This window comes from Flavobacterium aquicola, from assembly GCF_003385115.1.
GTDB lineage: Bacteria > Bacteroidota > Bacteroidia > Flavobacteriales > Flavobacteriaceae > Flavobacterium > Flavobacterium aquicola.
The window spans coordinates 403701-461371 of record NZ_QUNI01000002.1; the positions used below are offsets into that span (position 1 = coordinate 403701).

At 31.6% G+C, this 57671-nt stretch carries 57 protein-coding genes (2 of these 57 cut by a window edge); 38 read left to right on the forward strand and 19 right to left on the reverse strand.

The genetic code is table 11. The features are described from left to right. From C8P67_RS04280 to C8P67_RS04290, 3 genes are all read right to left on the reverse strand, one after another. On the reverse strand, nt 1-1022 hold the 5' portion of the coding sequence (locus tag C8P67_RS04280) for a malate:quinone oxidoreductase (protein WP_115810745.1). The gene continues 472 nt to the left of window position 1, outside the view; 1022 of the gene's 1494 nt are visible here — the first part of the coding sequence; it begins with the start codon at nt 1020-1022; its stop codon lies off the left edge, out of view. A gap of 108 nt (nt 1023-1130) precedes the next feature. Continuing rightward, nucleotides 1131-1541, reverse strand: coding sequence for a Holliday junction resolvase RuvX (gene ruvX / locus C8P67_RS04285; protein ID WP_115810747.1), 411 nt, complete (start codon nt 1539-1541; stop codon nt 1131-1133). Nucleotide 1542: 1 nt separating this feature from the next. Further along, nucleotides 1543-2556, reverse strand: a complete 1014-nt coding sequence (locus C8P67_RS04290; RefSeq protein ID WP_115810749.1) for a hypothetical protein — start codon at nt 2554-2556, stop codon at nt 1543-1545. A gap of 183 nt (nt 2557-2739) precedes the next feature. Between C8P67_RS04290 and C8P67_RS04295 the strand changes: the two genes are divergently transcribed. Further along, a complete protein-coding gene (locus C8P67_RS04295; protein ID WP_115810751.1) occupies nt 2740-3555 on the forward strand; it encodes a 2,3,4,5-tetrahydropyridine-2,6-dicarboxylate N-succinyltransferase in 816 nt (271 codons plus the stop codon). 183 nt (nt 3556-3738) lie between these two features. Then, complete coding sequence (locus C8P67_RS04300; protein ID WP_115810753.1) at nt 3739-5607, forward strand: LTA synthase family protein; 1869 nt, start codon at nt 3739-3741, stop codon at nt 5605-5607. A 91-nt stretch (nt 5608-5698) separates the two neighbouring features. Here C8P67_RS04300 and C8P67_RS04305 read toward each other — a convergent pair whose 3' ends face one another. Next, the gene (locus tag C8P67_RS04305) at nt 5699-6451 is read right to left on the reverse strand and encodes a glycosyltransferase family 2 protein (protein WP_115810755.1); all 753 of its coding nucleotides are present in this window, start codon (nt 6449-6451) and stop codon (nt 5699-5701) included. A 125-nt stretch (nt 6452-6576) separates the two neighbouring features. Between C8P67_RS04305 and C8P67_RS04310 the strand changes: the two genes are divergently transcribed. The 3 genes from C8P67_RS04310 to C8P67_RS04320 all read left to right on the forward strand — a co-directional run bounded on the left by C8P67_RS04310 (nt 6577) and on the right by C8P67_RS04320 (nt 9487). Then, entirely contained in the window at nt 6577-7644 is a 1068-nt protein-coding gene (locus tag C8P67_RS04310) for a glycosyltransferase family 9 protein (protein WP_115810757.1), read from the forward strand. A gap of 74 nt (nt 7645-7718) precedes the next feature. Beyond that, complete coding sequence (locus C8P67_RS04315) at nt 7719-8699, forward strand: glycosyltransferase family 2 protein (protein WP_115810759.1); 981 nt, start codon at nt 7719-7721, stop codon at nt 8697-8699. Next, on the forward strand, nt 8696-9487 hold the full coding sequence (locus C8P67_RS04320; RefSeq protein WP_115810761.1) for a glycosyltransferase family 2 protein: 792 nt from the start codon (nt 8696-8698) through the stop codon (nt 9485-9487). Before C8P67_RS04315 ends, C8P67_RS04320 begins: the two co-directional genes overlap by 4 nt. Here C8P67_RS04320 and C8P67_RS04325 read toward each other — a convergent pair. Continuing rightward, a complete protein-coding gene (locus C8P67_RS04325; protein WP_115810763.1) occupies nt 9471-10232 on the reverse strand; it encodes a lipopolysaccharide kinase InaA family protein in 762 nt (253 codons plus the stop codon). The genes C8P67_RS04320 and C8P67_RS04325 overlap by 17 nt on opposite strands. Nucleotides 10233-10312: 80 nt before the next feature. On the opposite strand from C8P67_RS04325, the gene C8P67_RS04330 reads away from it, so the two are divergent. From C8P67_RS04330 to C8P67_RS04340, 3 genes are all read left to right on the forward strand, one after another. Next, entirely contained in the window at nt 10313-11386 is a 1074-nt protein-coding gene (locus C8P67_RS04330; RefSeq protein ID WP_115810765.1) for a glycosyltransferase family 4 protein, read from the forward strand. Nucleotides 11387-11782: 396 nt separating this feature from the next. Beyond that, nucleotides 11783-12715: a glycosyltransferase family 2 protein gene (locus C8P67_RS04335; RefSeq protein WP_115810767.1), complete on the forward strand. Its 933-nt coding sequence runs from the start codon at nt 11783-11785 to the stop codon at nt 12713-12715. Continuing rightward, nucleotides 12702-13922, forward strand: coding sequence for a glycosyltransferase (locus C8P67_RS04340; RefSeq protein ID WP_115810769.1), 1221 nt, complete (start codon nt 12702-12704; stop codon nt 13920-13922). Before C8P67_RS04335 ends, C8P67_RS04340 begins: the two co-directional genes overlap by 14 nt. A gap of 87 nt (nt 13923-14009) precedes the next feature. On the opposite strand, the gene C8P67_RS04345 is transcribed toward C8P67_RS04340, so the two are convergent. Genes C8P67_RS04345 through C8P67_RS04355 form a run of 3 tightly spaced genes read right to left on the reverse strand, consistent with a single transcriptional unit; the run spans nt 14010 to nt 17458 of the window. Then, complete coding sequence (locus C8P67_RS04345; protein WP_115810771.1) at nt 14010-15146, reverse strand: glycosyltransferase; 1137 nt, start codon at nt 15144-15146, stop codon at nt 14010-14012. 32 nt (nt 15147-15178) lie between these two features. Beyond that, complete coding sequence (locus tag C8P67_RS04350) at nt 15179-16423, reverse strand: glycosyltransferase (protein ID WP_115810773.1); 1245 nt, start codon at nt 16421-16423, stop codon at nt 15179-15181. Further along, nucleotides 16424-17458 (reverse strand): glycosyltransferase family 2 protein, encoded by a 1035-nt coding sequence (locus tag C8P67_RS04355; RefSeq protein WP_115810775.1) that lies wholly within the window; start codon nt 17456-17458, stop codon nt 16424-16426. Nucleotides 17459-17673: 215 nt separating this feature from the next. Between C8P67_RS04355 and C8P67_RS04360 the strand changes: the two genes are divergently transcribed. From C8P67_RS04360 to C8P67_RS04400, 9 genes are all read left to right on the forward strand, one after another. After that, nucleotides 17674-18621, forward strand: a complete 948-nt coding sequence (locus C8P67_RS04360) for a hypothetical protein (protein WP_115810777.1) — start codon at nt 17674-17676, stop codon at nt 18619-18621. Nucleotides 18622-18742: 121 nt separating this feature from the next. Then, the gene (locus C8P67_RS04365) at nt 18743-20329 is read left to right on the forward strand and encodes a capsule assembly Wzi family protein (protein WP_115810779.1); all 1587 of its coding nucleotides are present in this window, start codon (nt 18743-18745) and stop codon (nt 20327-20329) included. 91 nt (nt 20330-20420) lie between these two features. Next, nucleotides 20421-21395 (forward strand): glycosyltransferase family 2 protein, encoded by a 975-nt coding sequence (locus C8P67_RS04370; RefSeq protein WP_115810781.1) that lies wholly within the window; start codon nt 20421-20423, stop codon nt 21393-21395. Between the two features lie 23 nt (nt 21396-21418). Continuing rightward, nucleotides 21419-22405 carry a glycosyltransferase family 92 protein gene (locus C8P67_RS04375; protein ID WP_115810783.1) on the forward strand — a complete coding sequence of 329 codons (987 nt, stop codon included), beginning with the start codon at nt 21419-21421 and terminating at the stop codon, nt 22403-22405. Between the two features lie 139 nt (nt 22406-22544). Then, entirely contained in the window at nt 22545-23111 is a 567-nt protein-coding gene (locus C8P67_RS04380; RefSeq protein WP_115810785.1) for an L-threonylcarbamoyladenylate synthase, read from the forward strand. A 65-nt stretch (nt 23112-23176) separates the two neighbouring features. Then, a complete protein-coding gene (locus C8P67_RS04385) occupies nt 23177-24598 on the forward strand; it encodes a CCA tRNA nucleotidyltransferase (protein WP_115810787.1) in 1422 nt (473 codons plus the stop codon). A 92-nt stretch (nt 24599-24690) separates the two neighbouring features. Then, complete coding sequence (locus tag C8P67_RS04390; protein WP_115810789.1) at nt 24691-25050, forward strand: four helix bundle protein; 360 nt, start codon at nt 24691-24693, stop codon at nt 25048-25050. A gap of 35 nt (nt 25051-25085) precedes the next feature. Continuing rightward, nucleotides 25086-26105 (forward strand): COX15/CtaA family protein, encoded by a 1020-nt coding sequence (locus C8P67_RS04395; protein WP_115810791.1) that lies wholly within the window; start codon nt 25086-25088, stop codon nt 26103-26105. A 169-nt stretch (nt 26106-26274) separates the two neighbouring features. Further along, a complete protein-coding gene (locus C8P67_RS04400) occupies nt 26275-27048 on the forward strand; it encodes a CDP-alcohol phosphatidyltransferase family protein (RefSeq protein WP_115810793.1) in 774 nt (257 codons plus the stop codon). Nucleotides 27049-27140: 92 nt separating this feature from the next. Here the strand turns inward: C8P67_RS04400 and C8P67_RS04405 are convergent, their stop codons facing one another. From C8P67_RS04405 to C8P67_RS04445, 9 genes are all read right to left on the reverse strand, one after another. Then, complete coding sequence (locus C8P67_RS04405; protein WP_115810795.1) at nt 27141-27911, reverse strand: LytR/AlgR family response regulator transcription factor; 771 nt, start codon at nt 27909-27911, stop codon at nt 27141-27143. Nucleotides 27912-28050: 139 nt separating this feature from the next. Then, nucleotides 28051-28407, reverse strand: coding sequence for a 2TM domain-containing protein (locus C8P67_RS04410; protein ID WP_115810797.1), 357 nt, complete (start codon nt 28405-28407; stop codon nt 28051-28053). A 15-nt stretch (nt 28408-28422) separates the two neighbouring features. Then, entirely contained in the window at nt 28423-28728 is a 306-nt protein-coding gene (locus C8P67_RS04415; protein ID WP_170141407.1) for a 2TM domain-containing protein, read from the reverse strand. Between the two features lie 55 nt (nt 28729-28783). Next, entirely contained in the window at nt 28784-29098 is a 315-nt protein-coding gene (locus C8P67_RS04420) for a 2TM domain-containing protein (protein WP_115810801.1), read from the reverse strand. Nucleotides 29099-29164: 66 nt separating this feature from the next. Continuing rightward, nucleotides 29165-29437, reverse strand: coding sequence for a 2TM domain-containing protein (locus C8P67_RS04425; RefSeq protein WP_115810802.1), 273 nt, complete (start codon nt 29435-29437; stop codon nt 29165-29167). A gap of 18 nt (nt 29438-29455) precedes the next feature. Continuing rightward, nucleotides 29456-30814, reverse strand: coding sequence for a 2TM domain-containing protein (locus tag C8P67_RS04430; RefSeq protein ID WP_115810803.1), 1359 nt, complete (start codon nt 30812-30814; stop codon nt 29456-29458). 43 nt (nt 30815-30857) lie between these two features. Continuing rightward, nucleotides 30858-31295 (reverse strand): VOC family protein, encoded by a 438-nt coding sequence (locus C8P67_RS04435; protein ID WP_115810804.1) that lies wholly within the window; start codon nt 31293-31295, stop codon nt 30858-30860. Nucleotides 31296-31333: 38 nt separating this feature from the next. Then, the gene (locus C8P67_RS04440; protein ID WP_115810805.1) at nt 31334-31957 is read right to left on the reverse strand and encodes a hypothetical protein; all 624 of its coding nucleotides are present in this window, start codon (nt 31955-31957) and stop codon (nt 31334-31336) included. A gap of 251 nt (nt 31958-32208) precedes the next feature. Next, entirely contained in the window at nt 32209-34368 is a 2160-nt protein-coding gene (locus tag C8P67_RS04445) for a TonB-dependent receptor (protein ID WP_211319885.1), read from the reverse strand. Between the two features lie 142 nt (nt 34369-34510). Between C8P67_RS04445 and C8P67_RS04450 the strand changes: the two genes are divergently transcribed. From C8P67_RS04450 to C8P67_RS04515, 15 genes are all read left to right on the forward strand, one after another. Then, entirely contained in the window at nt 34511-34969 is a 459-nt protein-coding gene (locus C8P67_RS04450) for a DinB family protein (RefSeq protein ID WP_115810807.1), read from the forward strand. Nucleotides 34970-35002: 33 nt separating this feature from the next. Further along, a complete protein-coding gene (locus tag C8P67_RS04455; RefSeq protein ID WP_115810808.1) occupies nt 35003-35461 on the forward strand; it encodes a YciI family protein in 459 nt (152 codons plus the stop codon). 82 nt (nt 35462-35543) lie between these two features. After that, complete coding sequence (locus tag C8P67_RS22060; protein WP_170141408.1) at nt 35544-35699, forward strand: hypothetical protein; 156 nt, start codon at nt 35544-35546, stop codon at nt 35697-35699. Nucleotides 35700-35858: 159 nt separating this feature from the next. Further along, complete coding sequence (locus tag C8P67_RS04460; RefSeq protein ID WP_115810809.1) at nt 35859-36674, forward strand: hypothetical protein; 816 nt, start codon at nt 35859-35861, stop codon at nt 36672-36674. Between the two features lie 143 nt (nt 36675-36817). Next, nucleotides 36818-37078, forward strand: a complete 261-nt coding sequence (locus C8P67_RS04465; protein WP_115810810.1) for a hypothetical protein — start codon at nt 36818-36820, stop codon at nt 37076-37078. Then, nucleotides 37075-37464, forward strand: coding sequence for an SMU1112c/YaeR family gloxylase I-like metalloprotein (gloA2, locus tag C8P67_RS04470; protein WP_115810811.1), 390 nt, complete (start codon nt 37075-37077; stop codon nt 37462-37464). The genes C8P67_RS04465 and gloA2 overlap by 4 nt, the downstream gene beginning before the upstream one ends. Nucleotides 37465-37580: 116 nt before the next feature. Beyond that, complete coding sequence (locus tag C8P67_RS04475; protein WP_115810812.1) at nt 37581-38861, forward strand: chloride channel protein; 1281 nt, start codon at nt 37581-37583, stop codon at nt 38859-38861. A 4-nt stretch (nt 38862-38865) separates the two neighbouring features. Continuing rightward, entirely contained in the window at nt 38866-39462 is a 597-nt protein-coding gene (locus tag C8P67_RS04480; protein ID WP_115810813.1) for an HPP family protein, read from the forward strand. A 104-nt stretch (nt 39463-39566) separates the two neighbouring features. Beyond that, the gene (locus C8P67_RS04485) at nt 39567-41234 is read left to right on the forward strand and encodes a S41 family peptidase (RefSeq protein WP_115810814.1); all 1668 of its coding nucleotides are present in this window, start codon (nt 39567-39569) and stop codon (nt 41232-41234) included. Between the two features lie 181 nt (nt 41235-41415). Further along, nucleotides 41416-43062, forward strand: a complete 1647-nt coding sequence (locus tag C8P67_RS04490; protein WP_115810815.1) for a S41 family peptidase — start codon at nt 41416-41418, stop codon at nt 43060-43062. 16 nt (nt 43063-43078) lie between these two features. Beyond that, entirely contained in the window at nt 43079-43462 is a 384-nt protein-coding gene (locus C8P67_RS04495; RefSeq protein ID WP_115810816.1) for a hypothetical protein, read from the forward strand. Between the two features lie 10 nt (nt 43463-43472). Then, nucleotides 43473-44630, forward strand: coding sequence for a hypothetical protein (locus tag C8P67_RS04500; RefSeq protein WP_115810818.1), 1158 nt, complete (start codon nt 43473-43475; stop codon nt 44628-44630). A gap of 96 nt (nt 44631-44726) precedes the next feature. Then, complete coding sequence (locus C8P67_RS04505; protein ID WP_115810819.1) at nt 44727-45269, forward strand: IS1096 element passenger TnpR family protein; 543 nt, start codon at nt 44727-44729, stop codon at nt 45267-45269. Nucleotides 45270-45348: 79 nt separating this feature from the next. Then, complete coding sequence (locus C8P67_RS04510; protein WP_115810821.1) at nt 45349-45708, forward strand: four helix bundle protein; 360 nt, start codon at nt 45349-45351, stop codon at nt 45706-45708. Between the two features lie 63 nt (nt 45709-45771). Further along, a complete protein-coding gene (locus C8P67_RS04515) occupies nt 45772-46830 on the forward strand; it encodes a nucleoid-associated protein (protein WP_115810822.1) in 1059 nt (352 codons plus the stop codon). A gap of 519 nt (nt 46831-47349) precedes the next feature. Here C8P67_RS04515 and C8P67_RS04525 read toward each other — a convergent pair. Next, nucleotides 47350-48417 carry a hypothetical protein gene (locus tag C8P67_RS04525; protein ID WP_115810825.1) on the reverse strand — a complete coding sequence of 356 codons (1068 nt, stop codon included), beginning with the start codon at nt 48415-48417 and terminating at the stop codon, nt 47350-47352. 200 nt (nt 48418-48617) lie between these two features. Here C8P67_RS04525 and C8P67_RS04530 point away from each other — a divergent pair, with 200 nt between their 5' ends. From C8P67_RS04530 to C8P67_RS04555, 6 genes are all read left to right on the forward strand, one after another. Next, entirely contained in the window at nt 48618-49514 is an 897-nt protein-coding gene (locus C8P67_RS04530) for an ABC transporter ATP-binding protein (protein WP_115810826.1), read from the forward strand. A 75-nt stretch (nt 49515-49589) separates the two neighbouring features. Next, nucleotides 49590-50426: an ABC transporter permease gene (locus C8P67_RS04535; RefSeq protein WP_115810828.1), complete on the forward strand. Its 837-nt coding sequence runs from the start codon at nt 49590-49592 to the stop codon at nt 50424-50426. A 325-nt stretch (nt 50427-50751) separates the two neighbouring features. After that, a complete protein-coding gene (locus C8P67_RS04540) occupies nt 50752-50910 on the forward strand; it encodes a T9SS type B sorting domain-containing protein (protein ID WP_394338641.1) in 159 nt (52 codons plus the stop codon). Nucleotides 50911-50933: 23 nt separating this feature from the next. Further along, on the forward strand, nt 50934-55415 hold the full coding sequence (locus tag C8P67_RS04545) for a T9SS type B sorting domain-containing protein (RefSeq protein ID WP_115810829.1): 4482 nt from the start codon (nt 50934-50936) through the stop codon (nt 55413-55415). Between the two features lie 132 nt (nt 55416-55547). After that, nucleotides 55548-55967, forward strand: a complete 420-nt coding sequence (locus C8P67_RS04550) for a DUF2141 domain-containing protein (RefSeq protein ID WP_115810831.1) — start codon at nt 55548-55550, stop codon at nt 55965-55967. 22 nt (nt 55968-55989) lie between these two features. Further along, the gene (locus C8P67_RS04555) at nt 55990-56910 is read left to right on the forward strand and encodes an alpha/beta hydrolase (RefSeq protein ID WP_115810832.1); all 921 of its coding nucleotides are present in this window, start codon (nt 55990-55992) and stop codon (nt 56908-56910) included. Between the two features lie 79 nt (nt 56911-56989). Here the strand turns inward: C8P67_RS04555 and typA are convergent, their stop codons facing one another. Beyond that, nucleotides 56990-57671, reverse strand: the 3' portion of a protein-coding gene (typA, locus tag C8P67_RS04560) for a translational GTPase TypA (RefSeq protein ID WP_115810833.1). It continues 1115 nt past the right edge of the window; only the last 682 of its 1797 coding nucleotides appear in the window; its start codon lies off the right edge, out of view; it ends in the stop codon at nt 56990-56992.

Here is a 57671-nt window from a genome sequence, read left to right on the forward strand (position 1 = left end):
GATAAAGGCAAATCAGAATAGGATCCGTTTTTTAAGAATCGCGTAGAAAACCCTGCAAACGGACCAAAAAGCAATGCTTTTTCACCATCAATCATTCTTGTATCAACATGCGGAACAGACATTGGCGGTGCGCCTACACTTGCTTTTCCGTATACTTTTGCCTGATGTTTTGCTATTACTTCCGGATTAGTACATTTTAACCATTGTCCGCTAACTGGGAAACCACCGTATCCTTTTCCTTCGGGAACATTCGCTTTTTCTAACAAAGGCAATGAACCGCCGCCGGCACCAATGAAAACGAACTTAGTATATACTTTTTTCTTTTGATTAGAAACCAAATCAGTGATTTTTATTCTCCATGATTTGTCTTCACGCTGTTTCAATTTTTTAACTTCATGGCTATAATGTATCGTAACGTTATCCAATTTTGTCAAATAGTCTAACATATTTCTAGTCAAAGTTCCAAAATTTACGTCTGTTCCTATTTTCATTGAAGTCGCTGCTACTTTTTCTTCTGGATTTCTGCCTTCCATTACTAAAGGCATCCATTTTTGCAGTTCAGAAGTATCGGTACTGAAAATCATTTCGGCAAAAAGAGGATTTGACTGTAAAACTTCAAATCTGTTTTTTAGAAAAGCAACATTAGCATCACCCCAAACAAAACTGATATGAGGAACACTTTTTATAAAATCTTCTGGAGACTGAACTTTTCCTTCTTGTACCAAGTAAGACCAAAATTGTCTAGACACTTCATACTGTTCAGCAATACTGATTGCTTTATTTGGATTTATTGTTCCATCAGGACCTTCTGGAGTGTAATTAAGTTCGCAAAAAGCCGAATGTCCTGTCCCAGCATTATTCCATGCATCAGAGCTTTCAGCAGCGGCAATATCTAATCTTTCGTAAATATCAATCTTTAAATCAGGCTGTAATTCTTTTAAAATCAAACCTAGAGTAGCACTCATGATTCCTGCTCCAATTAAAACTACATCTGAATTGGATCGTATTGTTGTATCGGACATTTTTGTGTTTTTTAAGAAGTTGCAAAATTAGTTCTAAAAATCACAAAAAAAAATTATTTTGCAGTTACAAACCTGCAAATATAATAGCTGTTTGTTAAATTATTCGCATTATTTTCGGCTTAAATAATCCTGAAGCATAATTGTTGCAGAAATTTCATCGATAAGTGCTTTATTTTGACGCTGTTTTTTATTCAGCCCACTGTCAATCATTGTCTGAAAAGCCATTTTGGAAGTAAAACGCTCATCTACACGAATGACTTTCATATCAGGAAAATGATTGGTAAAATGAGTAACAAATCCTTTAATGATTGAAGCGCTTTGCGAAGGATCGCCATTCATTTGCTTAGGCTCGCCGATGAGGACTGCCTCAACCTTTTCTTTTGCAAAATAATCTTTTAAAAAAGCAATTGCAGTTTCAGAAGGAATGGTTGTAAGACCTGACGCAATAATCTGAAATTCATCTGTAACAGCTATTCCTGTTCGTTTTTGTCCGTAATCTATGGAGAGTATTCTTGGCATTTTATTTAATTGTGCTAACTTGAAGATTACCACTCAAGTAATTAATAGTTACAAACTGCTCTTTAACTTCATTAGGATTGCTTAAAGCACTTGAAATTAATGCTCCAGTAACTCCAAACATACCGCCCATATCAACATTATAATTGGAAGACACAATTTGCTTAAAACCGAAATCATTGTTTAACTTTTCAATCTCAACGCATCTTTTATTGACTATTAAATAAGGTTTACCATTTTCAATAAAAGCATATAATTTTTTTGTATCTATCTTTAAATATTCTCCTCTATCTGTTTTGTATTCGATGTTTTTAAATTCACCTTTTCCATTTCTGTTAACCCTAAAATTCTTATTATCTGGTATTTGTTTACTGAACGCTTGATAATTTAAAAAAAATCCATCTATTAATTTTTCTTGATTAAACAACGGAATCCTTTTCTTTTCAATATCTTCAATATTAAGTACATCCTCATAACTTAATTCATAAACAGGTTGTATAGATTTAGTTATCTCATTTTTTATGAAATTATGAATAAACAGACTAGATTCCTGAAATATTTTTTCCTGAACATTACCATTTTTAACAATATGAGTTGTGTCAATGCTTCTAATTTTTGCATATTTCCCATCTTTTTTTGCAAATACATCAGCATAAAAATTAAACTCACCTACAACACTTAAAGGCAATTGGTATTCATTAAACTTAAACTGATTAAGTTTAATTAGTAAAGTATCATTAGATTTATTTATTTGACTATTTATTGAACGAAAAACTCCTTCTATTTGTTTATCAATATTGACAGAAGTTTTAACTAATGCTTGATATGCTTTAATTCCTCCAACAAGGACTGTACCGCAATTACTTTTCTCTTTTCGAGCATCAACAACAGTAATATATCCGTAATGACTATCGACTTTAAAGTTAGCCTGTGCAATAATATATGTAGCTGTTTTCTGGTTTTGCGCTTGAATAAAAGGAGTAATAATTAAAAAGAGAAAGATTTTTAATAATTTCATTGCTATTTATTTTTTTTTAACTTTTTTACTTTGAGTAAATATCTAATTTTTCATCATCTGAATATCCTAAAAACAATGGTTTCCAATCCATAAATTTCATATACAAATATATAACATTTTCGCTCCATTTCTCTTTTTTGCTATTGGTTAAAAATGGTATATTTGCCAAAAATTTTATCAAAAATGAACGAATTACAATCAATTATAGAACAAGCTTGGGAAAACAGAGCTTTACTGCAGGAAACAAAAACTACTGATGCTATCAGAGAAGTTATTGAATTATTAGACTCAGGAAAATTACGTGTTGCAGAACCAAAAGGTGACGGATGGCAGGTAAACGAATGGGTAAAAAAAGCTGTAGTAATGTACTTCCCTATTCAAAAAATGGAAACTTGGGAAGCTGGAATTTTCGAATACAATGACAAAATGTTATTAAAAAGAGATTATGCAGCAAAAGGAGTTCGTGTAGTTCCTGGAGCTTCTGCCCGCTATGGTGCTTATATCTCTAGTGGTGTAATCATGATGCCAAGCTATGTAAACATTGGTGCTTATGTTGATGCCGGAACAATGGTAGACACTTGGGCAACTGTTGGTAGCTGTGCTCAAATTGGTAAAGACGTTCACTTGAGTGGCGGTGTTGGAATTGGCGGTGTTTTAGAGCCATTGCAGGCTGCACCGGTAATCATCGAAGACGGTGTATTCGTTGGATCAAGATGTATTGTTGTTGAAGGTGTTCACGTAGGTAAAGAAGCTGTTCTTGGTGCTAACGTTTGTTTGACTGCTTCTACTAAAATTATTGATGTTACTGGCGAAACTCCAGTTGAAATGAAAGGATTTGTTCCTGCCCGTTCAGTTGTTATTCCAGGAAGTTATACTAAAAAATTCGCTGCAGGTGAATTTCAGGTGCCTTGTGCTTTAATCATTGGTACACGCAAACCTTCAACCGACTTAAAAACATCATTGAATAATGCTCTACGCGAATATGATGTAGCGGTTTAAAATTCAAAAAATAAATAAAACAAATTCCAATTGAATTACCAATTGGAATTTGTCGTTAAATATCATCAGCTTATTAGACAAAAATTACCCAAAATCCACACTATTTACAAAACCACAATTTACTATTTTTTTTCTATCAGACGATAAGCCCTAGCCCCGCTCCAAGTCTAAAAACAATTATAAATGAACAATTACAAAAACATTAGCATCGTTCTTCTAAAACGCTTATTATTAGTTGTATTGATTTATCAGGCATCAAGAGTATTCTTTTTTTATATGAATACTGATGTGTTTCAGACTTTTAATTTAAAAACTTTCAAAGGTGGTCTTTTATTCGATTTTGCAGCAATTGCCTATTTGAATATCATATTTGTAATTGCCCATCTGTTTCCTGGTAATTTTAAATATGAACCCGGTTATCAAAAATGGCTGAAATTATCTTTTTACGCTATAAATCTTCTTTTCATTGCAACGAATTTTATCGACACAATCTATTACCGATTTACAGGTAAAAGAAGCACTTTTAGTATGATTACTGCCAAGGGAATGGAACGTGAAGCCATAGGGCTGATTCCTTCTTTTCTAAGAGAATTTTGGTACATTGGCGTGGCATTTCTAATATTCAGCTTCCTGTTTTGGAAAATGCTTGCCAATTTTAAACAAAAAAGTCCAATCGAGAAACCGACAAAGAATATTTTAATAAAACAATACTCTATACTCATTCTTGCAATTGCCGCTGGACTGCTAATATCCCGCGGAGGATTCCGAAAAAAACCAATCAAAATTGTTGATGCGGTAGCTTACGGAGAACTTGGAAATTCAGCATTGATTTTGAATACGCCTTTCTGTATCTTAAAAACAATTGCAAAAAAAGAAGATATTGACAAAGTAAATTATTTCAAAGAAGACGAGCTGACATCGATATACTCTCCTAAGATAAGCTTGAATCCAAATCAGCCACAAATCAAAAAAAATGTAGTGGTAATCATTTTAGAAAGTTTTGGCGATGAAAATGTAGGCCGAGGCTGCACTCCTTTTTTGGATTCTTTGATAACAAAATCATATTATTTCAAAAATGGATTTGCTAACGGAAAAGTTTCGATAGATGCTGTCCCTTCGATATTGTCAAGTATCCCTAGTTTGATGAACAATTCTTTTATTTCCTCTAGTTATTCTTTGAATAAAATACACGGTCTTCCTGTAATTTTAAAAAAAGAAGGCTATAACACATCATTTTTTCATGGTGCTTTCAACGGAAGTCAAAATTTTGATCAATATGCAAAAATAGCTGGTTTTGACAACTATTATGGCAAAGATGAATATGTAGGAAAAGAAGCTTTTGATGGAAAATGGGGAATTTATGACGAAGATTTCATGCAGTTTTTCTGCAATAAACTAACCAGTTTTAAACAGCCTTTTTTTAGTTCGATATTTACCATTTCATCCCATAATCCGTATAAAATACCCGAAAAATATACCGGGAAATTTCCCAAAGGAACCACAGTTATACAGGAATGCATCGGGTATACTGATTTTTCTCTGCGTCAATTTTTCAAAACTGCCTCAAAACAAAGCTGGTACAAGAACACACTTTTCGTTATATCCTCAGATCACACCTCTTCTGAAGGAGACCGGGAGCTCGATAGAACCAACATAGGCTTATTCAGTATTCCAATTTTATTTTTTGACCCGTCTGACCCTAAGTTTGTTGGCGTTAATGAAAATAATTTCCAGCAGATAGATATTATGCCGAGTATTTTGGATTATCTGAACATCAAAACAGAGATGGTAAGTTTTGGCAAAAGTTATAAATCAAAAGAAAATTTCGTGGTCTACTATCTTCAGGGTACTTACCATTATATTCGAGATGATTATTATTTGGCTTTCGCCAATAATAAGCCAATTGGTTTATACAACTGGAAAAAAGATGTTTATCTAAAAGACAACCTATTAAGCAAAGATCCCAAAAGAACAGGTGAAATGTCGAACTTTATAAAAGCATATATTCAAACCTTTTATGAAAGAGTAACAAATGATGCTTTGACTCTTTAAATATTCAAACAAATAAAAAGCCATTTAAATTGACTTCATTCAATTAAATGGCTTTTTTATTTTATCAAAACTGCTGATATTTTTTGACTAGTCAAAGACGATTTTTCTTCTGAATTTTAATGAGTTTTGCATATTTCATATATGAAAAAAATGCTTGGATCATTGAAATTGTCAACCCATCTAATCCATTCAAAAAACCTTTTTTAAAGAAATAACAGCGTATGAAAGCTACTAATCCATTAAGCAAAGGCTTATAAGCCCAAATTCTCACTCCCTGATCGAAAAGCTGCAGCGCATGCCAGCTGGAATATTGATTTTTCTTAGCTATAATCTGATCCAGTGAATCCCAGCCATAATGCAATATATGAACCGGAACATTCTTTTCATTTGTAGTTACAATAGTCTGATGAACTTTAGAATCCGATGGTCTTGCAGTTTTTTTATTAAAAAACCTAACCTTATGGTCAGGATACCAGCCTGCAAAATCTATTAACTTATCTCCTAAAAAGTTTTTGACACGAAAGCTTAATCCATCAAAATCTCCTTTTAAATATTTCTCTTTTAAAATATAATCCTCAGCATCTTTATCTAAAAATTCATCAGCATCCAAATTGAGAATCCAGTCATTTTTACAAAAAGGCAATCCATGAGAACGCTGTGGTCCATCTCCCAAAAAAGGCTGTTCGATAACAATTGCTCCTTTTGCTTTAGCTATTTCTACCGTTTTATCTTTACTCAAAGAATCAACTATAATTACTTCATCACAAACTCTAAAAAGTGCATCAATACACTTTCCTATCATTTTTTCCTCATTGAAAGTAATAATTAAACCGCTTATTGCCATTGTAATTTTTATTTTGCTTACACAAAAATATAGTTTTTTCTGCTAGATTGCTCCATTTATAATCTAGCTCCCGCAAATATCTATAAATACTTTGTATTTTAGCACTCAAATTAAGTTTATTAAATATGAGAATTTTAGTTATTCAACAAAAAAGAATTGGTGACGTACTTACAAGCACAATAATATGTAATAATTTAAAAAAACAATTTCCACTGTATACAATTGATTACATGTGTTATACCAATAGTGTTGATGTATTAATTGACAATCCAAATATCGATACCGTAATCCCGTTATCTCATAAAGCCAGAAAAAATTATTTTTCCCTGTTTAAGTTTATTTTTAAAATTAGAGCTAAAAAATATGATGTTGTGATTGATGTTTACAATAAATTAGAAACAAATTTAATTACAATGTTTGCTGGTTCCAACATTAAAATAGCATATCACAAATGGTACACTTCATTGTTTTACACGCACAATTTAAAACGTTTTGAAAACACCGAAACTCCAAAATATGGTTTTGCCATTGACAATAGACTTTTATTATTGGAACCGTTAAATTTGGACCAAAATAAAATAGATCCCTACCCTAAACTTTTTGTAAGTCCCGAAGAAGATGAAAAAACTATTTCTCTATTTGAAAAACATAACATAAACAGGGACAAAAAAACAATAATGATCAGTTTGCTGGGAAGTGAAAAAAACAAAACATATCCCTTGGAATACATGACAAAAGTTGTTGAATACGCTGCCAGCCATAAAGACGTAACAATACTTTTTAATTACTTTGAAAATCAAATTGAAGATGCCAAAAAGATATATAATTCCTGTTCAAAAGAAACTCAGGAAAAAATACATTTTGATTTATTTGGTAAAGATTTAAGATCATTCATAGCCATAATGAATCAATGCGATATGATTATTGGAAATGACGGAGGTGCAATTAATATGGCAAAAGCATTAAATAAACCAGCCTTTACCATTTTTTCCCCTTTCGTAGAAAAGAAAATCTGGGCTACTTTTGAAGATGGATTAAGATACATATCTGTTCACTTAAAAGATTTCAGGCCTGAACTGTTTGGTGACAATATTAATCATAGCGAAATAAAGAAAAACTCAGCCTCACTATATCAGCTGCTTTCACCTGAATTGTTCAAAAACAAAATTGATTTTTTCATAAATAACAATTAAACAGCACATTAATCTTATTGGAACAATCTAATTTATTTTATCGAATTCATAAAAAACTTATTTCATCATAATTAATGGATGTTTCAATTATTATAGTCAACTACCGAAGTTGGAAGCCATTACACAACTGTCTCGAATCATTATTTTCAATAGATAAAACAAAAATAAATTTTGAAGTAATCATTGTAGATAATTTTTCGAATGACGGTGAATTTGATTTTTTTCAAAATAAATTTAAAGATTTTATCTTCATTAAAAACGGCATCAATTCTGGTTTTGCCAGTGGATGCAATTTGGGCGCCAAAGAAGCAAAAGGTAATTATTTTTTATTTCTGAACCCTGATACTATAATTTCGCCCGAAACGCTTAACACACTTTATACAACATATCAAGACCATTCGGATATCGGAATATTATCCTGCTTACAGGTTGACAGAAAAAACCGTTTCTTTAATCAAAAAAACATATTTCCATCTCTTGTCCAGATTTTTGGAACAAGCAGATTTTTTCACAGGAAAATAATAAAAAAAAGAATAGAGATAATTTTCAATGCCAAAGAAGAATTATTTTATCCTGACTGGGTTACAGGAGCTGTGATTTTTATTAGCAAAGATTGGTTCAAAAGAGTGAATGGCTGGAACGAAGACTATTGGCTCTATTTTGAAGATGTCGAAATCTGCAGAAAAATAAACCAGAAAAACGGCAAAATTGCAGTGACCCGAAATACAATTGTTTTACACGAACACGGCGGTTCTTCAAGACACGATTTTGAAACAGAACATATTAGTAAGACCGAAGTTATCATTTCAAAACATGTTTACATAAACAATAATTTTAATTCATTAACTAAAATAGCAGCGCATTCACTTTTGATAATCTTCATAATTATAGAAAAAATTTTTCTGTCTCTTTTAAGTTTATTTTTGTTTTCTAGTTTAAAATTAAGAACAAACAGATACATCCTCAAAAATTTATGTTCTTATTATTTTAATTGCCTAAAAGAACAAACCTGGCTAAGCAAAAGAGCTGTAAACTATCAAAAGATAAACGCATGACAAATAGTAACGCCGAAAAATTATCTGTCTTGATTATAACATTAAATGAGGAAAAACATTTAAAAACTTTATTATCTGATTTAGACTTTGCTGATGAAATAGTGATTATCGATTCGTTTAGTAACGATCGAACAGAAATCATTGCAAAATCTTTCCCGAAAGTAAAGTTCATTCAAAACAAATTCGAAAATTTTTCAGTACAAAGAAATTTTGCAATCTCGCAAGCTAAAAATGACTGGATACTTTTTCTTGATGCTGATGAAGTTTTAACACCTGAATTAAAACAGGAAATCATTGAAACTTTACAAAATAACAAAACCTATTCAGCCTATTTTTTTGAAAGAATTTTTATGTTTGAGAGTTCTGTTTTAAAATACAGCGGTAACCAGACAGACAAAATATTTCGGCTTTTTGACAAAAAATCAGCGAGATATGATGAAAAAAGACTGGTGCACGAGAAACTAATCGTCGATGGCAAAATTGGTTCTTTAAAAAACAAACTGATTCACCACTCCTATTCCAGCTACCATGATTATAAAGAAAAAATTATTTTTTATGGTAAATTTAAAGCTCAGGAAAAATTTATAAAAAAAGTAAAACCCAGCTTCATTCTGAAATTACTGCATCCGAGCTATAATTTTTTATATAATTACTTTATTAGGCTAGGATTTCTTGATGGCAAAAAAGGAATCTTTATTTGCTATCTAAATGCTTATTGTATTGTAATTCGTTACAGGGAATTAAAAAAATTATGGAAACAAGATCAGGATCTTATTTCCAAAACTTAAGTTTCTTCTTTAATCTTTTCTTTCTGTAGAATTTTTCCTGAAACTTAGCCGTTTTTGACCATAGAGTTTCAAATATTAAATCCTCGAACTCGCCTGATATTTTTGCATATTCATTACTCATTACTTTTACCATATCTTTTACAGGCGTTAATCGGCAGAGATTTTTCATCCTTAAATCAAATGACATTTTTTCATGAAAATTCATTCTGTTTAAATCAACCAAAAAGAAATCATAATGACCATCAGCATTCTTTTTAATTAATGTATTTCCTGGAGAATGATCCTTAAATTCAATTCCTTTTTGATGCAGATCATACGAAAAACGGGTAAACTGCCTCAATATAATTTCATGATCTGGATAATCCGATAATTCCAGTAATTCTCTAAAAGTTAAATCACACTGCAGGTGCTCGCAGGCATAATAACTGTCTTTCAATCCCAGCCAATTATAATTCTCAAGATATGCGATAGGCTGTGGTGTTCCGATTCCATTTTCTAATAAACGCGTGGCATATTCGAAAGAACGTCTTGCTTTAGACTTTCTAAAATATCTATATGCAATCTTATTAATCAAATTGGGAATTTTGAAAGATTTTATGTTGATCGTCATTCCATCAAATTCAAACAATTTGATGACATTTCTTTTCCCTTCAATAAAAACCTCGCCTGTATTAGAGAATTTATTTATGATATTTTCTATTTCTTGCGATTTATTCAAAAAAGAAGGTTCAAATTTTGAAATCATATATTTTAAATTTATATTTCTACAAAAATATACTTTTTAAGCTTAAAAAATGATTTAACTTTACACCTAAATAACAAAACATGCAAGCAAAAAAAATTTTTTTAGAATCCCACAATCTCAATAATCTTGCAACTGGTTTAGGCACATTTAATTTTGATTTAATATGTGGATTATCACATCAAAATATAGATGATTTAGAAATAAATCTACTAGCTGGAAATGTTTCAAAATTTAAAAAAATATTTGGAGAAAAGTTCAAATACAAACAATATCTCTCCATTCAGCGATATAAAACATTTTATACGCGAAATAGATATGACTTATGGCACTCTTTGAATCAAAACACTAAAATTGAGCCTTATTACCCTTCAAAATATGTTTTAACCATTCACGATGTTAATTTTTTTGAAGAGATTTCTTCTGATTACAATCACAAAAGAAATAAGCTGTTTACCGAAAAACTGAAACGAGCTGACAAAATCACTTATATTTCGGAGTATGCAAAAAAGCAGACACATCAATATTTCGACATTCCTAAAATAGAAGAAAAAGTAATTTACAATGGAAATCCAATATTTGATTTCTTAGACACTTCGTCATGTAATAATCCGTTTAACGCTGAAAAGCCTTTTTTTTACTCAATTGGTGATTTCATTGAAAGAAAAAATTTCGAGGCCATTATAACAATGATGGTAAATCTAAAAGATTTTAATCTGATTATTTCTGGAAACAATAATAAAGTATACGGCGAAAAAATAAAAAAATTAATTATTGATCTTAAATTAGAAAAGCAAGTTTTTTTAACCGGTAAAGTAAGCAATGCACAGAAACAATATTATCTGCAAAATTGTACTGCGTTTCTATTCCCTTCCATAAGAGAAGGTTTTGGCCTGCCTCCTATTGAGGCAATGAAATTTAAAAAACCTGTATTTCTATCTGATCTCAGTTCTCTGCCTGAAATAGGTTCTGATGCTGCATATTATTGGAATAATTTCGATCCCGATTATATGAAAAACATATTGACCGAAGGCTTAAATCATTTTGAAAATAACAGAGTCATAATGGGATCAAAACTATATGACAGAGCTAATTATTTTAACTGGGACAAATCTTCCAAGGAATATTTGGAAATATACAGATCACTATTGTTTTAATCAATCAAAGAAAATATTTTAGGCACAATCATACCTTTTAAATATAAAATTAGGTATCCTCCGTGTTTTTGAATCCAAACTTTACAAAATAAATTTTGAATTTATCTGCTATTTTTTTTAATCAAAAATAAATGATTTAACATTCTCAAAAAAACACTTATTATATTTTATGTTTTAGATATTATTAACATCTCGATTATCAAAACAATGAAATTTTACCTTGTTTTGTAAATAAGATAAAATAGTAAAAGAAACATGACAGGAATGCAGAAATCCGAATGAATTTTAATAATATAATTCGTTTCTTTGCAAGTATAATCAGAATATACTTTATCATATACAAAAATAAAAAATCTCAATAAAAGAGATAAACTACCGAAAACAAATTATTTAATAATGTTTGACATAGCAGTAATCTTAATCAATTATAATTCGAGCGAATACAGTATAAATTGCATTCGTTCCATCATCGACAATACAGCAAAAATAATTAATTATCAGATCATTATCACTGATAACTGTTCAAAAAAAGAAGATTACCACAAACTAAAATTCTTTTGTGAAGAAGCTGGTCTACCTAACCTACAACTTCATCGAAGTAAAATAAACACAGGTTTTGGTGCTGGAAATATGGCTGGTTACCATTATGCCAATGCTAAATATGTTGCTTTTGTAAATAATGACACTTTATTTTTAAACGACTGCTTTTCTATCTTAATGGAAGCTATTGAAAAAGACGAAAATATTGGGGTTGTTGGAGGCCAACCATATACAGAAACAGGTAAACAATTGATTGCTTTTGATCATTTTACTTCAATGACAAAAGAGTTTTTAGGTAGAGCCTTTTTAGAAAAAATTAATCCGAAAAAATATCCAAAAAGAAAATTCGAATATACAAATCCTCTCAAAGTAAATTCTATGGGGGGTAGTTTTATGTTTATGAGAAGTAATGATTTCAATAAAGCGGGTGGTTTTGATACTAACATTTTTCTATATTATGAAGAAAGTGATTTATCTATGCGTCTGCTAAAAATTGGAAAATCTAGTTATTTAATTCCAGATGCTAAATACATTCATTCACACGGCGCAAGTACACCGAAAAATATTTTGATTAAGACAGAATTAAAAATTTCACTTTTATATATAATACAAAAGCATCATGGTTCCATAAGCTTTTGGATTTTATTAAACTACCTAAGAATAACATACTTATTTAATACGATTTTCAAACCAAGATATTGGCATTTGCTTAAAGTACTTCTGGCAGGAGCTCCTTTATCAAAATCACTTAAAACTAAGCAAATAATAGAAGAAGATGGGAATATTTAAAGATATCAAACGCTATTTTAAAAAAAGAACTTTGCTTAAAAATCAACTGGATCACTATATACCTAACTATAACAACTACAACCCATTAAATAAAACAATAGTTTTTATCAGCAGAAGTATGCTGACTCCAGATAAAGATTCTGGATCCAACAGACTTAAAGAAATTATTATATCATTTATAGAACAAGGCTATAATTCTATCATTTGCACAGAAAATGCATATATATCAGATAAATATATAAACTATTTTAGTGACCTTGGAGCGATTGTATATATTGAAAGTAATCAATATAAAAACTATTTTGAATTTTTGAAAGCAGTTCCAAAAATAGATTATGTTTGGTATTATGGTCCAAATACTTTGAAAGACAATTTTTACAAGATTGCTAAAATACTGCCAAATTCAAAATCAATTTATGATATGGTTGACATTCACTTTTTGCGTTATCAAAGAGTAATTCAACTAGAACCAACTCGGATTTCTCATAAAACAAAGTATAAAAAATACTTTGAAATTGAAACAAAATTATCCCAAAAAACAGATTATATCATTACTATATCTGATATAGAAAAAGAAGTTATGGCGAAATATGTTGATCCCAATAAATTAATTACCATTTCGAATATTCATTATCCTAAAATCAAAATAGAAGATACTTTACCTTTCGAAAAAAGAAAGGATATACTATTTATAGGCTCTTCCCACACACCAAACATTGATGCCATTTATTATCTATATAATGAAATAATGCCTTTGGTTTGGAAAAAAATCCCAGACTTAAAAGTAAATATTATTGGGTCTGTAAATAATGAAGTAAAAGAAATTGAGCATCCTAATTTTGCTTTTTTGGGATATGTTGAAAACATTGACGATTCATTTATTTCTAATAAATTTATGATTGCACCACTAAGATATGGAGCAGGCGTGAAAGGAAAAGTTGGTCAAGCTTTTGAATATTATTTACCTGTTATTACCTCATCCATAGGAGCTGAAGGAATGCATTTAACACACAATAAGAATGCTTTGATTGAAGATACTAAAGAAGGATTTGCGGAATCCATAATTGAATTGTATACCAACAAAAACTTATGGTTGAAATTACAAAACAACTCTGAGGAAAGTTTACACCCATTCTCAAAAGAAATTTTAAAGAAAACCCTAATAAAATTAAATCAGTCAAATAACGGAACTCATTATTTTACTTAACGGTAATATGATGAAATTTAACTTTCTAGGTTATCAAACATTCTTAACTTTTTAAAAAGTTTAGATTACTTCTAAAAAAATCACTTGTTATTTAAAAATTTTATCAATTTTTTCATAACAAGTGGCTTTGTCATTATTAGTTAGGAAATATTTTTTTCCATAATTTGAAATTTCCGAGTAGTAATTTTTATCAGCGAGTATTAATTTTATGGCCTCTGCAAATTCTTTTGGATTATCTCTAACCAAGCAGCCATTATTTATCTTATTACTCATTCCGTCCACCCCGCGTGTATTGCACACCACTGGTAAACCAAACGACAAAGCTTCAATCACTTTAATTTTCAAACCCGTACCTGACAGCATTGGACAAATGGCAATTTTGGACTGTAAATAATAATCACGCAAATTATCGGCAAAATCAATTTTAAAAACATTTTCACAATTTTTAAAATGATCACAGATTCGGCCAATTACCAAAATATTAATTTCTTTGGGCAACAAAGGATATACTTCAGTAACAAACCAATTCGCCGCGGTTATGTTATGAGAATTATTACTCGCCACATAAATCAAATCATACTTCTTTTCATATGAAACTTCAGTAATATTATTGTCTAAAAAATGTGAAAGCGTAACAACATCTTTTTTAATGAATTGAGAAAATAGATAATTTTCCTCAACTGATATTACAAATATTTTATCAAAATGATTAAGTATTTCCATTTCCTTTTGAAAATATTTACCTAGATTAAAGCTCTTCATTTCTTGAAATTGAGAAGTCAAAAAATCATGGGTATCTATGCAAAGTTTAGCTTTTTTCAAAAATACATTATCAATTACCAAACCCGCCCAATAAGCATAAGAAATAATAATATAATCGTAATCGTTGGATTTTAAAATTTCATTGAAATAAGATTGGTTTCCAAATCGTATTCTACTGAAATGTTTGATTTTTCTAAAAAGCTTATTTGGAATAGAATAGCTAAAAAGATACTTCAATCTATTTTGTTTTCTTTTAAATTCTTTTAACAAATAGCCTTTTTTAATTAACTCTTTTGTTTCAAGATTGTGAATATCATTGTAAGTAAAATTTCCTGATTCAACTCCAACAAAATCTACCTCAATTGATCGACTTTTAAAATAATGTAATAATGAATTAGCTCTTGAATTATTACCTTGATTTAATAATAAAGGATTTTCTGGATAGAAATATAAAATTCGCATATATATTTTAAAAAAGTTTTATTGTAATGTTTTTAATTTTTTCGAAACTGAGTTATCAAATCCAACCACTTATTCATAATATCCTTTTCATTGTATTTTTTAACCATTTCGTGAGCTATTATCCCCATTTGTTGCCTTAAATTCTTATTAGTCATTAAAACTTCTAAAGATTCACGCATCGCATTTTCATCTTTCGCTAAAAACCCATTTGCAGTATGCTCTATTAATTCGTTTACTCCCGAACAAGTTTCAAAACCTACAGAGGGGAGCCCAACAGACATAGCTTCAACCAAAGCCAGTGGAAATCCTTCATATTTACTCGGGAAAATAAACAGGTCTGATTCCCTCATTTTTTCCAAAGGATCACTTGTAAATCCATTGAAAAATACTCTATCTTCAATTCCTAAAACCTTTACCTGATTTTGCAATTTTTCTAGGTCATTACCTATCCCCCAAAAATGCAAATCCCAATTTAAGTATTTATTTGCTACACCAGAAAACACTGAAATGGCTATATCTTGCTGTTTACAGCTTATAACCAATGAAGCTACGTTTATAATTTTAAACCTTTCTTTTTCTTTGCAATGATCAATTATTTCTGAATCATTAACTTGAAGAACCGGATTTGAAATGGTAACGGCCTGTCCTGTGAAAGTATCTGGTAAGTAATTATTATAACTGTCAAATAAAACCTGAATGGCAGCTAAATTCTTATACGACTCTTTGATTAATCGCATTTCGTTTTCGGAACGGTACCACAACAGATCTGAATAATCATAATCAGGCCTCCCATTTACAGAGTTAATTATAGGAATTTCATAATTATTCTCATAGGTGATTTCCAACAGAGAACCAATATTCATTGTAATAATTAAATCAGGCTTTGCTGCTATAATATACTTATTCCATGCTTGTGAACGATGAGACAAATTAAATGTATTCAAACCATCAATTCCTCCCATTTTTTTCAATAAAATCTTATTTCGCAGCTTTGTATACTTTTTTACGACCTTATGGCACATCCACGAAAAAGGATTTTTCCCTTTATAATTATGCAAATCTAATAGATGCTTTTGAATATGTTGCTTATCAAAAATATTCGTAATCTGCACCATTTCATCCAAGGGAAAAAATGGATTTCCGGAGGTATGTTCATTTGTGGCGATTTCAACTTCAAAATTATTTTTGGCTAAATTATTAGCTAAATAACAACCTATCTTTTCAGTTCCTCCTGATCCATTTAAAAAACCACGAACCTGAATTATTACTATCTTCATCTAAAAAACATTTAACTTTATTTCATTCCGCACTTGTTCACGCATTTTTTTTCTAATTTTGGATACAGGAATAAATCTAACAAGAAATAATCTGATTTTATATTTTAATTTTAATCTTCTGTAAAAACCATCAAATTGAACTGAATCCTTAGAGTTTATAAAATAAGTAAAAGAAGTACTCAGTTTTTTTTCATCTGCACTAATTAAAAAAGGTAATATGTTTTTTAGCACAAATGTCTTTATTATTGGATGTAAATATTTTTTTTGTTCTTCATTCAATGGCATAGAAAGATATCTTAATTGGAACGGTTCGTGCTCCATAAAAAAAGCTAGGTGCAACGAATGAGAATAATACAGATTATTCCTCTTATAAAAATCATCTAAAATTTCAAACCATTTAGGTATTTTCAGAAGTACTTTGTCTACACTATCATTATTTATTTTATGATTTTGATTTTCATGCATTCTATAATGATAAACTCCTGCAGGATTTGTTCCAATTCTTTTGGTTAATGCCAATAATTGATGAGAAAATAATCCATCTTCACATGGCTGTATATTAGCTGGAAATCTTACATCTGAATGTTTTATTAAAAAGTCATGTTTCAAGAGCTGCGCCCAAGTAGGTAATGCCGTAACATTTGGCAACCAACTACAACAATACTCGCCAATGATAACAATATCAAAGTTTCCTGTTTTGGCCACTTCGTATGAACTCTTTAGAAATTCAGAATCAATAGTATCATCGGAATCCATAAAAAAAATATATTCCCCTTCTGCCAATTCCAAACCGTTGTTTCTTGCATTTGAAACCCCAGAATTTTTTTGTCTCAATAATTTGATCCTAGAATCTTTTTGTGAAAATTGCTCACAAATCATTAATGATTTATCTATTGATCCGTCATCAACCAAGATAATCTCAATATTTTTTAAACTTTGTAACAAAACACTTTCTATAGTTTCTTCGATAAAATTTTCTACATTATAAACAGGAATGATAACAGATATTAAAATATTTGAATTGGCAATTTTCATTTAAACTTGAAATTAGTTTTCAAATATACATAAGTAATCCCATTTATTTCACAAAGGCAAATTGAAATTAAATAGTACAAATATTTAAGAATTGTTTTTTTAAACAATGAAAAAACTATCGGGATTACCTCTGCAATTAATTAACAATCCAAAAACTAAATCAAAATTTACAACTATATTTGTACGTATTATACCAATAGTACAAACATCATTCAATGAAAATAACAATAGTAAGTTACGACAATTGGGGTTTAAACAATCATTTAAAAAAAGCTTTGGAACAAAAAGGATATATAGTACACCACATTAATTTTTTTGATTTTAAATATGAATACCCCAATTTTAAAACTAAACTGTGTAATTTTATTTTAAAAACATTTACCGATAAAAACATCAAAAATATTTACTACGGTAATGAAATACTAAAAAAATTAGAAGAAAATCCTGATAAACAAGATATAATTCTAACGATAAAAGGAGATTTCATCGATCCAAAAGCTATTTTGAAGTTCAGGAAATATACCAAAAAATCAATAGCCTTTTTTAATGATAGTATTTCTAGATTCCCAAAGACAAAAAAAGTCATTTCATGTTTCGACGATGTTTATTCTTTTGAAAAAGACGACTGTTTAAAATATAAATTAAAATTCATTACCAATTGGATTTATCCTACTCCAATAAAGAATAAAGGAAGTAAACAATATCAGGTTTTTAATATCAGTTCCAAAGACAGACGCTTTTCATTTATAAAAAAAATAGCCTCCGTTTTAAACGAAAAAAATATCAATTCTAAAATTCTTGTTTTTGATAAAAAAGCTAAAAACCAAAAGTCCAGTACTATTGAATTCATATCAAGACAAATTCCATTGACCGAGATTAATGAATATTTGCAAGCTTCTCAAGTTTTGCTAGACATTAGCAGAAAAGGACAAAAGGGTCTCTCTTTTAGAGTATTTGAAAGTGCAGGATTAGAAAAAAAACTTATCACAACAAATGCTGATATCAAAAACTATGACTTTTATAATCCAAATAATATTATGGTAATAAATGAAAAAAAAATTGACATACCATTGGATTTTTTCAATAATGAGTATGAAAAAATTCCTGAAACACTATTCTATAAATACACTTTAGAAGGCTGGATTAATCAGGTGATAAAATAATTTATTGAATTATGTCAAAATACAACTAATAAACCTACAATATTAAAGTATATTTGCATTTTTTAGAATAAGCATTTTAAAAATATTTATTCTAGGTATTATTTATCCAAAAAATAAATTCATGAAAATATATTTCTCATTATTAATTACTATCCTAACAATTTCATCTCTAAAAGCTCAAAACGTTTCTGTAGGATCTATCGACATGATAGAACAAAGAAGCAGAAATGAACAATTATTAGGTAATACAAATCCACTTGTGTCCTATACTCTGCGCCCATTGGCTTTAAATCTAGTAGACACCACTCAAACAAAATCTAATAAAAAAGTATATATAAAAATACTTCCAATAACACTAACTCAACAATACAATACTTTCGCACCTTACGGCTGGAATGACGGCTCCATGATTCCTGCAAAAGGTTATCAATCGTTTCTCAGTGCTGGCTTGTTTGCAGAATATGGAATCTTAAGCATTCAGCTGAAACCCGAAAATGTATATGCCGCCAATCCTGAATATGACATTTTCCCGTTAACGGAAACTGATCGTGCTCGAGAATTGAATATCTTAAATTTAAATCATACAGATTTACCTTTACTTTTTGGAAATAAATCTTACAGTAAATTAAATTGGGGACAAAGTAATATCAAACTCAATATCAATAAATTTTCTATTGGCTTATCTACGGAAAACTTGTGGTGGGGACCTGGAACTAGAAATTCATTGATAATGAGTAATAATGCTGCTGGCTTTTTACATTTCACATTAAACACCAGACAACCTGTGAAAACTTTTATTGGAAGTTTTGAAGGACAAATCATATCCGGAAAATTAGAAGGTTCTGGTTTTACAAGTCCAAAATCACAGTTTATAATTGATGGTGAAGATTATGAAATTCCCAAAAGCAATGATTGGCGCTACCTTAATGGCTTATCCATAAACTATAACCCAAAATGGATACCAGGTTTATTTTTGGGGCTAAACCGAACTATACAGGTTTACCATGATGACTTAGGACATGGGTTTTCTGACTATATGCCAATATTTGCTCCTTTCCAGAAAAAAAAGCTAAAAGGAGAAGATGCCAAAAACAGAGACCAATTGGCTTCCCTTTTTTTTAGATGGGTAATGAAGGAGTCTAAATTTGAATTTTATGGAGAAACCGGCTGGAATGATCATGCACAGGACATAACAGACTTATTTCATTCACCTGAACATTCCAAAGCTTACCTATTTGGTTTTAATAAACTTTTTATGCTTAACAAAACCAAAAACAATTATCTAAAAGTAAATTTTGAAACCACACATTTAGAACAAAGTGCTGACCGGATTGTAAGATCTGGCGGTTCATGGTATCGCCATTATCAAATTTTACAGGGGTACACCAACAAAGGTGAAGTTTTGGGAGCAGGAATTGGCTCAGGCAGTAACTTACAAACGCTTGATTTTAGTTTATGGCAAAAAGATAAAGTGTGGGGAATTCAAATAGAACGATATGCTCACAACATGGACTTCTTTTATGATGCCTATAGAGATTACAATAACAAATGGGTAGATTTGATGTTTAATACATATGCATATCAAAAATTTGGAAAACTAGATATTCAAGCCAAATTGAACACCGCTATAAGTAATAACTATCAGTACCAATATGAGAATAGAGAAATAAATATGCAGTTTCAGCTCAGTTTACAATATCACTTATAAAATCTAACCAAATACTTTTGACAAGTATTTAATTTTTTCATTTGAAATTATAATTTTTAAAAATAATTCACAAAATATAACACTAGACAATATGAAAACATCTGTTGCGATGTGTACCCATAATGGTGAAAAATTCATTAAATACCAGATCGAAAGTATCTTACAGCAATCATTACCAATTGATGAAATTGTTATTTGTGATGATGGATCCAATGACAAAACAATTGAAATTATAACGCAGTTTCAGCAAGAATATCCGAATAAAATCTTTTTGCACAAAAACCCAATAAATATAGGAAGCAATAAAAATTTTGAAAAAGCCATTTCTCTCTGTAATGGCGATTATATTTTTTTGAGTGATCAAGATGATATTTGGAAAAAAAATAAAGCCGAGAAAATAATTCAGTATTTTTCAAAAAATGAATCAGCCGAAGCAGTCTTTTCAAATGCAGAATTAATTAATGACAATAATAAAAAATTCACAGATAATAATCTTTGGAATTCTATAGGCTTTATCGAAAATCAATTACCTAAACCTATTGATTTATTCCATCATATTAAATTTAAATCAAATACGGTAACTGGAGCAACACTTTGCATAAAACAGGAAATAAAACCGCTAATTTTACCTATTCCGGATATCCAAAAATTTCATCATGATGAATGGATAGCTATTATTATTGCTTCAAGAAAAAAATTAGAATATCTGACTGATGAATTAATTTCCTACAGAATACATACAGAACAACAGATTGGTGCGAAAGGAAATCTAAATAAAAACAGATTAAAAAATCATCTGGCAACAGCAAACCATATTTTAGACCATACTACTCCTGAAAAATACCTGGATTATGCAAGATTAACTAGAATATATTATCGTAATTATTTAAAATTTAAAAAAGTAGCTAAAAACACAAAAGAAAACTCACCTGTTAATTTTAAAGAAATATCGGAAACCAATTTAGAGTTATTCAAAAAATGTAATGATTCATTAAAAAAAGTCAATCCTGTTTTATATTTTTTCAGAACTTTTACCGATAAAATAAGAGGAAAAAGGCAATTATAGATAAAATCACAAGAATAATTATTATGCAAAGTAATCAAAATTATTATGTAAAAGGAGATTTTATAAAAAGGGGACACACTCGACAGACATTATTAAAAAATAACATAACAAATCACATTCAATATTTTTTTATATCCCTTTTCATTCCTCTTTTAATTTTCGTCAATAGATTATTCAATAAAAAAACTAACAGCTATAAATACACTGTAAGTCTGTGTGGCATATTTAAAAATGAAGCAAAGTTTCTGGATGAATGGATTCAGTTTCATCTGGTAATTGGTATTGAACATTTCTATTTATACAATAACAATTCTGATGATAATTTTGCTGATGTACTCAAACCATATATAGAAAAAGGAATTATTGATTTGATTGATTGGCCTTTCAATCATTCTCAAATGGATGCTTATCAGGATTGCTATAATAAATTCAGGAATGAAACTAATTGGCTGACATTTATTGATGCTGACGAATTTATCTGCCCTATAACTGCAAATGACATTAAATCATGGTTAAAATCTTATAAAAATTACCCCGGAGTTGCAGTTTACTGGAAACAATTTGGATCAAACGGAAAATTACAGCACAATAATCATGAATTAGTAATTGAGCAATATACCCAATGCTGGCCCAAACCTAGTACCTATTCAAAAATGTTTTGCAACATGGATTTTCCAATTACAAAATTTAAGAATCCGCATATTTTTAATTCAAAAATATGGGGAATAAAGATACCTCCCATTAACCAGTATAAAAAAATTATTGTATTAGGAATACATCGCTTTTCCATTTTGGGCAGTTCAACTATACAAATAAATCATTATTGGGGAAAAGCATACGATACTTTTGTTGAAAATAAAATCAACAAAACCGATGTATATCACGAAAATAGTATTGAAATGGGAAAGCAGCGTAAAAATCTATTAAAATCGCATGAAGCAATGTGTACTGATCGAGATTATACAATTCACCGTTTTTTATTATTCACAAAATTAATGAACAAGGCTTAATTTGCCTTTACTGCCCCAAAACTATACTCTGTGCTTAAACAATCTATCAAAATCTAAATCCTAAAAGCTCCGTTTTTTACCAAAAAACCAACGTTTTAATGACTTCAAATAAATATCTTTGCAGCTTATTAAAAAAGAAATGGATATCAATCAAGAAATTCTTAACGCATTCGAAGTCATAAAAAGTGGCGGAATCATCCTATACCCTACCGATACCGTTTGGGGAATCGGCTGTGATGCTACAAATCCCGAAGCCGTTGCCAAAATATACAAACTCAAACAACGAGCAGAAACTCAAAGCATGATTTGCCTGATGAATGGCGAAAAAATGATCTATAATGTTTTCAAAGAAATTCCCGAAGTCGCTTGGCAAATATTGGACTTATCCGAAAACCCAACCACTCTTGTTTTAGACAAACCTCGAAATGTAGCACCCAATTTGATAGCAACCGACAATACTTTGGCCATTCGCATTGTCAAAGAGCCGTTTTGTTTCAAATTGATGGAGCGTATGAAAAAACCATTGGTATCTACTTCGGCAAATATATCCGGTCAGCCTACTCCAAAAAGTTTCAAAGAAATTAGTCCCGAAATTATAAATGGCGTTGACTATGTTGTAAATTTGTACCACGATAAAGTCGCTGGAAAACCTTCAACAATCATTAAATTAACTAATGATTCACAGGTAAAAGTGATTCGTAAATAGTTTGCAGTATTCAGTTTTCAGTTTTCAGTTAAACAACTTTAAACTCTAAACTCTAAACAAAAATAATGAATTACAAAGAAGCCTTAAACAATAAAATATTCGAAGTCATTTCGCAGGCTTCTCAAGAACTCAATGTCGAAAGTTATGTCATTGGAGGATTTGTACGTGACTTACTTTTAAAGAGGGATTTCAAAAAAGATATTGATGTAGTTGCCGTTGGAAGCGGAATCGAATTAGCCTTAAAAGTATCCGAATTACTGCCTAAAAAACCAAAAGTTCAAGTTTTCAAGACTTATGGAACTGCCATGTTGCGTTTTGAAGACACCGAAATTGAATTCGTAGGTGCGCGAAAAGAATCCTATAATCTTGACAGCAGAAATCCAATTGTAGAAGACGGAACATTAGAAGACGACCAAAACAGACGCGATTTTACCATAAACGCTTTGGCTTTATCCTTAAATCCAAATACTTTTGGAGACCTTTTGGATCCTTTCGGTGGTATTGTTGATTTGGAAAACAAAACCATAAAAACACCTCTTGATCCAGATATTACTTTTTCGGACGACCCTTTGCGAATGCTTAGAGGAATACGATTTGCTGCACAATTGGGATTCGAAATAGAACAAAATTCATTGGACTCGATTACCAAAAATGCCGAACGTATCAAAATCATTTCTGGTGAGCGAATCGTTGAGGAATTGAATAAAATTCTTTCCACAGATAAACCTTCGGTTGGTTTTTTACTATTATATAAAACCGGACTTTTGGACATTATCCTTCCGGAACTAACTGCTTTGAATCAAGTTGAAGAAATAGAAGGTCATACACACAAAAACAACTTTTATCACACTCTCGAAGTTGTGGATAATATTTGCCCAAATACTGACGATGTTTGGTTACGCTGGTCAGCTTTGCTTCACGACATTGGAAAAGCACCTACCAAACGTTTCAACAAAAAACAGGGCTGGACTTTTCACGGACATGAATTTCTTGGTGGAAAAATGGCAAAAAAGATTTTTGAACGTCTTCATATGCCTTTGAACCACAAAATGAAATTTGTCCAAAAAATGGTTATCATGAGTTCCCGTCCTATTGTTTTGGCGCAAGACATAGTGACCGATTCTGCCGTACGTCGTTTGGTTTTTGATGCCGGTGAAGATGTCGAAAATCTAATGACACTTTGCGAAGCCGATATAACAACCAAAAACCCGAATAAATTCAAAAAATATCATAAAAATTTTGAAATCGTTCGCCAAAAAATCGTAGAAGTCGAAGAACGAGACCATGTACGCAATTTTCAACCGCCTATTTCGGGGGAGGAAATTATGGAAATCTTTAACTTAAAACCTTCTCGCGAAATCGGACAGCTCAAAGATGCCGTGAAAGAAGCTATTTTGGAAGGAGAAATCCCCAATGACTATGATTCTGCTTATGCATTTGTATTGAAAAAAGGAGAGAAATTAGGATTGAAAAAGGTTGCAAAGTAGCTAAGTTACAAAGCAAAAGAACTTTCAAAAAAAAGTCTTCGATTTCTTTCTCGAAATATTAAATTTAAAGCTTTTAAACACAAAAATAGAGAATGAAAACTTTTAGAGATTTATTAATTTGGCAAAAAGCAATGGCTTTAGTAACAAATTGTTATTCTGCATCTTCAAACTTCCCAAAAGATGAACTATTTGGTTTAACTTCTCAAATTAGAAGATGTTCAATTTCAATTCCAAGTAATATCTCTGAAGGATTTGGAAGAGGAACAAATAAAGATTACCATCGATTTTTAACAATAGCACTTGGTTCGTTGTTTGAATTTCAAACGCAAATTGAGATTGCCTTTAACTTGAAATATATTCCTGAATCTGATTTTAATAAACTTTACGAAGACAGTAGAGAATTGGAACGAATGTTAAGTTCCTTCATGAACAAAGTAAAATCAACTTTGTAACTCTACAACTTAGCTACTTTGAAACTTAATATAAAATGAAAAACAATAAATCCGTAATTATCTGGCTCCTATCGGGTTGCTTTTTAGTATTTGTAATGGTTGTTGTGGGTGGAATCACCCGATTGACAAATTCCGGTTTATCCATGACCGACTGGCATTTGGTTACCGACACATTTCCTCCGCTTACCGAAGCCAAATGGCAGGAAGCTTTCGACCGATACAAACAATTTCCAGAATACCAAAAAATCAATATTCATAACGATTTTACACTTTCAGATTATAAGTTTATCTATTTCTGGGAATGGTTTCACCGTTTCATTGGCCGAATAATTGGTCTTGCTTTTATAGTTCCATTCTTTTATTTCCTGCTTAAGAAAAAAATTGACAGAGCCACTTTAAACAAATGCTTTGTCCTTCTTGGAATGGGAGCTTTACAGGGATTTTTTGGATGGTTTATGGTAAAAAGCGGTTTGGTTGACAATCCAGACGTGAGTCATTTCCGCCTTTCACTGCACCTTACCTTTGCCTTTGTGACATTCGCATATACCCTTTGGGTCGCCTTGGATTTAATCTATCAAGACAAAAAAAATGCCATCATTCCATTGCGAAAAATAGCACGATACGCTTTGGCCTTTTTGCTTCTGCAAATTATCTACGGAGGTTTTGTTGCTGGGTTAAACGCGGGTTTAATCCACAATCATTGGCCCTTAATGAGCGATGGACAGCTCATTCACGACAGTGTATTTATCGAACAAAAAACACTGCTTCTAAATCTTACCGAAGGAAAGAGCGGTGTTCAATTAGTTCACAGAACATTGGCTTATGTTGTAGTCGGGCTCATTTTATTTCTTTATTTCAAAAGCAAAAAATACAGTATTGATACGCAACAACAAAAAGGGCTAAATGCATTGGTTATCATAGTCTTTTTACAATTTACATTAGGCGTTTTCACGCTTCTTTATAGCGTTCCGCTTTGGTTGGGGCTAACACATCAAATTGTCGCTTTCTTTTTATTAACCGCAATGACTTATACCTTACACCGATTGAGCAAATAATTTTATACTAATAAGAAAAGCTTTTGGAATAACTATCTCATCAATGAGGAAATTTTTCCAAAAGCTTTTTTGTTATTTTTAAATCATCATTTAGTAAACAAATAGTTAAAATAGCTTTATTTTTGTAGTCCGACTATATTGTCTCATCTTATTGTTTTCAACGCTACAAATGCCAAAACTTGCCACTCAAAATCAATTTCTTGATTTATCCGATTATGGTAGACCGTTTGCAAGATATTTTGCAAATCAATTAAAAAGCACTCGTTTTACCCCCATACACGTAACTCTTCTTTTTGGCGTTTCGGGTCTAGTTGCGATCTATTGTATTTTACAGAATCATTACTTATTAGCTTCTTTTTTTATCATCCTAAAATCGATAATTGATGCCGTCGACGGAGAACTTGCACGCGCAAAAAACACACCGTCATACACTGGAAGATACCTCGACAGCATCTTTGACATCATACTAAATTTTCTGCTCTTAATGTCCATTTGTTATGTCTCCGAAACTACTCTTTGGACTACAATTTTAGCCTTCATTGGTATCCAATTACAAGGAACATTATACAACTATTATTATGTGATTTTGAGGCACAATTTATCGGGAGGAGATACTACCAGTAAAATTTTTGAAGATAAATCACCGATAGCTTTAGCAGGCGAAAGTCAAAAAACGGTAGATATTTTTTTTCAGATATATACTTTTGTTTATGGCATTTTTGATTCTATAATCCATTATTTGGACAAAGAAGCTTACAAGGTAAAATCATTTCCAAATTGGTTTATGACGGTTGTATCGCTGTATGGTTTGGGTTTTCAATTATTACTAATTGCCATTATGCTCACATTAAACAGAATAGAATATATTGCAGAGTTTTTAATCTTATACACTTCCCTGATTCTCATCATAATCGGCATCAGAAAGACGTTTATTCGGCCGTAAAAGGGTCATAGTCAAAATCTATACAACATAACCAAAATACACAAATTCAGCATTTTAAATAAATTAACTTCAACAAACTGAAGAAGTACTTATTAACCAAGCCAATTTTTAAAATCGGACACCTTTTCTCTGCTTACGATCACCTCATCTTCCTTATAAGTAGGCAGAATAATCTTTAGTCGAGAGTTGCTGTACACCACAATTTCCTTTATTGCCTTTAAAGAAATTATAAATTTTCGGCTGATTCTATAAAAATCTTTACTGTCAATTTCCTGCTCTAAAAGTTCCAAAGTACCATCAATCAAATAATCTCGATTATCAAAAGTGTGAATATAGGTTCCTTTATTTTCACTAAAAAAACATTCTATTTCATCTGTTGAAATTATTTTTAAATGCTGTCCTATTTTAACTGTGAATCTTTTTTTGAATGTTTTCTCAAAAGGATTTGCAAACATTTTTTTAATGTGTTCAAAGTCCAGTTGCAAAGATTTTTTTCCTACAAAATTTACAGCTTCAAAACGGTCTTTGAATTTCAAAACAGCTGTCTCCAAATCATCTTCATCAATGGGTTTTAAAAGATAATCGATGCTGTTTAACTTGAATGCTTTTAGCGCATATTCATCATAGGCTGTAGTAAAAATAATGGCGCTTTTAATGTCTATATTTTCGAATATTTCAAAAGACAGACCATCCGATAATTGTATGTCCAAAAATATTAAATCAGGATGTTCATTTTTCGAAAACCACTCTATTGATTCCTCTACAGAATGCAGCATGGTTTCTACTGAAATGTTCAGTTTTTCAAGTTTTCTCTGTAAAAGTCTCGCTGCAGGTTTTTCGTCTTCTATAATTAATGTGGTCATTTTTTGGATTCTGTTTAATGGTTATAAAAAGTAATGCAGATTTCAGAAAGCAGAAGCAGTTTATATTATTTCTACTATCTAAAACAGTTCGCCGCTATCTGCAAACTATTTACTGATAACTGCTGTCTTGAAACTTTCTTTACTCCCATTTATTTTTATTCTCTTTTTCTTTTTCCATGATTTTTTGAATTTTCTTTTGCTCCCAGTCATTATTAAAAAACAAATCCGGTCCAAAAACTGATATTCCGTGGATCGCTAAACCTATTCCCCAAAATAACGCAGTCGAAAACGTATGCCAATTCCAAAATCCTGAACCACCAATAAAATCTCTATTATAACTGGATATGACAATAATTATATTTACAATAATGTAAACTTTTAAATGCGAATAAAATCCTTTTATTCTTTTTACCTTTTTGTATGCTATGTTATAATTTTCATCTGTACTAAATTCTCGTGCATCTTCTTCGAACATGCGTCTTGTAAATCGTCCCATTTTATATCTAGTTTATTATTGCCACTTATTTTTATTCTCTTTTTCTTTATCCATAATTTCTTTTATTTTTCGTTCTTCCCAATCTTTTCCTAAAGTTGGCAAAATCTCAAAAACTTTCAATCCATGAAAAAGAACTCCCAATCCCCACCACATCAAAGGCCAGTAAAACCATAAATGATCCGGCGATGTCAACAGATTAACAACAAGCAAAACTGTATTTACTACAATAAAGGAAGCTAGATTTCCGTAAAAACCTTTAATATTTTCTACTTTCTTTTTTGCCAAATAATATTTATCCTCTTCATTATAATTAATTTCCATAATTTCTCTTATTTATATTTTTTAAAAAAAGTTCTTCAGCTAACACTGCAAATATTTATTCCCATTTTTGCTTATTATTTTCTTTTTCCAAAATCTCTTTGATTTTTCTCTCTTTCCAATCTTTATTAAAAAAAGGAGAATAATTAAAAGTTTTCAGGCCATGGAAAAGCAATCCGATTCCCCAAAATAACAACTGCCAGTAAAACCAATAGTCAAACCATAAATGATTTGGAGAGGTAACGCTATTAACAACAAACAAACCAATGTTGATTAGTATAAATGAGAATAAATGACCATAAAACGCCTTTACTTCTTCTACTCTTTTTCTTGCTTTAGAATAGGAGTCTTCATTTTTAAAATTATTTTCCATTTTAATATTTAAGTTTTAAAGTACATCCGATATAAAAAGAATTCTGAAAATTTATTTGCAAATTCCTTACTTCTCTTTTTTTAGAATCTTTTGTATTTTTCGCTCCTCCCAATTATCATTATATACAAAAACTTTCAGAGCGTGTATAAATAAAGGAACAGTACTGCAGACAATCGAATACCAAAACCAATGGAATTCAGGAGTAAACTTCAAGTTAATAAAAATCACACAAGGAACTATACTGAAATACACCACCAAATGCCAATAAAAACTTATGATTTTTTCTACTCTTTTTTTTGCTCTAGAATAGCGGATTTCATTTTCAAGATTATTTTCCATTTTTTTAGATTAAAAAAATTACTTCCAGTATTGATTATTGTTGTCTTTCTCCATGAACTCTCTTATTTTTCGTTCTTCCCAATCGGTACTATAACCAAAGACTTTGAAAGCATGCATTACAATTCCGAATCCCCATCCTAAAGCAGAAAACCAAAACCACTGAAAACCTGGTGAAAATTTTAAATTTATAAAGACTAAAAAAGGAATTACACAACAGTATGAAATTATATTTCCATAGAATCCTTTTAATTCTTGAACTCTCTTTTTAGCTCTGAAATATGCTTTATTTTCATCGCTGTAATCTGTACTTGTTTCCATAACACTAATCTGTTTTGTTAAAATTGGAATTCTTACTGTAAATGTTTTTTCATTTTGTTCTATCAAAACATTTCTGTTTGTTATAATTCCGTAGCGGTCTACAATGTTTTGCAACCCTACACCCTGCCTGCTTTGTATTACTTCTTTCTTTTGAAAATCATTTTGTATAGCCAGATAGTCTCCATCGACAAATATTCGAATATTTAAAGGTTTCTGTTCACTTACCACATTGTGCTTTACCGTATTTTCTAAAAGCAATTGCAAGGAAAGTGGCACTACTTTGGCATCTGGGCTTATAACTGTTTCCGGCAGTTCATAAAATAAGCTGTTCTCGAAACGCATTTTCAAAAGATTCATATACGTTTTTGCAAAAGACAGCTCTTCGGCAACCGAAACCAATTCTTTGTCTTTCTGCTCTAAAACATAGCGGTAAATTTTGGACAAAGAAGTAGTAAAGCGCTGTGCATTATCCGGATTTTCTTCGATTAAAGAACTTAAAACATTCAAACTATTAAAAAGAAAATGCGGATCAATCTGATTTTTTAAAGTTTCAAATTTTGCATTTGCTGTTCCAGCTATAATCCTCTGCTGTGTCACTTCAGATTTTGAGGCCTGTTTCCACTTTACCATAAAGCTTCTGGCCTGCATAAAAGTAGAAACTCCCAAAGATAAAATGATATAAAACAAATGTGTCCATAACATGTTTTGATTAAAAAACTCTTCTAAGGGCATTTTTCGCAAAATGATAAAAAGGAAATAATTAATTCCTAAAACAGCCGGTATAGTATATAAAAGAGTAGCTATTACTCCATAATAAACCCTCAAATTCGTCTGTTCCAGCCAGTCCCATTTCCTATCCAAGAGAAGGTTAACAAAGCCATTACCAAACCCTAATCCAAAAGAATACAAAGAACTTAAGACAAATGTAAGAGCAATGTTTTTTAAGCTAAAATCTTCACCTAAAAAAGCTGAAAATATGACTGTAAAAACCATAGAAAGCTTGAAACACATGATTGTTGCGCTTTTCAATTCTCCAAATGTATTTCTATACTCTTTCATTTTTAAGTAGGCTTAAAATATTATTATTGTTTGAGGTCAAACATTACGCAGTTTTCAATCCATTCACTTCGAAGCTGATCTTCCAGTTAATTCCAAATCGATCATTGACAATTCCATAATAGGATCCCCAAAACGTTTCATTCATTGGCACTCTCACTTTACCTCCTTTTGAAAGTCTTTTAAACAGCTTATCCGCCTCTTCTTTTTTATCGGTATTAATTGACAGCGAAAAACTATTATAGGAGAAAGTTTCTTTGTGCGCTGCAGCATTGTCAGACCCCATAAGTGTTGCCGTTTTGCTAATGGGAAGAGAAACATGCATAATTTTATTATCCTGCTCCTTAAAAAGGGATCTATCAGTCTCTGGTACGTCTTTATAACGCCCTATATAATGAAATTCCACTTCAAACACAGCTTTATAAAAATTGAACGCTTCTTCACAATTACCGTTGAAATACAAATAGGGATCGACTGTTATCATAACTGCTGCTTACTATCATTTAATTGTTAAAACTAGTTTTATTTTTTACAATTTTTCTGAGATTCCAGAGCTCTTTCTAAACCCCATTTTGGTGAGAAAGGCGTTGCGGGTTTAAAAGTAGCAAAAAGTTCGACAGCTTTATCAACCTGTACACATAATGGTTTTGTATCTACACCTGTCCATTTTGCTCCTCCCAGCTGATAATCTGCTTCGCCAAAAACAATTCTCGGATTATTTGGGTCAATCGCTTTTCCTTTTGCATAAGCTTCCATTACTTTCACAGAATATTTTTGACCGTTTGTCATTGGATCAGCCACTACCCATGCCGTGTAAATCAATGCCTGCATCGCATACAATTCTGCATTGTTTTGATCTTTTATCATTTCAATATCAAGAGCATCCTGCGCTTTTGTAAGCATCAAATCTAGTTTTGTTTTATCTTTTTCTGTAAAAGCACCTGTTGTATTAATTAAGGCTACATAATAATTTGGCAGATAACTGTTTTTTTCAGCAGCTGCGATTCTTTCAAACATTGCTGAAGCTTCTGTGTTTTTTCCTTCTCCCCAAAGTGCGAAAGCTTTACTCATTCCTTGTTCAAATTGTGTTTGTGCAGATAATAAACTGCAGATAAAAAAAGCGATTGTAGTGATAATTTTGGTCATAATTTCTAGTTTTTTTTTAATTAGTTACTAAGTTACTGAGCCGCTAAGACTCTAAGTTTTTTTTTGATGATTGAAACTGTGTTGTTAATTTATACTTCAAAAGTATATCGGATTTTATTCTTTTAAAATTAAACAATACCGAACTGTTGATTTTGACAGATGAATTGCTTTTTTACAGATTCTAAATTTCTGAGTTACTAAGATTATAAGTTTTTTTCTTAGCAACTTAGTAACTCAGAATCTTAGCAGCTTTACAAATTCTTCAGCTGATTATCGTTTTTATTATCGCTGATTGTCCAGAAAAAACCAATAAAGAAAAATCGATCAGCAGTTGGTGTAACTGCCTGTCTGTTATACACTCCGCTTGCATCCGGTAATCTTGCATAATCGTATCCGAAAACGTTTTGGTTTCCTAAAACATTCGAAATAGATACATAAAGAATTTTTTGTGTTGTCAATAAATACGCCCAGCTTAAACTCAAACTGTTATATGATTTTGTTTTTCCGTTCATAAATACAGTTTCATTTGGGTTGTTATAGGGTCTTCCTGAACTGTAGCTATTGGTTAAACTGATCTGCGATTTCCAATCAGTTATGAAATATTTTGTAACAACAGATAAACTGTTGGAAGCGATAAAATTTGGAGTTGCCATGGTTGGAAAATTTTTATAATCTCTTTCCGAATCGATATACGAATAGGAAATCCAATATTCTAAATTTTTATACAAATTACTGTCTCTCCAAAATATATCCAGCCCTTTTGCATAACCAGAACCATTATTACTGAAAAATGAATTGTATTGGATATCTTTCGAATCATACTGCACCAAATTGCTGTAATCCTTGTAATAAGCCTCGGCTCTAAAAGTCTGCCCAGGTTTTGTAAACTGATAATTCAAAATATAATGTTTTGCTTTTTCGCTTTCAAACTGATGGTATTTCGAATATTTAATATAATCGACCACCGGAGCTTGAGAAAAATCACCATAAGCAAAAGAAAACTGGCTGTTTTTAGAAACTTTATAGGCAACTGAAGCTCTAGGAGCAATATTAGTTTCCTCCAATAAGCTGTTATTCGAAAGGCGTAAACCAACCTTTAACGCTAAATACTTAGAGAAAAGAATATCACCTTCGGTATAAAAAGCGGCAATGTTCGAATCGTATCCATTTGAGGCTTGAATCGCAATATTATCATCAAACTTTTCATTGAATTTTGTAATAAAATAATCTGCACCAAAAGACAACCCAAAATAATTCGAAACATGTTTTCTCAGCTTCAGTTTCAATTGCGCCGCATTTTCCTCACTGTCAACATCACTATTATTATATTTCACTTTATTACTGTTATAGCCATAACTCATTCCCGAAGTCAAATGCCACCCAGTCCCAAAAGCCCCGCTGTAAGAAGAATTCAGATAAAAATTATTATTGTTTAAATCGGTTCTGATTTTTTCCTCGAAATTTATATTTTGCTGATTCAAATCAAATTTGGACGAATCGAATGCAGCATATAATTTAAAAATTCCTCTTGCAAAATGATAACGATAAACCGATTCACCAGATAAGGACTGGTAAGGACTGTTCCAATCTACATTCTGAGGAATTACTGCCTGATATGGCGCCAGATTCATATAATAGGTATTGACACTCAACGAACTTTTTTTCCATTTTTGGGTATTTCCCACCCCTAACCCAACAGTCATAAGGGCAATATCTGTTTTATTTTGATCCGGTTCATCCTGAGTATTCAAAAGCAGGACACTTGATAAAGCTTCACCATATTCAGCAGAATATCCTCCAGTAGAAAAAGCAATTCCACTGAACAAAAATGGAGAAAAACGGCCGCGTGTAGGTACATTATTAGTTGATGCCCCATACGGCTGCGCTACTCTAAGACCATCTACAAAAGTCTGGGTTTCACTCGCCTCTCCCCCGCGAACAAACAAACGCCCATCTTCACCAACAGTCTGCGTTCCAGGCAATGTCTGCAAAGCTGCAACAATATTCCCTGCTGAACCAGCTGTTGTCACAATATCTAATGGTTTAAGAACAGAAACTCTGGCTTTATTCCCAGACTCTAATGTGCCGGCTGTGATGACAACCGCATCAAGAGCATTTACATTTTCTCTTAATTTAATTGTCTGCCCTTTAAAATTAGCCACATCAATTTCTTCTTTATAGGTATCATAAATTAAAAAACTCACTGTCAAAAATTGATTTCCCACTGCTTTTGTTTCAAAAGAAAACTCTCCGGTTTCAGAGCTTGTCGCGCCATCATAAGTCCCTTCAATGTAGATATTGGCTCCAGCAATTGGTTTCCCTTTTTCATTGGTTATTTTACCCGAAATGGTATTTTGTGAAAATAGTGCGATACTAAATAAAAAAGAAGCTGCTAAAAAAAATGTTTTCATGATTTTGGTTTTGATGAGGCAAATGTATTTTAACAGTTTTAGTTAAAAAATATTTAAAAACCCAATTGTAGAAATTCAAGGATGAGTTGTCAATTACTTATTTGTATCTTTAGCTTTTGAGTTTAACTAGAAATTATTGTATATGCTGGAAAGTAAAAGAATTTCGAAACTATATCAGTCCATTTATAATGGCAATCCGTGGCTTGAGGTAACCTTAGAAAACACTTTAAAAGATGTAACTGCAGAACAGGCTTACAGGAAAATCAACCCAAATTTAAACACAATCTGGGAAATTGTCCATCATCTTATACAATGGCGGAAAAATATTTTGAGGCGTGTTCAGGGAGAAACAATCATAACGCCTGACCATAATTATTTTGTACCAATAATAGATCCATCCGAAGTAGCCTGGGCACAATCACTGCAGACTCTGGCAAAATCTCAGGAATCATGGAATGCCTTTTTTGAAGAATTTGATGATGCTGATTTTGACAAAATATACGTCAATAACAATCATACTTATTATGAGCATATTCATGGAATTATCCAGCATGACACTTATCATTTAGGGCAGATTGTCATCTTAAAAAAAATGCTGTAAAGAGTTAAAAATATAATTCAAAACAATTTAGCCATGAAAAATAACATTCTTTTAATCGCATTTTTGTGCCTGACAGCAATTGGCTTTTCACAGGATGTAGAATCGAAATATGATGAAAAACTGGCAAAATCACTAAATGCTGATGAGCGCGGTATGAAGCCGTACGTTTTTTGCATTTTGAAAACCGGAAGTAACACCACAGCCACCGCCGAAGAAAAAACCAATCTTTTCAAGGGACACATGGACAATATAGGTAAACTTGCAAAAGAAGGAAAACTTGTTTTGGCCGGTCCTTTCATGAAAAACGACCGAAACTACCGAGGTCTTTACATCTTTAATGTTGCAACAGTTGAAGAAGCCAAGGCACTGGTAGCAACTGATCCCGCTGTAAAAAGCAATCTTCTGGAAGCAGAACTGACACCTTGGTACGGAACTGCTGCATTGATGGAAACATTGAAGATTCATGAAAAATTAACCAAAAACAAACTATAGTTTTTGTTCAAACTATAAAAAACACCTACCGAAGACTGTAAAAAACGACCGAAGCAGGCAATTGTCTGTCCGAAAAGTGTAATTGGTAGTCCGAAGACTGTTTGACGAAGTCCGAAAATCTTTTGATGGAGTCCGAAGTCCGTTTGACGAAGTCCGAAGACCTTTTGACGGAGTCCGAAGACCTTTTGACGGCACTATTTTTCTCTTCGGATGCCCTATTTTACTGAGCGGAGTGTAAAAACCATTGAAATGAGAAGAAATTACGTTTTACAGGTTTGTAACTTTAAATTTCTATATTTGAGAAAAGAATAAAAACGCTGCAAACTTTTGGTTATATATCAAATTTTTGGTGTATATCTGAAAGTTTGTATTGTATATAAACAAATTACCCAACATTTTGAAAAAAACAGTCTTCATCTTTAATATTATTTTTAGCACATTAATTTTTGCTCAAAATACTGAATCATTAACTCAGCATGAAAAAGAGTATAATGATTTGATAAATTACATCCCAAAAAATATTAAATCTGATTCAATTATTGAACCTGAAAATCGATTTCTAAAGGTCGAGTTAAATACAATATGCAGTTTAATAATTTTCAGCGGAATAAGATCTGAATTAGAAATTAATGAAACTGACAATAAATGGTTAGACAATAGAATTGAACAAATAGCAACTGCACTATTTCTCGATGGAAAAAGAATCTTGATTAGTACTGTTGGCGGTTATTCAGGCTGTCCAGATAAGAAGATTGATACTCTTTATTTAAATAATATAAAAATTACAGATTTAAAATTCTGTCATGGTTGTACAGATAGGTACCTAGACGAAAAATTCATCGAAATATTTAACAAAAAAATGTATTCTTTGATGAAAATTGAGCCACCAAATAGGAAAACGAGCTCATTCTATGGAGAATATAAAGGTCGTAATAAAGATAAATTTGAAATGAAATTAGTTCTAAAAGATGATAGAACGTTCAAATTTTGGTTAAATAAAGGACATGGTTCGGATTTCACCGAAGGCTTATGGAAAAACGAAGACGATTTACTGACTTTAAACTCGAAAATTTTAAGTAAAAATGATGAAATAAGCACAACAATATCTAGCGCAAAATGGATAAATTTCAACAATTTAAAATTTAATTTAAAGAAGAATAAACTAATTGAATTAAATGACCAAAAGCGAAAATTAAAAAAAGCAGTTGAATAATAAACACAGGGGTTACAACCGTTTTACAAGGAACTTATCTTTAACTGCAATAATCCGTTACGAATTTTGCGACTTTTCCAAGCACTGAAACGTCACAATCTCCGCCATAAAAGTTTTTTAATAATTCTAAAAAAAACAAAAAAATGCCACACCTTTTAGCAAAACTCCGCAACGTCCCTTTTGAAACCATCAAACAGATTTTAGAAAATGACAAAGCTTTTCATGCTACAGAAGAAATGTATCTAGAGCATATTTGGCAGAATGCCGATGATGAAAATGAAGTGCAATTTCTGTTCAGAATCAATTCTATTGAGAACACTAAAAAGTTAATTGAAAAATTACATAGTAAAGCATTGGAACAAGATCCAAAAGCAAATCTGCCTAACATGACCTATTTAAAATGATTAAATTAAACAAAATACATCACATTGCTGTTCTTTGTTCCGATTATGAAAAATCAAAGCATTTTTATACAGCTGTTTTAGGACTTACAATAGTCCAGGAAATCTACCGCGAAGAACGGCAATCCTACAAACTCGATTTAGCACTGAACGGAAATTATATTATTGAATTATTTTCTTTTCCAGCCCCGCCAAAACGCCCGTCTAGACCAGAAGCTGCCGGACTGCGACACTTAGCTTTTGAAGTAAATAACGTGGAAGAAACAAGACAATATATATTGAATCAAAACTGCACTGCTGAAGAAATACGCATAGACGAATTTACTGATAAGAAGTTTTTCTTTATCGCTGATCCAGATAACACTCCTATTGAATTTTACGAGCAATAATTGCCATTTTCTCAATTTTAACATAATAAAAGGAGTCTTTTTTAGGAGAATACCGCATTGATTCTTTAATTTTGCGAAACGTATAAACTTTTTACGCTTTACAAAAAACACTTCTGATGAATAAAACGGCCAAAATCAAAAAAAATCATCAATTTATAGTTCTTAGAAAATTAATAATAGTTTCAGCTTTAATTGGTTTTCTTTCTGCTTTTTTAGGAATTACATTAAAAAGAATGACGGAATATTACGAAGGTATTTTTCTTCGAGAAGTTAGTTTAAATCCAATCTATTTAGTAATCTTCCCTATTTTCGGATTGTCTATAATTTATTTTTTAAGAGAATATCTTTTTAAGAAAAAAGAAAACAAAGGCATTAAAGAAGTTTTTGAAAGTACCAAATCGACTTCAAAAAACTTGCCTTCCTATAAAATTCCATCCCACTTTATAAATGGATTATTGACTGTCATTTTTGGAGGTTCAACAGGAATTGAGATTTCTACAGTTGTGGCCACTGCTACAATTGGTTCAGTAGCACATCAAAAAGAAAATGTTTTCCGCAAATACAAAACAGAATTAATCTGTGCTGGAGTTGCAGCCGGAATCACAGCTTTATTCAGCAGCCCGATAGCCGGAATTTTATTTGCTGTAGAAGTTATTTCCCGAAAAGTGACACGAGCTTATGCTATTTCAACAATTATTGCGGTTTCTATTGCTTTTGCTTTGCTTTCTGTTTTAAAAGAAGAACCTTTATTTACTGTTTCAATTACGACTTGGCATCTAAAAGCGATTCCTTATTTTATCCTTTTAGGTATTTTGGCCGGTATGAATTCAGTGTATCTTACCCGATGTGTATTATTCTTTAAAATGCAGTTCGCTAAAATAGAAACACATTACTATAAAATAATAATAGGTTCCATTGTTTTGAGTGTTTCGTTATTTATTTTTCCGCAGTTATATGGAGAAGGATATCACTCTATAAAAATGATTTTTGGTAATGCATCTCAATTGCCATTAACAATAACATTGGCCGTAACTTTCATCGGAATTTTAATTCTAAAACCAATAGTAACTTCAATCACATTAGTTTCTGGAGGTGATGGCGGTGTTTTTGCTCCGAGCCTTTTTATTGGCGCTTTTTTAGGATTACTGCTTTCATCTGTTTTAAACACCTATTTTAACACACAGGTAATTCCTCTAAACTTTATGATAATCGGAATGGCTGCTGTTTTAAGTGCCAGTATTCATGCTCCTTTTACAGCAATATTTTTGGTCTGCGGACTAATTAATGATTATACATTATTTGTTCCTATTCTTGTAGTTTGTCTGATTTCAAAATATACTGCCAAAATGATTTATCCATTTACAGTGTATTCCTATTCTCCAAGTTTAATAAAATAAAAGCATGCCGATTCAAAAAATTAAACGAAGCTATCGCAAAACTAAATACATTCTTTACAAAGAAACGTTAGTTGATTTTAAAGAGCATTTTTGGTCTTTTCTTGGATCGTTTGTCGGCATCGGAATTCTAGCTTACATCCAATCTATCCATTTTAAAGGCAATGATGCTGTATATTTAATTGGATCTTTTGGAGCTTCAAGCGTATTGATTTATGGTATTATTCAAAGTCCGTTTTCACAGCCAAGAAACTTAGTGGGAGGGCATTTAATATCAGCATTAGTAGGTGTTACTGTCCATAAATTTGCTCCCGATATTATCTGGATTGCTGCTCCCCTAGCCGTTTCGTTTGCTATTATTTTAATGCAGATAACTAAAACACTTCATCCTCCCGGAGGAGCAACGGCACTGATTGCCATCATTGGTTCAGATAAAATAAAAGCCTTAGGATATATGTACGTCTTATCACCTGTTCTAGTTGGTGTATTAATTTTGCTTGTCACAGCTTTGGTTTTTAATAATATGACGCCAAACAGGTATTATCCAACTCATAAAAAATACCACAAACTTAGAAAGAGAATTTCGAGAGCAATTAGAAGCTGATTGACACATCTTTATTCCCAAATTTTTTTCTGCAATTATTATTGTTTGACATTTTAAATGTTATTTTTGGTAAAACTAATCTCACTTAACCAAAGCCCCCTTAAATGAAAAACAAAATCTTCCTATTATTTTTGTTTGCAGTGCAAACTGCGTTTAGCAGCAATATTACTGAAAACCAAAAACTTGCCACCATCTGCAAAGTATGGGGATTTTTGAAATATTATCATCCCAATGTAGCCGATGGAAGTAACAATTGGGACGAACAGCTTTTTACAATTTTGCCTCTAGTTGAGAAGGCTCAAAGCCAAGAGGAATTTTCATTGGTTTTAGAGAATTGGATTAACAATCTTGGTGAAGTAAAAGAAATAGCACCAATCACTAAGCAAAAAAATGTTGAGTATTTTGATAAAAACTTTAATTTGTCATGGGTTACTAATTCAAAGGTATTTTCGAAAAGTCTTTCAAAGAAACTCAAGTTTATTGAAAAAAACAGATACCAAGGAAAACAATATTATGTGCAATATGATCTTGATAATGGTAACATTTTACAATTTAATAATGAAGTCAAATATGCAGATTTTAAATTGACGGATAAAAATTTATGCATTTTAACGCTTTTTAGATATTGGAATTACGTAGAATACTTTTTTCCATATAAATATCAAATGGATCAAAAATGGGATATCACTTTAGAAAAAATGATTCCTCTTTTTACGGCTGCCAAAAATGAAGACGATTTTTACGACGCAATGCGAAGACTAACCGTTAAACTTAATGACTCTCATGTTGTGTTTTATAGATACTCAACCCCAGGCTCAAACAAAATCCTAAATTATTTTCCAGCCAAATGTAAAATCATTGATGAAAAAATAGTTGTTACAGAAATTCGGGCAGATAGTCTGGCAGAAGCTCAAAATATAAAAATAGGTACTGTCATTACTAAGGTAAATAACAAAACGATAAAAGAAATTATTGCAGAAAATAGAGGTTTAATTCCCGCATCAAATGTAGCTGTTTATCTAGACAGATTAACGGAATCCGCATTATCTGGTTATTCAGATAATGTTCAGTTAGAATTTCTTCAAAACGGAAAATATATAACAAAAACTATAAATTGGTATAATGAACACGATTCTCACAGAAATGAATATAAAAAAGGTGCCAAAATCAAAAAAGAAAAGTTTAAAGTTTTAGACAATAATATAGGTTATGTTGATATGGAAATTTTACAGGCTAAAAATGTTCCTGACATGATAGAAACCTTACAATCAACAAAAGCCATTATTTTTGATATCAGAAATCATCCAAAAGACACTAATTATGCAATAGCTGAATTCTTAAATCCAGAACCTAAGGAATTTGTTAAGTTTATTGATCCCGATTTAAGTTTTCCAGGTAGGTATATTTGGAGAAATGGCATTGAAACATGTGGAAGAATTAACCCGAATTATTACAAAGGGAAAGTAATTCTTTTAGTAAATGAAAAATCCATCAGCCATTCTGAATATTCGGCAATGTGTCTAAAAACTGCTCCTAATGCAACAATAATCGGCAGTCAAACTGCAGGAGCTGATGGTGCAAATGCATGTTTTCAAAGTAATGGATTTCAAACATGGTTTACTTGCTACGGTGTTTTTTATCCCGACAAAAAAGAAACACAAAGAATAGGAATTGTTCCAGATATTGAAGTAAAACCTACGATCAAAGGAATTCAAGAAGGAAAAGATGAAGTTTTAGATCGTGCTTTACAATTTATTAATAAAGGAAAATAATTAATTCAGGATCTAATTGAACTTGTTGTTTTAGGCTTACAAATTAAATAAGCTATTAACCAGCAACTTGTATCAATTGATCTATATCTATTTAAAAAAAAAAAATGCAGTTATTATTGTTTGAAATTTAAAATACTTTTTTAATAAAACTAATGTCATTTTAAACCAAAATCCCCCATAAATGAAAAAAATATTTTTCTTGCTATTATTTGTTATTACACAATCTACAATTAGTAGTAACAATCTTACTGAAAACCAAAAACTTGCCACCATCTGCAAAGTATGGGGATTTTTGAAATATTATCATCCCAATGTCGCCGATGGAAGTAAAAACTGGGATGAACAGCTTTTTACAATTTTGCCTCAAATAGAGAAAGCACAAACCAAAGAAGAATTTTCATTAGTTCTCGAAAACTGGATTGCTTCACAAGGTGAAATTAAAGAATATGAAGCCAATAAACCAGATTCAAAAGTAGAGTATTTTACTAAAAATTTAGATTTAAAATGGCTTGAAGATTCTAAAGTATTTTCTAAAACACTATCAAAAAAGCTGAAGTTTATTGAAAAAAACAGATTTCAGGGAAAACAATATTATTATACTTCAAATCCTTATATAAAAGTCACGAACGAAATTAAATACGCTGATTTTAAGTGGACAAATAAAAACCTCCGCCTCTTAGCCTTATATCGTTATTGGAATCAAATAGAATATTTTTTCCCATATAAGTACAAAATGGATGAAAAATGGGATGTTGTTTTAACTCAAATGTTACCAAGATTTATAAATCCGGAATCTGAAAAAGATTTTGTTTTAGCCATGCGCGAAATTTCGATAAAATTGAATGATACACATTCTCATACCACTTCCAGACTTATGTTTGAAGGAATGTTCGGGAGCAAATTTTTGCCAATCAATATTAAGATAATTGATAAAAAAGTGATTATAGCGAGTTTGCTGAATGATTCAATTGCTAAAGTGGATGATTTAGTTGTGGGAGATATTATAACTAAAGTTGACGGAAAAACAATCGACGAGATTATTGATGCAAAGAAAAATATTGTTGAAGGTTCTAACGATGCTGCTATTAGGAAGAATTTTAATTTACATATTTTTAGCGGAAATACCAACACAATTGAAATCGAATTTATTAGAAATGAAAAAACAGCAACAAAAATAGTCAAACGTTATGCTTATCAAGATTTAAAAATTCAATTTCCAGAGAAAGAAAAATGGAAGCTTTTAGAAGGTAATATAGGATATATTGATGTAGAATCAATTACCGCTGCTGAACTTCCAAATGTTATGCAACAGTTTAAAAACACCAAAGCTATAATTTTTGATGCCCGATTTTATCCACAGGAAGATGCTATAGAATATGATATTGCAGGATATCTGTATCCTCAAAATCAAGTTTTTGCAAAGTGTATTAATCCTGATTTGACTTGTCCGGGACGATATATTTGGATGGAAGATCATAATACAGGGAAAACAAATCCTGATTATTTTAAAGGGCAGGTTATTATTTTGCAAAATGAAAAGACACAAAGTCATGGAGAACATCTTGTAATGTGTTTACAGGCAGCTCCAAACGCAGTAGTTATTGGAAGCCAGACTGCAGGTGCTGATGGAGGTATTTGTCAATACGAAATCATTAAAGGATTCACCACAACATATACTGGTTATGGCATGTTTTATCCTAATAAAAAAGAAACACAAAGAATAGGGATTGTTCCAGATATTGAAGTAAAACAAACAATCAAAGGAATTCAAGAAGACAAAGATGAAGTTCTGGATAGAGCTTTACAATTTATTAATAAAGGAAAATAATTAAATCAAAAAAATCATGAAAAAATTAGCACTTTTAATACTATTCACAATTAGTATAGCGGGATATTCACAATCATTGGATTGCAGTAAGTTCAAAAACGGAAAATTTTATAATACAAATTTTCCTAGCTCCAATTTTGTTATTAAAGACACAATTATGGAAGATTTTAATGATGACATCCTTTATTTTGCTTGGACTTTAAAATGGCTAAACGATTGTGAATATGAAGCTGTTTGTAGTAAAAGCACGAATGAATTTATTACAGTTGGAGATAAAATGATCGTAACAGTCAAAGTTATTGATGGCGACTGCTTCGAATTTACTAGAAAATTAATAGGTAAAAAATTTGGTGATGGTTCGGATACAAAAAGTTTTTATAGCTGTATTAAAAAAGATTAAGATAAACAACATGAAAAAATATCAACAGCTGCTTTTAATTATTCTAATAAGTATAAGTTCTATAGGGCAAAATATCGTACCAAATATTTCTGCCAGAGTGGATACTTCCAAGGTTGCTATTAAACAAGTATATCATCTGTACAAAAATTATCTTAATTCAAGGCCAGATAGTATTTATCAAAATCCAAATTGGAATGTTGATGAAGCTAAGTATTATGTAAAAAACAAATTAAGAGCTGATAGATCTTCCAATTTAATGTTTTATTATAGTAATTCAATTAAGTATTTTAGTTCCTACCCACCTAAGATACTGCAAATTGACAGCATTGACATAAACAGATACCAAGTCAAAACTATTTTTGAACAAAAATGTCCAGATGCTGAAGATGACAAATACACTCCTGACTATATTACTAAATTATATGCAGTAAGAGATAGTAAAGGAGAATTTAAATTAGAAAACACCATCTCTTATGACACCCGAAAATGGAAAAAATATCAGTACAAATTCATTAAATATGTAGTTCATCCCGATTGTAATTTTAACAAAGATGAAGCTGCTAAGTCGGTAGCTTTTTGCGAAAAAATTGCAAAACAATTTAACATTAAAGCAGAGCCTTTTACTTATTATCTGTTGCCCAATCCTGATGCAATGGGTAAACTCTACAATTTTGATTATTGGATGTCTTATTTAGGCGGTCAAACATTTACTTCTACAAAAGAGATTTTTACCACTTACGGAAAGGCATATTTTCCTCATGAATTTGTTCACATGCTATTCCCTGTACCAAAAGATGGTGATGCAGGATGCCCAATGATTGTTACAGAAGGACTGGCAACTTGGTTAGCAGGACCTGGAGGCAATACCACTTTTGAAGAAGCTTTAATAGGAGTTTCAAAAACATTTCAGAAGCAAGACAAAGTTACCTTTGAGGATATTATGACTTTTAAAATTCGCAACGAATTTGACAACTCTATTTTATATGTTACCGGTGGTGTAATTTGTAAACTCATATACGAAAAACAGGGTGAAAAAGGAATATGGGAATTGTATAATTGTAGTAAAGCTAGTTTTGAATCGGTTTTAGAGAAACAGTTTCAAATGAGTTACAAGGAAGTGGAAACGTTAGTTATAAAGACTATCAAAGAATATAAGCCGAAGAAATAAGAATCGATAAACAAAATCTTTTCAACAAAACCCAATTCCTGAATTTAAAATCTAAAATTAAACTTTACATTTGCTCTTTCAATAAAAACAAAGATTATGGTTTATAAATTCAGAGTCATTCTAGATGCCGAAGAAGACATTTTTAGAGACATAGCAATACTTGCAGAAGACACTTTAGAAGATTTACACAATGCTATTTTCAATTCATTTGGTTTTGACGGAATGGAAGTAGCTTCTTTCTATACTTGTGATGAAACCTGGAATCAGGAAGATGAGATTCCTATGTTTGATACCGGTGACACACCAGGCGAACAGAAAATTATGAGCGACTATGCATTATCTGATATATTAGACGAAGAAAACACTAAGATCATATATGTTTATGATTTTATTAATATGTGGACTTTCCTTGTAGAATTGGCAGCGATTGAAGAGCAGGCTGTAGGTCATACTTATCCAGAAACATTATTCGCCCATGGTGAAATGCCCGATGAAGCTCTGGAAAAAAACTTTGAAGCCGATGATATGCACAATGACATCTACGATGAATTTGAAGATGATTTAGACGAAGACGATCTTGATATGTTCGAAGGTGACGATAGTTTTGAAGACTACGGCTTTGAGGAGAATTGGAATTAGTTTTTTTTAAAGTTGCTAAGATTTAAAATTGTAAGTTTATATTTAAATTATAATAACTTAAAAGCTTCGAACTAAAAAAATGAGCAACTTTAGAAAACTTTTGGTTTGGCAGAAATCTATGTCGTTGACCACAAAAATTTATGATAATACTAAATCTTTTCCAAAGGAAGAGATTTTTGGTTTAACATCACAATTAAGGCGATGTGCAATTTCAGTTCCAAGTAACATTGCAGAAGGATTTGGCAGAGATAGTAAAAACGAACTTATAAGATTCCTTAATATTTCTGTAGGTTCTTTATTTGAACTACAAACGCAATTAGAAATTGCAAAAAATATACATTATTTAGACGAAGAAGAATTTAATAACCTATATGAGGATAGTCGAGAAGTAGAAAGGATGCTAATTGCTTTTATCAAAAAAATTAAAGACAGCAACTAAAATTCAGAAACTTTAAAAAAACTTAGAAACTTCGCGACTTAGAAACTCAGAAACTTTAAAAAAATGATCAACTTATACAACACGCATATTGAAACCTTATCCATACACCGTGTGGGAAACATGAGTCGTAACGAGCCTCTATTTTTATCTGAAGAACCTTTTAAACTGAATGATGAAATTGTTCCTTTAATGAAGGAATTTTTCTTTAAATCATTCAAAGAAAAAGAAGAAAACTATTTTCAATTTGCACACGAAGTAGATTTAGACTACAATGATATGTTTAAATATGCTACGGAGATTTTCAGTAATCCAAATTCGCTGCATGATGTTTCAAAAAAGATAACCAAGCATCTTTTTGAACAATCCAATCACCCACATATTAAAAACGGTGAAGTATATGTAACATATTTAACCAATTTAAGCATTGATAATAATGTAGTTGATGCTATTGGTATTTTCAAAAGTGAAATCCAGTCTGACTTTTTACAGTTTGAAGAAAAAGAAACACAATTGGAAATGATTTTACAGCATGGTGTAAGCTTGAATAAACTTGATAAAGGCTGTTTGATTTTCAATTATAAAAAAGAAGAAGGATACAAAATCTTATCAGTTGACAGTAATCGTTATGATGCTAGATATTGGCTAGAGCATTTCTTATCAGTAGATGCTTTTGAAGATGAAAACTTTATTACTAAAAAGTATTTGAAATTCTGCCAGAACTTCGCCAAAGATGTTGTTTTCCCAGCTGAGGACAAAAAAGAAGAGGTAATGTTTATGAACCGTTCTGTAAATTACTTTGCCAAAAATGATCAATTTGAAGAGACAAATTTCCTAAACGAAGTAATAGATAATCCAGACTTGATTCCTGAATTCAAGAATTACAAAATGGATAAGGGAGAAAAATACAGTATCGAAGATGTAACTTCATTCCCAATTGCTAATGCAGCTGTAAGTGATGCTAGAAAATCTATAAAAAATGTAATTAATCTGGACACAAACATTCAAATCAAAATGGATTTCATTAATCCAGAAAGTGCAGAGAAATTTGTTGAAAAAGGATGGGACGAAGAAAAACAGATGTATTATTACTTAGTGTATTTCAATAAAGAACAAAAATCTTAATTTGGCTTAAATAATAGAATTTATTCAAATAAAGATTAGACATTATAATTTGTAATCCTCAATTGCTTAAGTAATTGAGGATTTTTTTTAACAATAAACTCTTTAGATAGAACAAAAACAACAAATTTGTAAGATTTAAACTTCTTTAAATTAAAAAAAGTGTTTTTTATCGATTTTATTTGACAAATGATAAAATTTAATATATGTTTGTTGAAATTTATATCCCCCACATTATGAGCTTATTAGAATTTATGTCAAAATTTGTTGACAAAAAAACTGCATGTTCCATTTTTGGTCATAAAATAGTGACTGTCAGAAACGTAACAAACCATTTTAAAGAATACAAATGCACAGTTTGTCAAGTAGAATTAACAAACGATCTGCAGGATAAAAAAACATTTTTAACTCCACAGTTAAAAGAAATAAATGAGACTTTATCAAATCATTTCAATCGAAAGAATTTTTCTTCTCTGTAATAGTTAGGTAAATAAAAAAACAATATTGAAAGCATTTTTAGTTTTAAAAATTGCTGTCAAAAATATTGGTGTTTTTAAAGTTTCGAGTAATGTATTCAAATGCAGCAGCCATAACCTTGCCCATTGATTTTGCTTTTTTAAAATTAAGATCCAGCGTGTAGTTATAAAGCTCCATTTTTAGGCGTTCCAGATTTTCATCTGTCGAAATAACATCATCAGCCATTACTTCCATTAGCCGTTCCGTTCTACTCCCAGCAGAAATAATTCTTTTTGCAAGTAGTGCTCTTTCCTCATATTTATACTGCTCGATAGAATTTATCTGAAGTTTATCCTTTATCATCATTACCATTGGATAATTTTCCTTGAAAAACTGAGGACGATAGACCTTCAAATTACCCTCAAAACACTGCTGATCAAAATCAATTGCCCTAATTTTATACACAACCTGATCAAAATCGTGAATTGGAATCACAACATAGTTATACGCTCTCATATCTCCCAAAAGCCGTATCATACTTCGTTCGTTAAACTTCACAAATTCCTTTGAAATCTGAGCCTTTTCAGTTTCGCTGCACTTTTTTAGATTTTCCTTAATAAAAACATCACCGGCAATTCCCATAATGTGCTCTTCGACCAAAGTATCATTATAAATAAGGTAATTCATTTTGTCGGGCGACAAAAGATGTTCCAATTCCAAACCATAAATCCTTGATGCATCGGCCTTTTTTACATAAAAATGAGTGTAATTGTCGTTTAGTATGTTTCGGATTTTTATTCTAAAAGGTTTTGAGTTTCCAAAAGTGCAATAATCAATACAGTCAACATTTAGATATTTTATTATATTGGAGTTACCATCAGAATGCAGAAGAGAATAAATTTTCTTCAAGGTCAAATCAATATCTGCCCGCTCAAATTCGTTATAATAAACCCGTATCCATAAAGTATCCACATCATTCTTGTCATAAACATTTATAGATCCTGAGAAACGCAATAAATCGCCGTAGACAATGGGTACTTTCGAAATTCTATCGTATCGTGCCAGATAATTTAATAAATTACTATTTATCGGATAGGTCGGTTTTTTAAAAACCATTAACTTCTCATCACTCATTGTAAATAAATTTACTGCAAATTTACATTAAAACCCTAGCATATTGAAGGAGTTAGGATTATAAAAATCATAAAAAACTCCCAATTAAAGATATTTTTCCAATGATTCAAAAATGACATTTTTTTCCAGAAAACATTTTATTTCAGTTGCTTGAGTAACAAAAAACAAACTAGATCGTCCTATACCAAAAACGATATACTTTGGAAACAATACTTTCAATACACAACCTTAACAAACGTTATGGCGGTCTTCAAGCTTTAAAAAATGTTTCGTTAGAGATTACAAAAGGCAATGTTTATGGCATTTTGGGTCCTAATGGAAGCGGAAAATCAACTACCCTGGGCATTGTACTTAATGTGGTTAACAAAACTTCGGGCGAATACAGCTGGTTTGGCGGTAATCTGCAAACTCACGAAGCATTGAAAAAAGTGGGAGCTATTATTGAAAGACCCAACTTTTATCCTTACATGACTGCTGTTCAAAACTTGAAATTGGTATGTAAAATAAAAAATATTGACTATTCCAAAGTTGATGAAAAATTAGAGCTGGTGGGTCTGACAGATAGAAAAAACAGCAAATTCAGCACCTTCTCTTTGGGTATGAAACAGCGTTTGGCCATTGCCTCTGCCCTACTTAATGATCCCGAAATCTTAATTCTTGACGAACCTACAAACGGATTGGATCCACAGGGAATTCATCAGATAAGAGATATCATTAAGCATATTGCATCCAAAGGAACTACCATTTTGTTAGCTTCTCACCTATTGGACGAAGTTGAAAAAGTATGTTCACATGTTTTAGTTTTAAGAAAAGGGCAAGTGCTTTATTCTGGTCCGGTTGACGGCGTTTCCGCAAATGAAGGTTTCTTCGAATTACAAGCAGATGATATGGAGAATTTAATCATCGTTCTGAATACTCATCCAGCGATTGATAAAATAACAACAGCCGATGCTAAAATTTTAGTCTATTTAAAAAGTAAATTAGAATCGAAGGATTTGAATCAGTTTCTGTTTGCTAATAACATTTGTCTGAGCCATTTGGTAAAACGCAAAAACAGCTTGGAAGAGCAGTTTTTAGAATTAACCAAAAATCAATGACAATGGCAAAAATCAATTTCAATTTCAATTAAAAAATCAATAGTCTAAAAATATAATAATCTAAGTTGTTCAAAAATGAAACGATTACTCTCTATAGAATTACAAAAAATTTGGTTAAACAAAGCTAGCCGTGTACTGACCTTAACTTACTTTATACTATTATCATTTATTGCTTTAATTGCTTCTATTAATTTCAATATTGGCCCTATAAAATTTCAAGTTGCCGAAATGGGCATTTTTAATTTTCCATATATATGGCACTTTAACACTTATATCGCAGCCATTTTGAAACTTTTTTTGGCTATTGTCATTGTTTCTATGATGGCTAATGAGTACAGTTATGGTACTCTAAAACAGAATCTAATAGACGGCTTAAGTAAAAAAGAATTCATTCTTTCAAAATTTATAACTATAGTACTTTTTGCTTTATGTTCAACTGTTTTTGTATCCATTCTGAGCTTAATTTTAGGCTATAGTTTTTCTTCTTATAATGAACTGAGTATTGTCTTCTCCGATTTGGATTATCTATTGGCTTTCTTTGTAAAACTCGTTGGTTTCTTTTCCTTCTGTCTATTCTTGGGGATACTGGTAAAAAGATCAGCTTTTGCACTTGGTTTTCTTTTGGTCTGGAATGTGATAGAAGCAATCGGTAAAGGATTTTTAAACTTTCGTATTTTTCCTGAAGGCAAAATGGCAGGTTACATCACCCAGTTTTTTCCCTTGGAATCTATGGCAAACTTAATCGTTGAACCTTTCACCAGAACTTCATTAGTTAAAACAATTGGGACACAAATCGGGGTTGAAAACATCAAAGATTACAGCGTTCACTTTTCTGATATTGCAATCGTTTTATGCTGGACAATTATCTTTTTATTCTTGTCTTATAGAATATTAAAAAACAGGGATTTGTAGTATAATTGTGTACTGCGAATCGAATCAAAAAAAAATATTTATGCAATCTGCTGCATCGCTGTTATTTCATCAGCTTACTATATTGCAGCAGATGACACCAAAACATCTCAAGAATTAAAAAATATTTTGGTAAAAAGCAGTTCTGTCAATGTTACTAATTTTAAGATTAATGGCGACAAATACCAAGGGATGTCAAAAGACCAAAGAATTTACAGTAAATCTCTCCACAATAGCTACAATCGCCAACATAACATTTAAATATTTTTCGGAAGATGAAAATTATGTTACCCCTATCCTATTCTGGTCAAACGGATCTTAAATTTTTATTAGACGGTATTGTTTATCAGGACGGCCCGCCTTTCAGCAATTTAAATGCTGTAACGGCGCCTTTAATGTTAAAGAATTATTCGCTGATGATTATTGGTATACCATAACATTTGAAGACGGCCGTGAGGCAAAAGGTCATTTTAGCATCAAAAGATAGTAACAATTTACTATTTTTATAAAATGAAAAAAGCATTACGTGTAATTTTTATATTTCTCTCAATAAATTGTTTTGCTCAATTTAGCAAAACTCATTATATACCTCCATTAATTTCAGCGTGGGGATTAATTGAAGATCAATATATATACATTTCCACGCCTAGTCTCATAAATGTAAACTTTAAAATTATTGCCAACGGCGGCAATGTAATTAATGGAACGGTAAGCAGTACTAATCCCTTTCGATACAGCATTGGTACAGGTGAACACACCCAGCTGTTTACCCCATCGACAGTGTCAGGAATCATTACAAATAAAGGCTATGTAATTGAAGCCGACGATTTGGTGTATGTAAGTGTCAGGGTGAATGCAACCAGAAATGATAAGGGAGGTTACAACCATGCAGGAGGGTTGGTTTCTAAAGGGAACAGTGCACTAGGTAAAACATTCAGATTAGGAGCTATGCTGAATCCTTTATTTGATGTCACATTACTAAACTTTGCCTCAATACTTGCCACCGAAAACGGAACCAAAGTCGTCATTTCAAATCTTCAAAACGGGACAAAACTTTTAGACGGCACTATTGTTTCTGGACCAATTACTTTTACGCTGAATAAAAATGAAAGCTATGTACTTGCATTGGCAAACTACAATGACAACAAAAGTACTTCCAACAGTTCAAAAATTATTGGGGCATTGGTAACCTCAGACAAAGCTGTCGTGGTTAATTCTGGTTCATTTGGAGGCAGTAATAGTACCGAAATAAGTACTGAAAACGGAGTTACTGGACCTGCGGGAAGAGATCTTGGCTTTGATCAGATTGTTTCCTTAGAAAAAACAGGAAAGGAATATATTTTTGTAAAAGGAGTTGGAACTGATGAATTAGAACGTGTTTTACTGATAGCGCATTCCGATCAAACCAAAATCTATCTTAACGGCGGCACAACACCTTACAAGATTCTAAATAAGGGAGAGTACATTACCTTAGACGGAAGCCAATTCATAGATAACAATATGTACATTACTGCATCTCAAAATTTATTTGCTTATCAAAGTATAGGCGGATCTAAGTCTCCAGCCAACCAAAACTTATTTTTTGTTCCTCCAATAAACTGCTCAACCCCCAATACTGTCGATAATATTCCTCAAATACAGTCTATTGGTAATACAGCTTTAACTGGAGTTTTGAATATTGTAACCGAATCTGGCGCTTCTGTATCCTTAAACAACATCCCAATAACTTCTTTGCCAATCAGCATTACTGGAAATCCAAATTTTGTGCGATATACAGTCGATAATTTATCTGGAAATATCTCGGTAAAATCGAGTAAACAGGTGTATGTTTCTTATTTTGGAACTAATGGAGCAGCAACCTATGGAGGTTATTATTCTGGTTTTGATTTAAAACCAGAAATTGTTTCCAGCAAAATTTCTCTGGATAATTCTTCCTGTATTCCAAATGTTGCTTTAAAAATAAATACACTATCATCTTATGACACTTTTCAATGGTACAAAAATGATGTACTAATTCCATCAGCAATAATGGGTACTTACACGCCATCTTTACCTGGATTTTATCAGGTAAAAGGAAGTATTTCAGGCTGTATTAGTGATGTGTTTTCAGATAAAATTCCTGTAAGTGAATGCCCAATAAATAATGACAATGATCTAGCCAATGATAATATTGATATTGATTATGACAATGACGGAATATTAAACTGTACGGAATCCTATGGCAACAAACCTGTAAACAGCTCCAATCCAAGTTCTGGAATTATAACTGCAGGTACATATTCTAATTCATTTATAGGCACATTTAATAATACTTTACCAAAAGCTCCTGTCCCATTTAAAGGAAATTCAGATGGCAGTTTTGTAACTGAAGTATTAGCAGGAAAAGGATTTTCAGTCTCTTATAATTTGAATTTTACAACCCCAATAAATCTGAGTTTGGAATATGTTACAACAGCAAATACAGCCGATTTATTAAACACGAATTCAGAGTATATTATTAACTCAGATATAGACAAAACTGTCACTGTTTTAAACCCTACAAATCAATTATTGATAGATACTAATTATGATGGAATTTACGAAAGCGGCGTTACCCAGTTTTCTTCTTTTGAAATTCGTTTCAGACTCAACGGAAATACCGACCTGTTAGCAGGAAGCGGCGACTTTTCATTTCAATCATATCAAACTAAATCCTTCAAAATTACTCATAAAAACCTTTTAGATACTGCAGGAAATAAATCAACTTTCAAGCTTACAGCAACCTGTATTCCAATTGATAATGACAAGGATGGTGTTCCCGATCAATTGGATCTAGACTCGGACAATGACGGAATTCCAGATATTATAGAAAATCAAAGTGTTCCCAAAGCATTGTCAAATACCGACTCTAATCTTAATGGGTTAGATGAAATTTTTGAGCCTGCACCAATTCCAATTGATTCAGATAATGATGGCGTTGCTGATTATCTGGATTTAGACAGCGATAATGATGGAATATACGATTTAGCAGAATCGGGAAGCAATGCATTAGACAATAATAAAAATGGAATCTTGGACACTGCTGTTTTTGGTTCCAATGGATTGGCTGATTCTTTAGAAACAAGTCCTGACAGCGGAATTTTAAATTACACTGTTTCTGATTCAGATGATGATGGTATAAAAAATCATACCGAAATAGACAGTGACAATGATTTTTGCAATGATGTAATCGAAGCTGGTTTTACCGATCCAAATTTTGACGGTCAATTAGGAAATATTCCGTTAACTGTTAACAGTAATGGAGTCGTAACCAGCAAAACTGATGGATATACATCTCCAAACAACAATTATACCATTTCAGTGCCAATACTTATAACCACACAGCCTCAAAATCAATCCATCTGCGAACTGCAAAACACCACTTTTTCTATTGAATCTAATGCCGACGGATATAAATGGCAGCTTTCCACCGATGGAGGAAATAATTGGGATTTATTAGCAAACAGCACTATTTATTCTGGAACTAGTACCTCAGTATTAATTATTACAAAAGTGAGCGCTGCGATGAATGGCTATCAATATCGCATTCTGCTAAACAAAAATAATAATATCTGCGGGTTAACTTCTGATATAGCAGTTCTAACAATTCTTCCTGTACCAGTATTACATTCGCCGATAACAATTGTACAATGTGATGATGATACAGATGGCATTTCGAACTTTAATATAACCGAAAAGAACAGTTTTATTTCGGATGATTATGCCCGTGAAACTTTTACATATTATACTTCTTTAGCTGGTGCAAATACAAAAGATACAGCCACACTTATTACTAATCCATTTGCTTATACAAGTGCTAATAGTACAATTTGGACAAGGGTTGAAAACTCAAATGGCTGTTTTAGTGCTGCACAATTAAATCTAGTTGTCTCAACTACGCAGATAAGTTCATCATTCAAAAAAACTCTTGAAACCTGCGATGACTTTGTTGATGCTCTAAATGATGATAAAGATGGCATTGCCCCATTTGATTTTAGTCCTGTAATCACAGACATTCAAAATATACTCCCTTCCCCCACCTCCAACTATACCATAAAATTTTATGTCAATGAAGCCGATGCATTGGCAGAAACAAATGTTATTCAAAACCCTTCAAACTATAGAAATACAACGCCAAACCAGCAGGATATTTGGGTTCGAGTAGAAAGTAATTTAGATAATGCCTGCTTTGGATTAGGGCCATATATAACACTTTTGGTGAATCAAAAACCAAATATTGACACCAATGTTAGTCAAAATGCTAATGAAATAGTCTGCTCTAATTTACCAAGTTTTTTTGTCACTCTCAATGCTGGAATTGAAGACAATACTTCAATCTCAAACTACAATTATGTCTGGCTAAAAAACGGCACGGCGATTCCAAACAAAAACGATTACACTCTTGAAGTAAATGAAGAAGGGCTGTACGCTGTAATAGTATCCACATCAAAAGGCTGCGACAGAACACGAAATATTACAGTCACTGCTTCGGATATTGCTCAATTAAACTCTATAAACATCTCTGACCTAACTGATTTTAATACTGTAACTGCAAACGTTTCAGGGCAAGGAGAATATCAATACAGTATTGATTTACCTAATGGTCCATTTCAAGAATCTAATTACTTTGAAAATGTTTCTTCTGGAATTCACGATCTCTATATTAATGATAAAAACGGATGCGGAATCGTAAAAAAAACTATCGCAGTACTCGGAATCCCGAGATTTTTTACTCCAAATAATGACGGCTTTAATGATTATTGGAACATTAAAGGAGTTAATGAAACATTTAATACCGGTGCTCAGATTTTTATTTACGATCGATATGGAAAATTATTAAAGCAAGTTTCCCCTTCAGGCAATGGTTGGGATGGCACCTTCATAGGAAAACAAATGCCAGCCGATGATTATTGGTATACTCTAAAACTTGAAAACGGACGCGAAGCTAAGGGGCATTTTAGCTTAAAAAGATAAAACTATTAAAACATGCAAGTCAGCTTTGATTGCTGATTGGCATTTTAACAGGCTTTTACAAAATGAATAACTTTTTAATTCCATTACCTTATAAATTTAACTTACTTATTTTAAACATATAAATCAATAACTATGAAAAAGCTTTTTATAGGAATGCTATTATCTATTTGCAGCTTGGGATCGGCTCAAAACTCAACCCTTACTATCAACGTTTCAAGTTTGAAAAACAATACCGGAATAGTGACTGCCGAACTGTACAACTCCAAAGAAAACTATCTTAAAACACCTTTTAAAAAAAATTCAGCTACAATAAAATCAAATTTAGCGTCTATTACTTTTACAGATATTCCAAAGGGAGAATATACCGTCAAGGTATATCACGACGAAAACAACAATGGCAAACTAGACAAGTACATCATAGGAATGCCTAAAGAACCTGTTGCCTGTTCCAACAATGCAAAAGGATTTATGGGGCCTCCAAAATATCATGATGCAAAATTCATAGTATCTGCTGATACCAAAATGAATATTAAAATGATAACTGCACATTAACAGTCAAATTAAAAATCATAACATGAAAAAAAACTTATTTGTTATCTTAATTATCTTTTCATTTATATATACAAACGCTCAAGAAGTAAAAGTTACTTCGGGAAAAATCCAGCGTTTTGAAAATTTTAATTCAAAATTAATCGACTCCCGAAACATAGATGTATGGCTTCCTGATGGATATTCCAATAAAGAAAAATATGCTGTTTTATATATGAACGATGGACAAGCATTGTATGATGCCGAAACCACTTGGAACAAACAGGCCTGGGAAGTAGACCAGACAGCAGGAAAATTAATAGCTGATGGAAAAACAAAAAAATTTATTGTTGTCGGTATTTGGAACAACGGCCAAAAACGTCATGCAGAGTATTTTCCTCAAAAACCATATGAAAGTCTAACCCAAATTCAAAAAGATACCATTGATACCCAATTACAAAAAGCAGGAAGAAACGACAATGTTTTCAAACCCTATTCTGATTTATACCTCCAATTCTTAGTAAAAGAATTAAAACCATTTATAGATCAAAATTTTTCGACAAAAATCGATCAAAAGAATACTTTTATTGCGGGGTCAAGTATGGGAGGTCTAATATCAATGTATGCAATTTGCGAATATCCAAAAATTTTCGGAGGAGCTGCCTGCATATCAACCCATTGGCCAGGAACATTTTCTATAGCAAACAATCCTATCCCAGAAGCTTTTATCAATTATCTCAAAATGAATCTTCCCAATTCAAAAGATCACAAAATCTATTTTGATTATGGCGACCAGACATTAGATGCCTTATATAAGCCCTACCAAGAAAAAGCGGACGAAGTAATTAAAACAAAAGGTTTTACGAGCAAAAACTGGGAAACCAAATTCTTTCCTGGAGAAAATCATTCAGAAGAAGCTTGGGCCAAAAGATTGAATATTCCTTTAGTGTTTTTATTAAACAAATAAAAACATCCCATCACAAAAATAAAAATCCCAAATTCCTTTGAACCAGAATTTGGGATTTTTTATATTGAAATTTAAAATATTAGATTTTGAATCTCTTTCTATCAGTTTCTGTCAAATAGATTTTTCTCAAACGAATAGATTTTGGAGTAACCTCTACATATTCATCTTTTTGAATGTATTCTAAAGCTTCTTCTAATGAGAAAATGATTGGCGGGATGATTCTCGCTTTTTCATCAGCTCCAGAAGAACGAACGTTAGATTGTTTTTTCTCTTTAGTTACGTTTACACACATATCATCACCACGAGAGTTTTCTCCAATTACCTGACCTTCGTAGATTTCAGCATTTGGTTCAACGAAAAACTTACCACGATCTTGTAATTTATCGATAGAATAAGGAATAGCTTTTCCTTTTTCCATAGAAATCAATGAACCTTTATTACGTCCTGCAATTTCTCCTTTGTAAGGCTCATATCCGATAAAACGGTGTGACATGATCGCTTCACCAGCAGTAGCAGTAAGCAATTGATTTCTTAAACCAATAATTCCACGAGATGGAATATTAAATTTAATAATCATACGCTCACCTTTAGTTTCCATGCTCAACATTTCACCTTTACGAAGCGTAACGAATTCAACTGCTCTACCTGAAAGGTTTTCTGGTAAATCGATAGTTAATTCCTCAATTGGTTCACATTTTTTACCATCAATTTCTTTGATGATAACTTGTGGCTGTCCAATTTGTAACTCATAACCTTCTCTT

Excerpts from the sequence above, each read along its gene's own strand:
- ruvX (WP_115810747.1), bottom strand. The coding sequence starts at position 1,541 with ATGCCAAGAATACTCTCCATAGATTACGGACAAAAACGAACAGGAATA.
- C8P67_RS04290 (WP_115810749.1), bottom strand. The coding sequence starts at position 2,556 with ATGAAATTATTAAAAATCTTTCTCTTTTTAATTATTACTCCTTTTATT.
- C8P67_RS04295 (WP_115810751.1), top strand. The coding sequence starts at position 2,740 with ATGAACGAATTACAATCAATTATAGAACAAGCTTGGGAAAACAGAGCT.
- C8P67_RS04300 (WP_115810753.1), top strand. The coding sequence starts at position 3,739 with ATGAACAATTACAAAAACATTAGCATCGTTCTTCTAAAACGCTTATTA.
- C8P67_RS04305 (WP_115810755.1), bottom strand. The coding sequence starts at position 6,451 with ATGGCAATAAGCGGTTTAATTATTACTTTCAATGAGGAAAAAATGATA.
- C8P67_RS04310 (WP_115810757.1), top strand. The coding sequence starts at position 6,577 with ATGAGAATTTTAGTTATTCAACAAAAAAGAATTGGTGACGTACTTACA.
- C8P67_RS04315 (WP_115810759.1), top strand. The coding sequence starts at position 7,719 with ATGGATGTTTCAATTATTATAGTCAACTACCGAAGTTGGAAGCCATTA.
- C8P67_RS04320 (WP_115810761.1), top strand. The coding sequence starts at position 8,696 with ATGACAAATAGTAACGCCGAAAAATTATCTGTCTTGATTATAACATTA.
- C8P67_RS04325 (WP_115810763.1), bottom strand. The coding sequence starts at position 10,232 with ATGATTTCAAAATTTGAACCTTCTTTTTTGAATAAATCGCAAGAAATA.
- C8P67_RS04330 (WP_115810765.1), top strand. The coding sequence starts at position 10,313 with ATGCAAGCAAAAAAAATTTTTTTAGAATCCCACAATCTCAATAATCTT.
- C8P67_RS04335 (WP_115810767.1), top strand. The coding sequence starts at position 11,783 with ATGTTTGACATAGCAGTAATCTTAATCAATTATAATTCGAGCGAATAC.
- C8P67_RS04340 (WP_115810769.1), top strand. The coding sequence starts at position 12,702 with ATGGGAATATTTAAAGATATCAAACGCTATTTTAAAAAAAGAACTTTG.
- C8P67_RS04345 (WP_115810771.1), bottom strand. The coding sequence starts at position 15,146 with ATGCGAATTTTATATTTCTATCCAGAAAATCCTTTATTATTAAATCAA.
- C8P67_RS04350 (WP_115810773.1), bottom strand. The coding sequence starts at position 16,423 with ATGAAGATAGTAATAATTCAGGTTCGTGGTTTTTTAAATGGATCAGGA.
- C8P67_RS04355 (WP_115810775.1), bottom strand. The coding sequence starts at position 17,458 with ATGAAAATTGCCAATTCAAATATTTTAATATCTGTTATCATTCCTGTT.
- C8P67_RS04360 (WP_115810777.1), top strand. The coding sequence starts at position 17,674 with ATGAAAATAACAATAGTAAGTTACGACAATTGGGGTTTAAACAATCAT.
- C8P67_RS04365 (WP_115810779.1), top strand. The coding sequence starts at position 18,743 with ATGAAAATATATTTCTCATTATTAATTACTATCCTAACAATTTCATCT.
- C8P67_RS04370 (WP_115810781.1), top strand. The coding sequence starts at position 20,421 with ATGAAAACATCTGTTGCGATGTGTACCCATAATGGTGAAAAATTCATT.
- C8P67_RS04375 (WP_115810783.1), top strand. The coding sequence starts at position 21,419 with ATGCAAAGTAATCAAAATTATTATGTAAAAGGAGATTTTATAAAAAGG.
- C8P67_RS04380 (WP_115810785.1), top strand. The coding sequence starts at position 22,545 with ATGGATATCAATCAAGAAATTCTTAACGCATTCGAAGTCATAAAAAGT.
- C8P67_RS04385 (WP_115810787.1), top strand. The coding sequence starts at position 23,177 with ATGAATTACAAAGAAGCCTTAAACAATAAAATATTCGAAGTCATTTCG.
- C8P67_RS04390 (WP_115810789.1), top strand. The coding sequence starts at position 24,691 with ATGAAAACTTTTAGAGATTTATTAATTTGGCAAAAAGCAATGGCTTTA.
- C8P67_RS04395 (WP_115810791.1), top strand. The coding sequence starts at position 25,086 with ATGAAAAACAATAAATCCGTAATTATCTGGCTCCTATCGGGTTGCTTT.
- C8P67_RS04400 (WP_115810793.1), top strand. The coding sequence starts at position 26,275 with ATGCCAAAACTTGCCACTCAAAATCAATTTCTTGATTTATCCGATTAT.
- C8P67_RS04405 (WP_115810795.1), bottom strand. The coding sequence starts at position 27,911 with ATGACCACATTAATTATAGAAGACGAAAAACCTGCAGCGAGACTTTTA.
- C8P67_RS04410 (WP_115810797.1), bottom strand. The coding sequence starts at position 28,407 with ATGGGACGATTTACAAGACGCATGTTCGAAGAAGATGCACGAGAATTT.
- C8P67_RS04415 (WP_170141407.1), bottom strand. The coding sequence starts at position 28,728 with ATGGAAATTAATTATAATGAAGAGGATAAATATTATTTGGCAAAAAAG.
- C8P67_RS04420 (WP_115810801.1), bottom strand. The coding sequence starts at position 29,098 with ATGGAAAATAATTTTAAAAATGAAGACTCCTATTCTAAAGCAAGAAAA.
- C8P67_RS04425 (WP_115810802.1), bottom strand. The coding sequence starts at position 29,437 with ATGGAAAATAATCTTGAAAATGAAATCCGCTATTCTAGAGCAAAAAAA.
- C8P67_RS04430 (WP_115810803.1), bottom strand. The coding sequence starts at position 30,814 with ATGAAAGAGTATAGAAATACATTTGGAGAATTGAAAAGCGCAACAATC.
- C8P67_RS04435 (WP_115810804.1), bottom strand. The coding sequence starts at position 31,295 with ATGATAACAGTCGATCCCTATTTGTATTTCAACGGTAATTGTGAAGAA.
- C8P67_RS04440 (WP_115810805.1), bottom strand. The coding sequence starts at position 31,957 with ATGACCAAAATTATCACTACAATCGCTTTTTTTATCTGCAGTTTATTA.
- C8P67_RS04445 (WP_211319885.1), bottom strand. The coding sequence starts at position 34,368 with ATGAAAACATTTTTTTTAGCAGCTTCTTTTTTATTTAGTATCGCACTA.
- C8P67_RS04450 (WP_115810807.1), top strand. The coding sequence starts at position 34,511 with ATGCTGGAAAGTAAAAGAATTTCGAAACTATATCAGTCCATTTATAAT.
- C8P67_RS04455 (WP_115810808.1), top strand. The coding sequence starts at position 35,003 with ATGAAAAATAACATTCTTTTAATCGCATTTTTGTGCCTGACAGCAATT.
- C8P67_RS04465 (WP_115810810.1), top strand. The coding sequence starts at position 36,818 with ATGCCACACCTTTTAGCAAAACTCCGCAACGTCCCTTTTGAAACCATC.
- gloA2 (WP_115810811.1), top strand. The coding sequence starts at position 37,075 with ATGATTAAATTAAACAAAATACATCACATTGCTGTTCTTTGTTCCGAT.
- C8P67_RS04475 (WP_115810812.1), top strand. The coding sequence starts at position 37,581 with ATGAATAAAACGGCCAAAATCAAAAAAAATCATCAATTTATAGTTCTT.
- C8P67_RS04480 (WP_115810813.1), top strand. The coding sequence starts at position 38,866 with ATGCCGATTCAAAAAATTAAACGAAGCTATCGCAAAACTAAATACATT.
- C8P67_RS04485 (WP_115810814.1), top strand. The coding sequence starts at position 39,567 with ATGAAAAACAAAATCTTCCTATTATTTTTGTTTGCAGTGCAAACTGCG.
- C8P67_RS04490 (WP_115810815.1), top strand. The coding sequence starts at position 41,416 with ATGAAAAAAATATTTTTCTTGCTATTATTTGTTATTACACAATCTACA.
- C8P67_RS04495 (WP_115810816.1), top strand. The coding sequence starts at position 43,079 with ATGAAAAAATTAGCACTTTTAATACTATTCACAATTAGTATAGCGGGA.
- C8P67_RS04500 (WP_115810818.1), top strand. The coding sequence starts at position 43,473 with ATGAAAAAATATCAACAGCTGCTTTTAATTATTCTAATAAGTATAAGT.
- C8P67_RS04505 (WP_115810819.1), top strand. The coding sequence starts at position 44,727 with ATGGTTTATAAATTCAGAGTCATTCTAGATGCCGAAGAAGACATTTTT.
- C8P67_RS04510 (WP_115810821.1), top strand. The coding sequence starts at position 45,349 with ATGAGCAACTTTAGAAAACTTTTGGTTTGGCAGAAATCTATGTCGTTG.
- C8P67_RS04515 (WP_115810822.1), top strand. The coding sequence starts at position 45,772 with ATGATCAACTTATACAACACGCATATTGAAACCTTATCCATACACCGT.
- C8P67_RS04525 (WP_115810825.1), bottom strand. The coding sequence starts at position 48,417 with ATGAGTGATGAGAAGTTAATGGTTTTTAAAAAACCGACCTATCCGATA.
- C8P67_RS04535 (WP_115810828.1), top strand. The coding sequence starts at position 49,590 with ATGAAACGATTACTCTCTATAGAATTACAAAAAATTTGGTTAAACAAA.
- C8P67_RS04545 (WP_115810829.1), top strand. The coding sequence starts at position 50,934 with ATGAAAAAAGCATTACGTGTAATTTTTATATTTCTCTCAATAAATTGT.
- C8P67_RS04550 (WP_115810831.1), top strand. The coding sequence starts at position 55,548 with ATGAAAAAGCTTTTTATAGGAATGCTATTATCTATTTGCAGCTTGGGA.
- C8P67_RS04555 (WP_115810832.1), top strand. The coding sequence starts at position 55,990 with ATGAAAAAAAACTTATTTGTTATCTTAATTATCTTTTCATTTATATAT.